This window comes from Stenotrophomonas sp. YJH_SMC_36 (assembly GCF_059369935.1).
Map to the genome: position 1 here is coordinate 346,029 of NZ_JCAFTD010000002.1, position 55,370 is coordinate 401,398.

General features: G+C 66.8%; 55 protein-coding genes, 5 tRNA genes and 1 pseudogene (2 of these 61 cut by a window edge). 25 read left to right on the top strand and 36 right to left on the bottom strand.

Annotation, left to right across the window (positions count from 1 at the left end; genetic code table 11):
• From glk to eda, 4 genes are all read left to right on the top strand, one after another.
• Positions 1–677: the 3' portion of a glucokinase gene (gene glk, locus AC5P76_RS04765; RefSeq protein WP_053517290.1), read on the top strand. The gene continues 331 nt to the left of window position 1, outside the view; 677 of the gene's 1,008 nt are visible here — the last part of the coding sequence; its start codon lies beyond the left edge, outside the window; it ends in the stop codon at positions 675–677.
• Entirely contained in the window at positions 674–1,396 is a 723-nt protein-coding gene (gene pgl / locus AC5P76_RS04770; RefSeq protein WP_253118843.1) for a 6-phosphogluconolactonase, read from the top strand. The genes glk and pgl overlap by 4 nt, the downstream gene beginning before the upstream one ends.
• A 58-nt stretch (positions 1,397–1,454) precedes the next feature.
• The gene (gene edd, locus AC5P76_RS04775; protein WP_065174951.1) at positions 1,455–3,371 is read left to right on the top strand and encodes a phosphogluconate dehydratase; all 1,917 of its coding nucleotides are present in this window, start codon (positions 1,455–1,457) and stop codon (positions 3,369–3,371) included.
• Positions 3,372–3,500: 129 nt separating this feature from the next.
• On the top strand, positions 3,501–4,160 hold the full coding sequence (gene eda / locus AC5P76_RS04780) for a bifunctional 4-hydroxy-2-oxoglutarate aldolase/2-dehydro-3-deoxy-phosphogluconate aldolase (RefSeq protein WP_065181278.1): 660 nt from the start codon (positions 3,501–3,503) through the stop codon (positions 4,158–4,160).
• Between the two features lie 107 nt (positions 4,161–4,267).
• On the opposite strand, the gene AC5P76_RS04785 is transcribed toward eda, so the two are convergent.
• The 3 genes from AC5P76_RS04785 to ispG all read right to left on the bottom strand — a co-directional run bounded on the left by AC5P76_RS04785 (position 4,268) and on the right by ispG (position 7,112).
• On the bottom strand, positions 4,268–4,915 hold the full coding sequence (locus AC5P76_RS04785; RefSeq protein ID WP_065174949.1) for a response regulator: 648 nt from the start codon (positions 4,913–4,915) through the stop codon (positions 4,268–4,270).
• Between the two features lie 201 nt (positions 4,916–5,116).
• A complete protein-coding gene (locus tag AC5P76_RS04790; RefSeq protein ID WP_053517284.1) occupies positions 5,117–5,866 on the bottom strand; it encodes a phosphatase PAP2 family protein in 750 nt (249 codons plus the stop codon).
• Entirely contained in the window at positions 5,847–7,112 is a 1,266-nt protein-coding gene (gene ispG / locus AC5P76_RS04795) for a flavodoxin-dependent (E)-4-hydroxy-3-methylbut-2-enyl-diphosphate synthase (RefSeq protein WP_053517283.1), read from the bottom strand. Before ispG ends, AC5P76_RS04790 begins: the two co-directional genes overlap by 20 nt.
• A gap of 114 nt (positions 7,113–7,226) precedes the next feature.
• Between ispG and AC5P76_RS04800 the strand changes: the two genes are divergently transcribed.
• Positions 7,227–8,453: an ATP-binding protein gene (locus AC5P76_RS04800; RefSeq protein WP_495222681.1), complete on the top strand. Its 1,227-nt coding sequence runs from the start codon at positions 7,227–7,229 to the stop codon at positions 8,451–8,453.
• Positions 8,450–9,019, top strand: a complete 570-nt coding sequence (locus AC5P76_RS04805) for a response regulator transcription factor (RefSeq protein ID WP_053517280.1) — start codon at positions 8,450–8,452, stop codon at positions 9,017–9,019. Before AC5P76_RS04800 ends, AC5P76_RS04805 begins: the two co-directional genes overlap by 4 nt.
• A gap of 46 nt (positions 9,020–9,065) precedes the next feature.
• Here AC5P76_RS04805 and pgi read toward each other — a convergent pair whose 3' ends face one another.
• The 6 genes from pgi to pcnB all read right to left on the bottom strand — a co-directional run bounded on the left by pgi (position 9,066) and on the right by pcnB (position 14,631).
• Positions 9,066–10,580: a glucose-6-phosphate isomerase gene (gene pgi, locus AC5P76_RS04810; protein WP_065181276.1), complete on the bottom strand. Its 1,515-nt coding sequence runs from the start codon at positions 10,578–10,580 to the stop codon at positions 9,066–9,068.
• Positions 10,577–10,957: an aspartate 1-decarboxylase gene (gene panD / locus AC5P76_RS04815; RefSeq protein WP_053517331.1), complete on the bottom strand. Its 381-nt coding sequence runs from the start codon at positions 10,955–10,957 to the stop codon at positions 10,577–10,579. The genes pgi and panD overlap by 4 nt, the downstream gene beginning before the upstream one ends.
• 119 nt (positions 10,958–11,076) lie before the next feature.
• Entirely contained in the window at positions 11,077–11,916 is an 840-nt protein-coding gene (gene panC, locus AC5P76_RS04820; RefSeq protein WP_074901264.1) for a pantoate--beta-alanine ligase, read from the bottom strand.
• A complete protein-coding gene (gene panB, locus AC5P76_RS04825; RefSeq protein WP_053517276.1) occupies positions 11,913–12,728 on the bottom strand; it encodes a 3-methyl-2-oxobutanoate hydroxymethyltransferase in 816 nt (271 codons plus the stop codon). Before panB ends, panC begins: the two co-directional genes overlap by 4 nt.
• Before the next feature lie 34 nt (positions 12,729–12,762).
• Positions 12,763–13,248, bottom strand: coding sequence for a 2-amino-4-hydroxy-6-hydroxymethyldihydropteridine diphosphokinase (gene folK / locus AC5P76_RS04830; protein WP_053517275.1), 486 nt, complete (start codon positions 13,246–13,248; stop codon positions 12,763–12,765).
• Between the two features lie 3 nt (positions 13,249–13,251).
• Entirely contained in the window at positions 13,252–14,631 is a 1,380-nt protein-coding gene (gene pcnB / locus AC5P76_RS04835) for a polynucleotide adenylyltransferase PcnB (RefSeq protein ID WP_065174944.1), read from the bottom strand.
• Positions 14,632–14,683: 52 nt separating this feature from the next.
• Between pcnB and AC5P76_RS04840 the strand changes: the two genes are divergently transcribed.
• Positions 14,684–14,758 (top strand) — tRNA-Glu (locus AC5P76_RS04840).
• A 173-nt stretch (positions 14,759–14,931) separates the two neighbouring features.
• On the opposite strand, the gene AC5P76_RS04845 is transcribed toward AC5P76_RS04840, so the two are convergent.
• The gene (locus tag AC5P76_RS04845; RefSeq protein WP_065174943.1) at positions 14,932–16,353 is read right to left on the bottom strand and encodes a sugar porter family MFS transporter; all 1,422 of its coding nucleotides are present in this window, start codon (positions 16,351–16,353) and stop codon (positions 14,932–14,934) included.
• Positions 16,354–16,545: 192 nt separating this feature from the next.
• On the opposite strand from AC5P76_RS04845, the gene fdxA reads away from it, so the two are divergent.
• Complete coding sequence (gene fdxA / locus AC5P76_RS04850) at positions 16,546–16,869, top strand: ferredoxin FdxA (RefSeq protein ID WP_049411316.1); 324 nt, start codon at positions 16,546–16,548, stop codon at positions 16,867–16,869.
• Positions 16,870–16,991: 122 nt separating this feature from the next.
• On the opposite strand, the gene AC5P76_RS04855 is transcribed toward fdxA, so the two are convergent.
• Entirely contained in the window at positions 16,992–17,510 is a 519-nt protein-coding gene (locus tag AC5P76_RS04855; RefSeq protein ID WP_065174942.1) for a hypothetical protein, read from the bottom strand.
• A gap of 32 nt (positions 17,511–17,542) precedes the next feature.
• The gene (gene dapA / locus AC5P76_RS04860; RefSeq protein WP_111185428.1) at positions 17,543–18,436 is read right to left on the bottom strand and encodes a 4-hydroxy-tetrahydrodipicolinate synthase; all 894 of its coding nucleotides are present in this window, start codon (positions 18,434–18,436) and stop codon (positions 17,543–17,545) included.
• Positions 18,437–18,600: 164 nt separating this feature from the next.
• On the opposite strand from dapA, the gene AC5P76_RS04865 reads away from it, so the two are divergent.
• The 10 genes and pseudogenes from AC5P76_RS04865 (at position 18,601) to AC5P76_RS04910 (ending at position 24,529) form a co-directional block, all read left to right on the top strand.
• Positions 18,601–19,161 (top strand): glycine cleavage system transcriptional repressor, encoded by a 561-nt coding sequence (locus AC5P76_RS04865; RefSeq protein WP_025879444.1) that lies wholly within the window; start codon positions 18,601–18,603, stop codon positions 19,159–19,161.
• Positions 19,162–19,242: 81 nt separating this feature from the next.
• Positions 19,243–19,722 carry a peroxiredoxin gene (locus AC5P76_RS04870; protein WP_065174941.1) on the top strand — a complete coding sequence of 160 codons (480 nt, stop codon included), beginning with the start codon at positions 19,243–19,245 and terminating at the stop codon, positions 19,720–19,722.
• A gap of 81 nt (positions 19,723–19,803) precedes the next feature.
• Complete coding sequence (locus AC5P76_RS04875) at positions 19,804–21,204, top strand: PhoH family protein (protein WP_065181271.1); 1,401 nt, start codon at positions 19,804–19,806, stop codon at positions 21,202–21,204.
• Positions 21,201–21,707, top strand: a complete 507-nt coding sequence (locus AC5P76_RS04880) for a hypothetical protein (protein ID WP_053517266.1) — start codon at positions 21,201–21,203, stop codon at positions 21,705–21,707. Before AC5P76_RS04875 ends, AC5P76_RS04880 begins: the two co-directional genes overlap by 4 nt.
• Positions 21,708–21,718: 11 nt before the next feature.
• Positions 21,719–22,387 (top strand): YoaK family protein, encoded by a 669-nt coding sequence (locus AC5P76_RS04885; RefSeq protein WP_053517265.1) that lies wholly within the window; start codon positions 21,719–21,721, stop codon positions 22,385–22,387.
• A 97-nt stretch (positions 22,388–22,484) separates the two neighbouring features.
• Positions 22,485–23,294, top strand: coding sequence for a bifunctional hydroxymethylpyrimidine kinase/phosphomethylpyrimidine kinase (thiD, locus tag AC5P76_RS04890; RefSeq protein WP_111185422.1), 810 nt, complete (start codon positions 22,485–22,487; stop codon positions 23,292–23,294).
• Positions 23,291–24,218 (top strand): annotated as a pseudogene (locus AC5P76_RS04895) (alpha/beta hydrolase family protein). Before thiD ends, AC5P76_RS04895 begins: the two are co-directional and overlap by 4 nt.
• Positions 24,209–24,285 (top strand) — tRNA-Arg (locus AC5P76_RS04900). Before AC5P76_RS04895 ends, AC5P76_RS04900 begins: the two are co-directional and overlap by 10 nt.
• Positions 24,286–24,343: 58 nt before the next feature.
• Positions 24,344–24,420 (top strand) — tRNA-Arg (locus AC5P76_RS04905).
• A gap of 32 nt (positions 24,421–24,452) precedes the next feature.
• Positions 24,453–24,529 (top strand) — tRNA-Arg (locus AC5P76_RS04910).
• A gap of 439 nt (positions 24,530–24,968) precedes the next feature.
• Here the strand turns inward: AC5P76_RS04910 and AC5P76_RS04915 are convergent.
• Positions 24,969–25,889, bottom strand: coding sequence for a LysR family transcriptional regulator (locus AC5P76_RS04915; protein WP_065181268.1), 921 nt, complete (start codon positions 25,887–25,889; stop codon positions 24,969–24,971).
• A gap of 139 nt (positions 25,890–26,028) precedes the next feature.
• Here AC5P76_RS04915 and AC5P76_RS04920 point away from each other — a divergent pair, with 139 nt between their 5' ends.
• Both AC5P76_RS04920 and AC5P76_RS04925 read left to right on the top strand, forming a co-directional pair.
• Positions 26,029–26,730, top strand: coding sequence for a pirin family protein (locus AC5P76_RS04920; protein ID WP_262101244.1), 702 nt, complete (start codon positions 26,029–26,031; stop codon positions 26,728–26,730).
• 369 nt (positions 26,731–27,099) lie between these two features.
• The gene (locus AC5P76_RS04925) at positions 27,100–28,239 is read left to right on the top strand and encodes an MFS transporter (protein WP_065181266.1); all 1,140 of its coding nucleotides are present in this window, start codon (positions 27,100–27,102) and stop codon (positions 28,237–28,239) included.
• Positions 28,240–28,246: 7 nt separating this feature from the next.
• Here the strand turns inward: AC5P76_RS04925 and AC5P76_RS04930 are convergent, their stop codons facing one another.
• Positions 28,247–29,392, bottom strand: coding sequence for an alpha/beta fold hydrolase (locus AC5P76_RS04930; RefSeq protein WP_495222682.1), 1,146 nt, complete (start codon positions 29,390–29,392; stop codon positions 28,247–28,249).
• 225 nt (positions 29,393–29,617) lie between these two features.
• On the opposite strand from AC5P76_RS04930, the gene AC5P76_RS04935 reads away from it, so the two are divergent.
• Both AC5P76_RS04935 and AC5P76_RS04940 read left to right on the top strand, forming a co-directional pair.
• Complete coding sequence (locus tag AC5P76_RS04935; RefSeq protein ID WP_253119755.1) at positions 29,618–31,996, top strand: TonB-dependent receptor; 2,379 nt, start codon at positions 29,618–29,620, stop codon at positions 31,994–31,996.
• Positions 31,997–32,004: 8 nt separating this feature from the next.
• On the top strand, positions 32,005–34,113 hold the full coding sequence (locus AC5P76_RS04940) for a phosphocholine-specific phospholipase C (RefSeq protein WP_253119752.1): 2,109 nt from the start codon (positions 32,005–32,007) through the stop codon (positions 34,111–34,113).
• Positions 34,114–34,407: 294 nt separating this feature from the next.
• Here the strand turns inward: AC5P76_RS04940 and AC5P76_RS04945 are convergent, their stop codons facing one another.
• From AC5P76_RS04945 to rlmE, 16 genes are all read right to left on the bottom strand, one after another.
• Entirely contained in the window at positions 34,408–34,593 is a 186-nt protein-coding gene (locus AC5P76_RS04945; protein ID WP_146256229.1) for a hypothetical protein, read from the bottom strand.
• A gap of 283 nt (positions 34,594–34,876) precedes the next feature.
• Positions 34,877–34,969: transfer RNA gene (locus AC5P76_RS04950), tRNA-Ser, on the bottom strand.
• Between the two features lie 77 nt (positions 34,970–35,046).
• Entirely contained in the window at positions 35,047–35,250 is a 204-nt protein-coding gene (gene csrA, locus AC5P76_RS04955) for a carbon storage regulator CsrA (RefSeq protein ID WP_053520007.1), read from the bottom strand.
• Between the two features lie 147 nt (positions 35,251–35,397).
• On the bottom strand, positions 35,398–38,046 hold the full coding sequence (gene alaS, locus AC5P76_RS04960; RefSeq protein WP_495222683.1) for an alanine--tRNA ligase: 2,649 nt from the start codon (positions 38,044–38,046) through the stop codon (positions 35,398–35,400).
• A 109-nt stretch (positions 38,047–38,155) separates the two neighbouring features.
• A complete protein-coding gene (gene recX / locus AC5P76_RS04965; RefSeq protein WP_111186069.1) occupies positions 38,156–38,650 on the bottom strand; it encodes a recombination regulator RecX in 495 nt (164 codons plus the stop codon).
• 110 nt (positions 38,651–38,760) lie between these two features.
• The gene (gene recA, locus AC5P76_RS04970; protein WP_053520004.1) at positions 38,761–39,798 is read right to left on the bottom strand and encodes a recombinase RecA; all 1,038 of its coding nucleotides are present in this window, start codon (positions 39,796–39,798) and stop codon (positions 38,761–38,763) included.
• Between the two features lie 204 nt (positions 39,799–40,002).
• Positions 40,003–40,638, bottom strand: coding sequence for a transcriptional repressor LexA (gene lexA / locus AC5P76_RS04975; protein WP_053520003.1), 636 nt, complete (start codon positions 40,636–40,638; stop codon positions 40,003–40,005).
• A gap of 89 nt (positions 40,639–40,727) precedes the next feature.
• Positions 40,728–42,410 carry a 2-polyprenylphenol 6-hydroxylase gene (gene ubiB, locus AC5P76_RS04980; protein ID WP_495222709.1) on the bottom strand — a complete coding sequence of 561 codons (1,683 nt, stop codon included), beginning with the start codon at positions 42,408–42,410 and terminating at the stop codon, positions 40,728–40,730.
• A 34-nt stretch (positions 42,411–42,444) separates the two neighbouring features.
• A complete protein-coding gene (locus AC5P76_RS04985; RefSeq protein ID WP_053520002.1) occupies positions 42,445–42,939 on the bottom strand; it encodes a CinA family protein in 495 nt (164 codons plus the stop codon).
• A gap of 120 nt (positions 42,940–43,059) precedes the next feature.
• Positions 43,060–44,370 carry a ribosome rescue GTPase HflX gene (gene hflX / locus AC5P76_RS04990; protein ID WP_065174932.1) on the bottom strand — a complete coding sequence of 437 codons (1,311 nt, stop codon included), beginning with the start codon at positions 44,368–44,370 and terminating at the stop codon, positions 43,060–43,062.
• Between the two features lie 14 nt (positions 44,371–44,384).
• The gene (gene hfq, locus AC5P76_RS04995; protein WP_004152891.1) at positions 44,385–44,660 is read right to left on the bottom strand and encodes an RNA chaperone Hfq; all 276 of its coding nucleotides are present in this window, start codon (positions 44,658–44,660) and stop codon (positions 44,385–44,387) included.
• A 96-nt stretch (positions 44,661–44,756) separates the two neighbouring features.
• Complete coding sequence (gene miaA, locus AC5P76_RS05000) at positions 44,757–45,710, bottom strand: tRNA (adenosine(37)-N6)-dimethylallyltransferase MiaA (RefSeq protein WP_495222684.1); 954 nt, start codon at positions 45,708–45,710, stop codon at positions 44,757–44,759.
• Positions 45,710–46,606 carry a dihydropteroate synthase gene (gene folP, locus AC5P76_RS05005; protein ID WP_495222685.1) on the bottom strand — a complete coding sequence of 299 codons (897 nt, stop codon included), beginning with the start codon at positions 46,604–46,606 and terminating at the stop codon, positions 45,710–45,712. Before folP ends, miaA begins: the two co-directional genes overlap by 1 nt.
• A 159-nt stretch (positions 46,607–46,765) precedes the next feature.
• Positions 46,766–46,951, bottom strand: coding sequence for a hypothetical protein (locus AC5P76_RS05010; protein ID WP_053519738.1), 186 nt, complete (start codon positions 46,949–46,951; stop codon positions 46,766–46,768).
• 103 nt (positions 46,952–47,054) lie between these two features.
• On the bottom strand, positions 47,055–48,992 hold the full coding sequence (gene ftsH / locus AC5P76_RS05015) for an ATP-dependent zinc metalloprotease FtsH (protein ID WP_053519737.1): 1,938 nt from the start codon (positions 48,990–48,992) through the stop codon (positions 47,055–47,057).
• Between the two features lie 66 nt (positions 48,993–49,058).
• Complete coding sequence (rlmE, locus tag AC5P76_RS05020) at positions 49,059–49,691, bottom strand: 23S rRNA (uridine(2552)-2'-O)-methyltransferase RlmE (protein ID WP_053519736.1); 633 nt, start codon at positions 49,689–49,691, stop codon at positions 49,059–49,061.
• Between the two features lie 65 nt (positions 49,692–49,756).
• On the opposite strand from rlmE, the gene yhbY reads away from it, so the two are divergent.
• Positions 49,757–50,062, top strand: a complete 306-nt coding sequence (gene yhbY / locus AC5P76_RS05025; RefSeq protein ID WP_053519735.1) for a ribosome assembly RNA-binding protein YhbY — start codon at positions 49,757–49,759, stop codon at positions 50,060–50,062.
• A gap of 13 nt (positions 50,063–50,075) precedes the next feature.
• The gene (locus AC5P76_RS05030; RefSeq protein ID WP_053519734.1) at positions 50,076–50,450 is read left to right on the top strand and encodes an Mth938-like domain-containing protein; all 375 of its coding nucleotides are present in this window, start codon (positions 50,076–50,078) and stop codon (positions 50,448–50,450) included.
• A 116-nt stretch (positions 50,451–50,566) separates the two neighbouring features.
• Here AC5P76_RS05030 and AC5P76_RS05035 read toward each other — a convergent pair whose 3' ends face one another.
• From AC5P76_RS05035 to surE, 4 genes are read right to left on the bottom strand one after another with little or no spacing between them, the layout of a single operon-like run.
• Complete coding sequence (locus AC5P76_RS05035) at positions 50,567–51,340, bottom strand: peptidoglycan DD-metalloendopeptidase family protein (protein WP_053519733.1); 774 nt, start codon at positions 51,338–51,340, stop codon at positions 50,567–50,569.
• The gene (locus tag AC5P76_RS05040; protein ID WP_053519732.1) at positions 51,337–51,951 is read right to left on the bottom strand and encodes a YqaA family protein; all 615 of its coding nucleotides are present in this window, start codon (positions 51,949–51,951) and stop codon (positions 51,337–51,339) included. Before AC5P76_RS05040 ends, AC5P76_RS05035 begins: the two co-directional genes overlap by 4 nt.
• A gap of 19 nt (positions 51,952–51,970) precedes the next feature.
• A complete protein-coding gene (locus tag AC5P76_RS05045; RefSeq protein WP_253119746.1) occupies positions 51,971–52,648 on the bottom strand; it encodes a protein-L-isoaspartate(D-aspartate) O-methyltransferase in 678 nt (225 codons plus the stop codon).
• A complete protein-coding gene (surE, locus tag AC5P76_RS05050; protein WP_053519730.1) occupies positions 52,645–53,424 on the bottom strand; it encodes a 5'/3'-nucleotidase SurE in 780 nt (259 codons plus the stop codon). The genes AC5P76_RS05045 and surE overlap by 4 nt, the downstream gene beginning before the upstream one ends.
• Positions 53,425–53,633: 209 nt before the next feature.
• On the opposite strand from surE, the gene AC5P76_RS05055 reads away from it, so the two are divergent.
• Positions 53,634–54,173 (top strand): Smr/MutS family protein, encoded by a 540-nt coding sequence (locus tag AC5P76_RS05055; protein WP_065181254.1) that lies wholly within the window; start codon positions 53,634–53,636, stop codon positions 54,171–54,173.
• A gap of 10 nt (positions 54,174–54,183) precedes the next feature.
• Here AC5P76_RS05055 and truD read toward each other — a convergent pair whose 3' ends face one another.
• Together truD and ispF are read right to left on the bottom strand one after the other, a co-directional pair.
• The gene (truD, locus tag AC5P76_RS05060) at positions 54,184–55,215 is read right to left on the bottom strand and encodes a tRNA pseudouridine(13) synthase TruD (RefSeq protein WP_164152232.1); all 1,032 of its coding nucleotides are present in this window, start codon (positions 55,213–55,215) and stop codon (positions 54,184–54,186) included.
• A protein-coding gene (gene ispF, locus AC5P76_RS05065; RefSeq protein WP_197570955.1) for a 2-C-methyl-D-erythritol 2,4-cyclodiphosphate synthase crosses the window boundary here: on the bottom strand, positions 55,212–55,370 show its 3' portion. It continues 339 nt past the right edge of the window; only the last 159 of its 498 coding nucleotides appear in the window; the start codon falls outside the window, past its right edge — the gene reads right to left on this strand; the stop codon is at positions 55,212–55,214. Before ispF ends, truD begins: the two co-directional genes overlap by 4 nt.

Consider the following 55,370-nt stretch of genomic DNA (forward strand, 5'->3'; position numbering starts at 1 on the left):
CGATGGCCGTCGCCCTGCTGCAACCGCAGGATGTGGTGCAGATCGGCGGTGCGCACTGGACGCCGGCCGCGCCGGGCCAGCCACGCAACTACGGAGTGATCGGCCCTGGCACGGGCCTCGGCGTCGGTGGCCTGGTGGTGCGCCACGGCCGCAGCTACCCGCTGGAAACCGAAGGCGGTCACGTCAGCTTCCCGCCGGGCACGCCGGAAGAAGTGCGGATCCTGGAGATCCTGTCCGAGCAGTTCGGCCGCGTGTCCAACGAGCGTCTCATCTGCGGTCCCGGCCTGGTCAACATCCATCGTGCGGTCTGTGAGATGGCCGGTGTCGACCCGGGCCATCTGCAGCCGGCCGACGTCACCGCCCGTGCCGCGCTCGGCGATCCGCAGGCGATGCGCACCGTGGATGTGTTCTGCGCAGTGTTCGGCGCCATCGCCGGCGACCTGGTGCTGATCCAGGGTGCCTGGGATGGCGTGTTCCTGACCGGCGGCCTGGTGCCCAAAATGCTGGATTCGCTGCAGCACTCCGGCTTCCGCCAGCGCTTCGAGCACAAGGGCCGGTTTTCCTCGATCATGGCGCGGGTGCCTTCGCTGGCGATCATGCACCCCTGCCCCGGCCTGCTGGGCGCTGCCGCCTATGCAGCCGATGCCGAACGTGACGCTCCGGGAGTTGCCGCATGAGCCCTGTCTTCCAGGACGACCGCATCGATTTTGTCAGTCACGGCGATGCCGATGGCTGGATCGAAGCGGTGGCCACCGAAATGGCACAGACCATCAACCGTGACATCAACGAAGTCGGCCGCGCACGCATCCTGCTGTCCGGTGGCACCACGCCGGCGCCGGTGTACCAGGCGCTGGCAGAAATGGAAGTGCACTGGGACCGCGTGGAAGTGAGCCTGGCCGATGAGCGCTGGCTGTCGCCGCAGGATCGCGACAGCAATGCCTGGCTGGTACGCGAGCACCTGCTCAAGCGCGCCGAAGGTGCACATTTCGACCCGCTGGTGCGCATCGGCAAGCCGCTTCCGGAATGCGTGTACACCGCCAATCTGCAGGCACAGCACAGCCAGCCGCCCAGCCTGGTCGCGCTCGGCATGGGCAATGATGGCCACACGGCCTCGTTGTTCCCCGGCTCGAAGGACCTGGCCCGCGCGCTGGAAAGCCCCCTGCCCTATGCCGCACTGGATGCGACCGGCTGCCCGGGCGCCAACCAGTGGCCGCTGCGGATCACGCTGACCCCGCAGGGCCTGCGCCAGTGCCGCCAGCGCCTGCTGCTGCTGCGCGGCAAGCAGAAGCTGCAGGTGCTGCGGCAGGCGCTGGACAGCAACAATGCCCAGCAGTACCCGATCCTCAACGCAATCCACCTGGAAGGCGCGCGCCTGCGCGTCCACTGGGCAGATTGATGTCGGTGGCGGCATATCGCCGCCGCCCACCTCTCGCCACCTCGAACGCCGGTAGCCAATGAGCCTCCATCCGCAACTGCAAGCCATCACCGACCGCGTCATCCGTCGCAGCGCTGCCTCGCGCGCGGCCTACCTGGCCGCTGTCGACGCCGCCCTGCGCGAAGGCCCCTTCCGCAGCCGCCTGAGCTGCGGCAATCTCGCCCATGGTTTCGCTGCCTGCGGCGGAACTGACAAGAGCCGCCTGCGCGGCGGGGTGACGCCGAACCTGGGCATCATCACCGCCTATAACGACATGTTGTCGGCCCACCAGCCGTTCGAGACCTATCCGGAGCAGATCCGCGGGATCGCGCGTGAACTGGGCGCCACCGCGCAGGTGGCCGGCGGTGTGCCGGCGATGTGCGACGGCGTCACCCAGGGCCGCGGCGGCATGGAACTGTCGCTGTTCTCGCGCGATGTGATCGCGCAGGCCACCGCGATCGGCCTCAGCCATGACATGTTCGATACCACGGTCTACCTTGGCGTGTGCGACAAGATCGTGCCCGGCCTGCTGATCGGCGCGCTCGCGTTCGGCCACCTGCCGGCGGTGTTCATTCCGGCCGGCCCGATGACACCGGGCATTCCGAACAAGCAGAAGGCCGAGGTGCGCGAACGCTATGCGGCCGGCGAAGCCACCCGCGAAGAACTGCTGGAGGCCGAGTCGGCCTCCTACCATGGCGCAGGCACCTGCACCTTCTACGGTACCGCCAACTCCAACCAGGTACTGCTGGAAGCGATGGGCGTGCAGCTGCCAGGCGCATCCTTCGTCAACCCGGGCACTGCGCTGCGCGATGCGCTCACCCGCGAGGCCACCGAGCGTGCGCTGGAGATCACCGCGCTGGGCGAGGATTTCCGTCCGCTCGGCCGGATCATCGACGAGCGCGCGATCATCAACGCCGTCATCGCCCTGATGGCCACCGGCGGCTCGACCAACCACACCATCCACTGGATCGCGGTCGCGCGTGCCGCCGGCATCGTGCTGACCTGGGACGACTTCGACGAGCTGTCGCAGCTGATTCCCCTGCTGGCCCGCGTCTATCCGAATGGCGACGCCGACGTGAACCGCTTCGCGGCGGCCGGCGGCCCGGCTTTCGTGTTCGGCGAATTGATCAGGGCCGGGCTGATGCACGGCGACCTGGTCAGTGTGGCGCGCGGCGGCATGGCCGATTACGCCCGCGAACCGCAGCTACGTGACGGCACCCTGGTCTATCTGCCCGGGCTGGAGCGCAGTGCCGACGAGGAGGTGGTGCGCGGCGTCGACGCTCCGTTCGAGAGCCAGGGTGGCCTGCGCCTGCTGCGCGGCAACCTGGGCCGGTCGTTGATCAAACTGTCGGCGGTGAAGCCGCAATACCGTTCGATCGAAGCACCGGCCGTTGTCGTTGATGCGCCCCAGGTGCTCAACAAGCTGCATGCTGCCGGGCTGCTTCCCCAGGATTTCGTGGCGGTGGTGCGCTACCAGGGCCCGCGCGCGAACGGCATGCCGGAGCTGCATTCCCTGGCGCCGCTGCTGGGCCTTCTGCAGAACCAGGGCCGACGCGTTGCGCTGGTCACCGATGGCCGGTTGTCCGGGGCGTCGGGCAAGATCCCGGCAGCGATCCATGTCACGCCGGAAGCCGCGCGTGGGGGTCCGCTGGCGAAAGTCCGCGAAGGCGACATCATCCGCCTGGATGGCGAGGCGGGCACGCTGGACGTCCTGGTGGACGCTGCGGAATGGGCAGCACGCACTCAGGCCCCGAACACCGCGCCCGCGGCGAATGATCTGGGCCGCAACCTGTTCGCGATCAACCGTCGTGTGGTCGGGCCGGCCGATCAGGGCGCCATTTCGATTTCGTGCGGGCCGGCAGCGGCCGATGGCGGGCCGTGGGATTACGACGCCGAGTACGAACTGGGACACGATGCGGCGGCTGCGGCAGCGCCGCATGAGGCGAAGGACGCCTGAGGGTTGAAGAGCGCTGCGGGTGTGTTGCGGCGGCGAGTGTGCTGGTGGCGGCGTCACACTTTCCGGCGCATCAACGCCGCGAAGTGATCACTGAAAATCAAATTCGGAAGCAAAGGCAGAAGCAGAGCTATGGGTATCGAACAACATCAGCTGAAGGCGGCGGAGCTGTTGCATGCGGCGGGCATCCTGCCGGTGGTCACGATTCATACGCTGGACCAGGCCCGTGCGGTGAGTGCGGCGCTGCTGGAAGGCGGTCTGCCGGCGATCGAGCTGACGTTGCGCACGCCGGTGGCGATGGAGGCGTTGGCCATGCTCAAGCGCGAACTGCCGGACGTGGTGGTGGGTGCCGGTACGGTGCTGACCGTTGAGCAGATGCAGCAGTCGATTGATGCCGGCGCGGACTTCCTGGTGACCCCGGGTACGCCGCCCGCGCTGGCCGATGCGCTGGCCGCTGCACCGCTGCCGGTGGTGCCCGGTGCGGCGACGCCGACCGAGCTGCTGTCGCTGCATGCGCGCGGATTCCGGGTGTGCAAGCTGTTCCCGGCCACGGCGGTCGGCGGCCTGGCGATGATCAAGGGCGTGGCCGGTCCAATTGCCGATCTGAAGCTGTGCCCGACCGGCGGCATCACGGAAAACACCGCCGCCGAGTACCTCGAGCAGAAGAACGTCGTCTGCATCGGTGGCTCATGGATGGTGCCCGGCAACTGGATTGCGGACGGCGACTGGGACAAGGTGCGCGCCAGTGCCGCGCAGGCGGCGGCCATCGTCAAGCGCGTGCGCGGCACCTGAGCGCCCGATGGGTGAGCGCGGGGCCGACGCTTGGCCCCGCGACCGCGGGCCGGAACTGGAAGACAGATTCCGGGCGCGCGACGCACCTCAGCCGTTGGCTGAAACCCTCACAGCGGCCGTGCCGGATCCACCAGCCCGTACTGGCTGGCCATGCGCGCCAGCGCGATGTTGTCATGGATACCCATCTTCTCGAACAGGCGTGCCTTGTGCGTGTTGACGGTCTTGGCGCTGAGGCTGAGGCGGCGCGCGATGTCTTCCTGGCGCAATCCCTGGGTCAGCAGCAGCGCCACTTCCAGCTCGCGCGGAGACAGGGTGTCGAACGGCGAACCATTCCCCTCCACCGTCGACAGCGCCAGATTCTGCGCGATGCTGGTGCCCAGGTAGCGGCGCCCGCCTGCCACGTCGCGCACCGCGCGCAGCAGTTCCTGGGCGTCGCAGCCCTTGCCGATGTACCCGGCCGCGCCGGCTTCCAGCAGCCGCTTCGGCAGCGGGCCATCCTCCAGGACGGACACGATCACCACGCGCGTGCTGCGATGGCCGCGCACGATGCGCTCGGTCACTTCCATGCCGCTGACACCCGGCAGGTGCAGGTCGCACAGCACCACGTCCGGCTGCAGCTGGCGGATCTCGCGCAGCGCGTCCTCGCCGGTCTCGGCCTCGCCCACCACCTCGATGTCGGTCTCACCCGACAGGATCATCTTCATCCCGGTGCGGACCAGTGCGTGGTCGTCCACCAGGTAGACTCGAATCGTCATTCACGTACCTCTTCGAATGCGGCCATTGCGGGTCAAGCTAGGCAGGGTGCCGAACCCTCGCAAGCGCGGTCGAAGTGCATACCGGGCAAGAGTGCCGGGTTGATCACAGTCTCACGCATTGTGCTTACCCCCTGTCTTGCAGAACCCACTGCAACGAAACAGCTCATCTATCACGTAGACGCCCGCGAAGAGCCATCCACGTCACTCCCCCTGTGTTGATGCTTCGCTGGCCGTCGATGGCGGCGAATCGCGGCGTCGCCAGGGATGCCGACGACTGAACATGACCAGGTAGCACCCTACCACCCAAACCAGTGCTGCACACCATCCGGCCAGGATATCCGACGGGTAATGGACCCCGAGATAGACCCGGGACACGCTGACCAGCAAGCTGAACGCAGGGGCCAGCACCAGCACCGGCCAGCGCCAGCGGGTATTCCAGGCCAGAAGTACCAGGGTTGCCGCCAGGGTCATCGACCCCATGGCGTGACCACTGGGGAAACTGAACGTCGATTCCGGTGCGATGGACTCCCACAGGCTGGGGCGGTCCCGCTGGAAGAACCGCTTGCTGCCCATGTTCAACAGTGCCGATCCGAGGAAACTGACGGCCACGAAGGTGGCCTCGCGCCAGCGGCGGTAGCCCAGCAGTGCCGCGACGATCAGCACATCGGCGGGAATCAGGAACCACTCGTAACCCAGCCGGGACAGCAGCACGAAGAACCGGTCCAGCCACGGCGAATGCAGGCCGTGCATCTGCCACAGCAGCGGCGCGTCGAAATGGAACGATTCAAACTCATGCACCTCGTCGGCCAGCGCGACGAAGCCGGCCAGCGGCAACAGCACGCCGGCGAACAGCAGGACCAGGCGCCACGCATTGCGCGCCATCCAGTGACGGAAGCCGGAGGCCGGCTCCGGCGCGGCAAGGATCGCGGGCTTATCCTGCGCTTCGGACATAGGTTCGTTCGACGTAGTCGTCGATCAGGGCGACGAATTCCTGGGCGATGTTCTCGCCACGCAGGGTCACCTTCTTCTCGCCATCGACGAACACCGGCGCCGACGGCGCCTCCCCGGTTCCCGGCAGCGAGATGCCGATGTTGGCGTGCCGCGATTCTCCCGGGCCGTTGACCACGCAGCCCATCACCGCCAGGGTCATGTTTTCCGCCCCCGGGTGCTGCACTTTCCACAGCGGCATCTTCTCGCGCACGTGGTTCTGCACCACCTTGGCCAGCTCCTGGAAGAACTCGGAGGTGGTGCGGCCGCATCCCGGGCAGGCTGTCACCAGCGGCGTGAACGCGCGCTGGCCGGTGGTCTGCAGCAGCTCCTGGGCGACGATCACTTCCTGCGTCCGCGACTGGCCCGGCTCGGGCGTCAGCGAGATGCGGATGGTGTCGCCGATACCTTCCTGCAGCAGCACGCTCAGCGCCGCTGCCGACGCAACGATGCCCTTGCTGCCGATGCCGGCTTCGGTCAGGCCCAGATGCAGCGCGAACTCCGAACGCTGTGCCAGGTCACGGTAGACCGCGATCAGCTCCTGCACGCCACTGACCTTGGCCGACAGCACGATGCGGTCGCGCGGCAGGCCCAGCTCCACGGCCTGTTCGGCCGAATCCAGCGCTGACCGGATCAACGCCTCGCGCAGGACACGTCCGGCGTCCCAGGGCTGCTCGCGCTCGTTGTTCTCATCCATCAGCCTGGCCGCCAGCGCCTGGTCCAGCGAGCCCCAGTTGGCGCCGATGCGCACCGGCTTGTTGTAGCGGATGGCGAACTCGATCAACTGCGCGAACTGCAGGTCCTTCTTCTTGCCGAAGCCCACATTGCCCGGATTGATGCGGTACTTGGCCAGTGCTTCGGCACACGCCGGTTCGGCGGTCAGCAACTGATGGCCGTTGTAGTGGAAATCACCGATCAGCGGCACGTCGATGCCCATCATCGCCAGCTTGTCGACGATGCGCGGGATCGCGGCCGCGGCCTCGACGGTGTTGACGGTCAAGCGCACCATTTCCGAACCGGCGCGCCAGAGCTCGGCGACCTGCTTCACGCTGGAGGCCACGTCGGAGGTGTCGGTATTCGTCATCGACTGCACCACCACCGGCCTGCCGCCGCCGACGGTGACTCCGCCGATCTGGACGGCGTGGGTCTGGCGACGGGACCAGGCGGTGGGCTCGGAAGGCGGGGTCGGGCGGGTAACGGCGTCGTGCATGCGGGCATTCTAGCGCCCGCCTCCGGTTTCCGGGTGACTCGCATTCAGCCGCCGGCACGGCTGCGGCCGATTGTCGCAGGCACACCCGCCCGCGAACGCATACGATGGGCGCGAATGACCGGTCCCGACGCCCCGTTTCTCCGCACCCTGTGCAGCCTGCGATGGCTGGCCGTGGCCGGCCAGGCCGCCACCATCCTGGTCGCCACCTGGCTGCTGGGCCTGCCGTTGCCGCCGCTGCCGCTGTGGGCCGGCGTCGCCGTGCTCGCGCTGTTCAATGTCTACACCCAGCTGCGGCCGGAAGCGGCCGATACCGCGCCACTGACAGCCTTCGGCCACATCCTGGTGGACGTGATCATCCTGACCTGGATGATCAGCTGGAGCGGCGGCATGGCCAATCCGTTCAGCTCCCTGTTCCTGATCCTGATTGCGTTGGCCGCCTTCGCCCTGCCCCTGCGCTGGGCGTTGGCGGTGGCCCTGGCCTGCCTGCTCGGCTACGCCGCCAGCGGACTGTTCGGCCAGCCACTGCCGGACGGCTACTTCCGTGCGCAGGACCTGAACCGCTGGGGCGTGGTCGCCAATTTCCTGATCTCCGCCACCGTCGTGCTGACGTTCTCCACGCGCCTGGCCCTGGCCCTGCGGCAACGGGAACTGGAGCTCTCGGCGCTGCGTGAACGCTTCGCCCGCAACGAGGGCATTGTCGCCCTGGCCACCCACGCCGCCTCGGTGGCGCATGAACTGAACACGCCGCTGGCGACCATGACTCTGCTGGCCGACGACGTTGCCGAGCGCAGCGAGGAGCCGGAAGTACGCGAGGACATGGAAACCCTGCGCGAACTGCTCGTGCAGTGCCGCGAACGGGTGCTGGCACTGGCCGCGCCGGCATCGGCCGACATGCCCGGACGCAGCCGCTCCAGCGCCCAGCAGGTGCTGGAACAATGGCGGCTGGTGCGGCCGACCATCGACCTGCACCGCAACGACGATGCGCCGCTGCGGCTGCCGCTGGACCCCGGCGTGGGCCACCTGCTGATGGTCCTGCTCAACAACGCGGCCGATGCCGGAGAGCAGGCCGGGCGCCCGCGCGTGGACCTGAGCCTGCGCATCGACGGCGACGACCTGATCGGCGAAGTCCGCGACTACGGCCACGGCTTCGATGCCCGTGCCGCGGTGCTGCCGGGCACGCTGTTCGGCAGCAGCAAGAGCGAGGGCATGGGCGTCGGCCTGGCCCTGTCCCATGCCACCATCGAACGCCTCGACGGCGAGATGTGGATGCGCCCGGCCCAGGGGGCCGGCAGTCGCGTCGGCTTCCGCCTGCCGCTGGCCCCACGCGAGGACACCCCATGAGCCTGCACCACTCCACCCAGGGCCTGCTGGTCGACGACGACGAGCTGTACCTGCGTACCCTGCAGCGCAGCCTGGCGCGCAAGGGACTCGAAACGCAGACCGCGCAGGACGCGGCCACTGCGCTGATGCTGGCCCGCCAGCATCCACCGGCTTTCGCGCTGATCGACCTCAAGCTCGGCAGTGATTCCGGCCTGGCCCTGATCCAGCCCCTGCGTGCCCTGCGTGCGGACATGCGGATCCTGCTGGTCACCGGTTATGCCAGCATCGCCACCGCCGTGGAAGCCATCAAGCTGGGCGCAGACGATTATCTGCCCAAGCCGGCAACGGTACCGATGATCCTGCGCGCGCTGGGCGAAGAGGACGACGGCCCGGCCGACGACGGCGAGATGGAAGTCCCCGACGCGATGACGCCGATCAGTCGCCTGCAGTGGGAACACATCCAGCAGGCGATGCACGAGACGGGCGGCAACGTGTCCGCTGCCGCCCGCCTGCTCGGCATGCACCGACGGTCGCTGCAGCGCAAACTGGCCAAGCGGCCAAGCCCGGAACGCGATCCGAGCCGTTGAGCCCGGCACGCCGGGCCAATGCCCGGCGACACATCCCCGACCTGGCTCAGCCCTTCAGCTGCGCCAGGATCTCGCGGGTCATCGGGTCGGCGATCGCCACGCCCTCGCCCTGCAATGCCGGCAGCAACTGGTTGGCCAGCTGCTTGCCCAGCTCGACCCCGAACTGGTCGAAGGCGTTGATGTTCCAGATCACCGACTGCACGTACACCGCGTGCTCGTACATGGCGATCAGCGCACCCAGCGCCTGCGGCGTCAGTGCATCGAGCAGGATCAGCGTACTCGGACGACCGCCCGGGTAGTCGCGGTGCGGATCGTCGCTGCCCTGACCGTTGGCCAGCGCTTCGGTCTGCGCCAGCAGGTTGGCCAGCAGCGCCTGATGATTGACGGTATAGGGATCGTCGTTGTGCACACAGCCGATGAAGTCAGCCGGGACGATGCTGGTGCCCTGGTGCAGCGCCTGGAAGAAGCTGTGCTGCACATCGGTGCCCGCACCGCCCCACCACACCGGCACGGTATCGGTGGTCACCGGCTGGCCATCACGCTGCACGCGCTTGCCCAGGCTTTCCATCACCAGCTGCTGCAGATAGGCCGGCAGCAACGCCAGGCGCTGGTCGTAGGTCATCACCGCATGGGTGGCGCAGCCCAGCAGGTTGCGGTTCCAGATGTCGGTCAGGCCATGCAGCACCGGCAGATTGCGCTCCAGCGGTGCATCCAGTGCGTGCGCGTCCATCTGCGCCGCACCCTCCAGCAGCTGTTCGAAACGCTCGAAGCCGATCGCCAGCGCAATCGGGAAGCCGACCGCCGACCACAGCGAGTAACGGCCACCGACCCAGTCCCACATCGGCAGCACGCGCTCTGCGGCGATGGCGAAGGCCTTCGCTGCGCGCTCGGGATTGGCGCTGACGGCATACAGGCGCTCACTGCCACCCAGCCAGTCGTGCAGGATCTGGCCGTTGAGCAGGGTTTCCTGGGTGCCGAAGGTCTTGGAGATCAGGATGCCGGCGGTGCGCGCCGGGTCAAGCGTGGCCAGCGTGCGCTGCATGGCCGCGCCGTCCACGTTCGATACGAAATGCACGCGCAGGCGCGCGCCGCTGACCGGGCGCAACGCATCGGCGACCAGCCGCGGGCCAAGATCGGATCCCCCGATGCCGACGCTCACCACGTCGGTCACGCCGCTGTCTTCCAGCGCACGCACGAGGACTCCCATGCGCTGACGGATTTCGCGTGCAGTGGCATGGGCATCGGCGGCCACCGGCGCGTCGACCACGTCACCACGCAGCGCCGTGTGCAGCGCCGCGCGGCCTTCGGTCAGGTTGACCTGCTCGCCGCGCATCAGGCGGTTGATGGCGCCCCCGACATCGCGTTCTGCTGCCAGCGCCAGCAGCGCCTGCAGCGCCGCGGCGTCGTACTTCTGCCGGGCAAAGTTCACATACAACGGACCGACCCGCAGCGCCAGCTCCTGCACACGGCCAGGTTCGGCGGCGAGCAGGCTGGGGATGCTTGCGCCCTTCAGGCGCTGGGCGTGGGAATGCAGCGAGTCGAATCCGTTGTTCGTTGTCATGCGGCCTGGGTCGGGATCGTGTCGTTGGTGTGGGTGATCTGGTTGCTGCCATCCACGTACACCAGCTTCGGCTTGAAGCTGTCCGCTTCCTGCTCGGTCATGCTGGCGAAGGCGGCGATGATGATGATGTCGCCGACCTGCACGTGGCGCGCGGCGCCACCATTGAGCGAGACGATGCCGCTGCCGGCTTCGGCGCGGATCGCATAGGTCGAAAAGCGCGCACCGTTGGTCACGTCCCAGATGTGGACCTGCTCGAACTCGCGGATACCGGTGGCAGCCAGCAGGTTGTCATCGATGGCGATCGAGCCTTCGTAGTTCAGCTCGGAGTGGGTGACGGTGGCGCGGTGGATCTTGGTCTTGAGCAGGGACAGGTGCATGGCACGGTACAACGCAGAGGAAAGCGTGGATTCTAGCACCCGCACAACGCGGGGCATCACGACCGGCAAACCGTTCAGGTAGCGCCGGGCATGGCCCGGCGCCACCATCACAGCGGAACTCAGAACTCCAGGTTGTCGATCAGCCGGGTCGTGCCCAGCCGCGCGGCGATCAGCGCCACCCGGCCGCCACCCTCGAATGCCGGCTCGGCCAGCTCGGGCGTGCGCAGCACGGCGTAGTCGACCTGGAAACCAGCCGCCTGCAGCGCGGCGGTGGCATCGGCCTCGATGCGCTCGCGCGGCTGGCCAGCCACATAGCCTTCGCGCATGGCCAGCAGGGTCCGATGAAGGGTCGTCGCGACGGGGCGCTGTTCCGGGCTCAGATACTGGTTGCGCGAACTCTTGGCCAGCCCATCGTCATCACGGACGATCTCCGCACCGACGATCTGGACCGGGAACGACAGCTCGGCCACCATCTGGCGGATCACCGCCAGTTGCTGGTAGTCCTTGCGGCCGAACACAGCCACGTCCGGCTGCACCTGCAGGAACAGGCGGGCGACCACCGTGCAGACGCCATCGAAATGGCCCGGACGGCTGGCACCTTCCAGCACCTCGCTGATGCCGGGCGCGTGCATGCGCGTGGTCTTGTCCACGCCCAGCGGATACATCGCCTCGACGCTCGGCAGCCACACCGCATCGCAGCCGACCTGCTCCAGCCCCGCGACGTCGGCCTCGGGCGTGCGCGGATACCGGCTGAAATCCTCGTTGGGCCCGAACTGGGTCGGATTGACGAAGATGCTGGCCACCACCCTGTCGGCGTACTGGCGGGCCAGGCTCACCAGCGCGTGATGGCCACCGTGCAAGTTGCCCATGGTCGGCACCAGCGCGACGCGCAAGCCTTCGCGCTTCCACTGGGCGATCTGCCCGCGCAACGCGCCGAGCTCATTGAAGGTCTGGATCATTGGGCGTAAGCGTGCTGTTCGTCGGGGAAGCTGCCGTCACGCACGGCGTCGGCGTAGGCGCGGGTGGCTCCAGCCACCGAGCCCCCTTCGGCAAGGAAATCCTTGACGAATTTCGGTCGGCGATGGCCGCTGTCCAGGCCCAGGAAGTCATGCAGGACCAGCACCTGGCCATCGCACTGCGGACCGGCACCGATGCCGATGGTGGGCACCGGCACTGCAGCGGTGACCTCGGCCGCGACCGGGGTCGGCACGCATTCCAGCACGATGATGCTGGCGCCCGCGTCGGCCACGGCCCTGGCGTCCTCCACCAGCTGCCGGGCCGCATCGCCACGGCCCTGGATCTTGAACCCGCCCAGGCGCAGCACCGACTGCGGGGTCAGGCCCAGATGCGAGCAGACCGGAATCTCGCGTTCGACCAGGTAACGGACGATATCGACCTTGAAGCCGGCCCCCTCGATCTTGACCATCTCCGCGCCTGCCTGCAGCAGCTGCAGCGACGCATCGAGGGCGCGTTCCGGGGTTGCATCGGCACCGAACGGCAGATCGGCAACCAGCAGCGCGCGCTGCAGCACGCGGGCCACGGCGCGGGTGTGATAGACCATGTCGGCCACGGTAACCGGCAGGGTGGAATCGTGCCCCTGCACGACCATGCCCAGCGAATCACCGATCAGGATCAGGTCGACGCCGTTGGCGTCGAAGGTGCGGGCGAAGCCAGCGTCGTAGGCGGTCAACATGACCAGCTTCTGGCCATTCCGCTTGGCCTCGGCCAAGGCGGGAACGGTCCAGGGCTTGCTGTCTGCGTGGGTGCTCATGTGCTGATAACCGGGGGAGATAACCCGGGCATTATCACCCTATCGGCGCAATCCCGCAGGCATCCACCCGCATCACTGCATCCCGCACGCGACCATGGCCGGGAATGGCCAGATCCGGCGCGATCTCGGCCAGCGGCACCAACACGAAGGCACGCTCGTGCAGGTAGGGATGCGGCACCTGCAGACCCGGTTCATCCAGTACCTGCGCGCCATACAGCAGCAGGTCCAGATCCAGTGCCCGCGGTCCCCAGTGCACGGCTGGATCGCGCACGCGACCGAAATGCCGCTCCAGCTCCAGCATCGCCCGCAGCAATCCGGAGGCCGGCAGGCGCGTTTCCACCGACGCCACCGCGTTGACGAACGGCGGCTGATCCTCGTTGCCCCAGGCCGGCGTGGCATACAGGCGCGACGCCTGGCAGCGCCGCGTGTCAGGAAGCGCATCCAGTGCGGCAATCGCCGCACGGACGGTCGCGGCCGCGTCGCCAAGATTGGCGCCCAGGCCGATCCAGGCCAGCGTCATGGCTTACTCGCCAGCGCTGCCGGTCGTGGCACCGGAGCGCCGACGGCGGCGCCGGCGCTTGCGCGGTGCGCCCTCATCCTCGTCGCCTGGTTCGGCATGCATCGCATCCAGCGCCGATTCCAGCTCGCGGCCCGGTTGCACCTGCGCCTCACGCCAGAACGCCACATCTGCCTCGTGTTCGGCCGACGCGACCTGGCGCAGCGTCAGGAAATCGAACGCCGCACGGAAGCGCGGGTGGGTGAGCGTGCGGAACACGCGCTTGCGCTGGCGCGAGCCGAAACGCGACTGCAACAGCCAGATCTCCTGCATCGGCAGCGAGAAACGGCGCGGCAGCGCGATGGTGCTCAGCTGCTGCACCGTCACGCGGTCGGCAGCACGACGCTGCGCTTCTTCCGGCGCCACGCCCTGCTTGAGCAGGGTGGCCTGCGCCCGGCAGAACGCCGGCCACAGCAGCAGCGCGAACAGGAACGCGGGCGAGACAGGCTCATCGTTGGCCACGCGTGCATCGGTATTGGCCAGGCCCTCGACCAGCATGCGGCGCAGTGCACCGGTGCGGTTCGCCTTCAGCGCCCTGCCACTTTCAGGGAACAGGACGTCGAGCAGGCCGTAGCGCTCCAGGCCTTCGAAACTGGCAACACCGTGGCCGGACAGGAACAGCTTCAGCACTTCCTCGAACAGCCGCGCGGGCGCGGCTTCGTTCAGCAGGCCTGCCAGGTGCGGGATCGGCGCGGCGGTGCCCTCTTCGATCTGGAAGCCGAGCTTGGCCGCCAGGCGCACCGCGCGCAGCATGCGCACCGGGTCCTCGCGATAGCGCTGTTCGGGGTCGCCGATCAGCTTCATCAGGCGCGCCTGGACGTCTTCGAAACCTCCGACGTAGTCGCGCACCGAGAAATCCTCGATCGCGTAGTACAGGGCATTGCAGGTGAAGTCGCGGCGCACCGCGTCGTCTTCGATGCTGCCGTACACGTTGTCGCGCACGAGCATGCCGTTTTCCATTTCGCGGTCGCCGCTGCCGTCATCGACGTTGGCGCGGAAGGTGGCGACTTCGATGATCTCGCGGCCGAACACCACATGGGCGAGGCGGAATCGGCGGCCGATCAGGCGGCAGTTGCGGAACAGCTGTTTGACCTGTTCGGGCGTGGCATCGGTGGCCACGTCGAAATCCTTGGGTTGGCCATTGACCAGCAGGTCGCGCACCGCGCCGCCGACAAGGTAGGCGCCGAAGCCGGCATCGCGCAGGCGATAAAGCACGCGCAGGGCGTTCGGGCTGATGTCCTTGCGGGAAATGGTGTGCTGGTCGCGCGGGATGACGCGCAGGCTGAACGGTGATGGAGCAGGAGAAATGATGTTGGCGCTTCCGGTTGAAGTTTCGGGATTGCCCAATGGCATCGAGGTGCATATACTAGCGCTCCTGCCTCGGCAGCGACACATATACGCTCCCTTCGTCTAGTGGTTAGGACGTGGCCCTCTCAAGGCTAAAACAGGGGTTCGAGTCCCCTAGGGAGCGCCAGTCGCCACAGCAGGAACCGAAAAAGCCCGCCTCGTGCGGGCTTTTCTGTTTCTTGGGGTTTGCCTGTTGCGTCGAGCGGGTCGCCTCGGGGGCGAGCCGCCGCTGCCTGTCCTGGACCGGCTGGCCTGCCGCCGCCACGGAACAGGAAGGCGCTGGAAACCAGGGCGGCGCCATCAGCCTTCCATCTGCTCCAGCTCCTTGCCCTTGGTCTCGCGGACGTAGCGGACGACGAAGAAGATCGAGAGGATCGCTGCAACCGTGTAGATGCCATAGGCACCGGCCAGGCCGATACCCGCCAGCAGCAGCGGGAAGGTCACGGTGATGGCGAAGTTCGACGTCCACTGCGCCGCACCGGCCACCGCGAGCGCCGGGCCGCGGATCTGGTTCGGGAACATCTCGCCCAGCATGACCCACATCACCGGGCCCCAGGACATGTTGAAGAACACCACATAGACGTTGGCCGCCACCAGCGCCAGCCGGCCCATGCCATCGGACAGGTGCAGGCGCCCTTCGACCAGGCTGCCGCTGGCGAATGCCACCACCATCAGCACCAGGGCAACCGACATGCCGACCGAACCGACCCACAACAGCGGCTTGCGCCCGATCCGATCGATCAGCATCACCGTCAACAGGCAGGCGCCGATGCTCAGCGCACCGGAAAGAACGTTGATCAGCAGCGCATCGCTTTCCGAGAAGCCGACGGCCTGCCACAGGACCGCGCCGTAGTAGAACACCACGTTGATGCCGACCAGCTGCTGGAACATCGCCAGGCCGATGCCCACCCAGATGATCGGGCGAAGCCTGCCGGTGCCCTTGTCCAGCAGGTCGCCGAAGCGCGGCTTGTGCTGGTCCTGGTCCAGGCTGGCCTCGATCTCCGCCTGTTTGGCGGCCGCCGCGGCGTCGCCGTACAGCCGCGACAGAACCGCCCTGGCCTGCGCCTGGCGCCCCTTCACCACCAGGAAGCGCGGGCTTTCCGGAATCACCAGCAGCAGCAACAGGAACAGCGCCGACGGCAGCGCCTGCATCCAGAACATCCAGCGCCAGGCCTCCTGCCCGAACCACAGGAGCTCGGTGGAGGTGCCTGCCGCACGGGCCAGCAGGTAGTTGCTGAGGAAAGCGGCGAACAGGCCGCAGATGATCGCCATCTGCTGCACCGTCGCCAGGCGGCCCCGGTAGCGTGCGGAAGCGACCTCGGCGATGTAGGCCGGCGACATCACGCTGGCCGCACCGACGGCGAAGCCGCCCAGCACGCGAGCGGTCACGAACAGCCAGGAGGCGTGCGCGGCGCCCGCACCCAGCGCCGACAGCAGGAACAGCACCGCCGCCACGATCAGCACGCCGCGTCGGCCCAGGCGGTCGCCCAGCCAGCCGGCGAGAAACGCGCCGATCGCGCAGCCCAGCAGCATCGAGGCAACCTCGAAGCCCAGGGCCGCCTCGCTGGAGTTGAAGGCCTGCCGCAGGCCATCAACCGTGCCGTTGATTACGCCACTGTCGAATCCGAACAGGAAGCCTCCCAAGGTGGCCACGCAGCTGATCAGGACGATGAACGCGGTGTTCTCTCCACCATCGGCGGCGGCAGGCTGAGCTGGGGACATGGGCATTCCAGGAGGGAGGACAGTCCGGCTGCCACAGCAGCCAGCAGCGCGCAGCCTCGCACAGGCGCCGCCCCATCGCCAATGGGCCGTGCCCTCGAGCCCGGCAGATCCCCCTTTTCAGGCCCGCGCCGACACCGGGGGGCAACCTGTTCTAGAATTGGCGGGTTCAGGAATCGATCCACCCCCAAGCCCATGCCCTTTGTCGTCACCGAAAACTGCATCAAGTGCAAGCACACCGATTGCGTGGAAGTGTGCCCCGTGGATTGCTTCCACGAAGGCCCGAACTTCCTGGTGATCGACCCGGATGAGTGCATCGACTGCACCCTCTGCGAGCCGGAGTGCCCGGTCAACGCGATCTTCCCCGAGGACGATGTCCCCGCCGGACAGGAGGGCTTCGTCGCCCTCAACGCCGAACTGGCCAAGGCCTGGCCGGTACTGACCGTGCGCAAGGACCCGCCGGCGGACGCCGGTGAGTGGGATGGCAAACCGGACAAACTGAAGCTGCTCGAGCGCTGAGGCGCCAGCACCCGCCGCCATGAAAAAGGGCGCCCTGGGCGCCCTTTTCCTGTTCCGGCAATGCCAGGCCCTGCCCGGCCGAACCCGGGCGCGTGGCCCGGTCCGCAGCTGCCGGCGGTTCCTTACTTCGCCAGCGCGGCCTTCAGTGCGGCAATCAGCTTCACCGGGGCCTCGGCGGTCGCCGGCAGACCACGCGGATCGACCGCAGAGACATAAGCGCCGGCATCGACGGCCACCACGCGCACCAGGAAGTTACTGCCTTCATAGGCCACGTCGTAGGAGCCCAGCAGCTGGGCACGGCTGGCGATGGTCACGCCCTGCACGCCTTCCAGCGCGGTGCCGACCTTGGCGAACGCCTCGTCCTTGCTGCCCGGAATGGTGAAACCGGTATTGCCCACGGCCGGGGCAGCCGGAGCGGCCACAGCAGCCGGGGCGGTGGTCGAGGCCAGCCTCGGCACCTGGTTCTCGCCCGACGCGGACGGCAGGTTCAGGTCCGGCGGCACTTCCAGCGGACGCATCTCCGGGGCCAGGGCGTAGTCGCCCTTGGCACCGCGCTTGAAGCAGCCGGTGGTGGTCACGACCGTGGTGAGGGCGATGAGCGCGAAGGACAGCACGCGGACGGCGGAAACGGATTGACGCATGTGGATCTCCTGGATCAGACCAAGACGGAAGGTCAGTGGCTGGAAAGGGCTTCAAGCGCGGCGATGTCGCCGGCCAGATGATCGGCTGCCGGATGATGCGCTGCCGACAGTGGCAGCAGCGGCAGGCGCAGGTCGTGGCCGATGCCGATGCGGCGCAGCAGCGCCTTGACCGGAATCGGGTTGGATTCGATACCGCAGAAATCGTGGTACGGCTGCAGGCGCGCGTCCCAGGATGCGGTGGCGTCATGGTCGTGGGCGGCAGCCAGCTCGCACATCCGGCGGTACGCACCAGGCAGCGCGTTGGAGCCGACCGAGATCAGCCCGTCGATACCGGCCTGGATCGAGCGCGCAGCCGTGCCGTCGTCGCCACTGAGCACGGCGAAGCTGGAACTGCGCAGCGCCAGCAGGGCCTTCACGCGCCCGATGTCGCCGACGGCCTCCTTGATGCCGACAATGTTGGGATGATCCGCCAGCTCGGCCACGGTCTCCGGCAGCATGTCGCATCCGGTGCGCCCCGGTACGTTGTACAGCACCACGGGCAACCCGCCGTGGTCGGCCACGGCCCGGTAGTGCGCGATCAGCCCGGCCTGTGTCGGACGCACGTAAGGCGGCGTCACCACCAGAGCGTGACTGGCACCCTGCGCGGCAGCGCGACGGGTCTGTTCGATGGTCTTGGCGGTGCCGGACAGGCCGGTACCGGCCAGGACCGGGATGCGTCCGCCGATGCGTTCGACCGCACTGGCCAGCAGCTGGTCGTACTCGGCGTCGGACAGCGTCGCCGCTTCGCCGGTCGAGCCGGCGACGACAACGCCATGGACGCCACCTTCCAGTTGCAGATGCAGCAGGCGCTGCCAACCGTCGGGATCGAGGGCACCGTCGGCCCGGAACGGGGTCGCCAGCGCGGTGATGAGGCCGGAAAGGGACAAGGACGTGCTGCTCTTGGCTGGGAAGGGAAAACGCCCGCCACGAAAGGGCGGGGGCGACTTGAATGTTACTTGCGGCGCGAAAGCACGGGCAAGTATGCTGCACTCCGGTGGATCCCCGCCTCTGGCGGGCATTCAGACTCACGCATGCATTACCCGGAATCGCCTTGACCGACACCACCCCGCGCCCCGCGCCGAGCGAAAACCACCTCCTGATCAACGCCTATACGACGCATCCGGAGTCCCCACTGCTGTCCGTCACCCGACGCATTGCCGACAGCGGCTGCAATCTGGTGGACGCGCGCCTGGCCACGGTTGGCCGCGACGTATCGGTCACCGCGCTGGCCACCGGGTCGTGGGACTCGGTCGCCAAGCTGGAAGCGATGCTGACCCGGCTCGAGCGCGAGGAAGGCCTGAAACTGGTCTGGTACCGCACCGAGGCCAAGCAGGCGCAGTCCAATCTGCTGCCGTACATCGTTGAAGTGATCGCCGCTGACAAGCCGGGCATCCTGTTCCAGCTGGCCGACTTCTTCGACCGCCAGGGCATCACCATCGAGACCCTGCAGAGCACGCGCTATCGCGCCATGCAGACCGGTGCGGAAATGTTCAGCGCGCAGGTCACCATCGGCGTGCCGGCCAACATGCACATCGCCGCCCTGCGCGATGATTTCCTCGAATTCTGCGACCACCTGAACCTGGACGCGATCATGGATCCGATGAAGTTCTGATTTTTCGCGCGTTCGTCACGGGCGCGCGGCGTTTCATGCAACTGTCGTAGAAATACCCCAGGCTCCGGAACCAAGGACCTCATGAACAACGGCGATACCCTGGACCGCACCACCCTCTCGCTCCCGCTGGCCCTGTCAGGCGGCGAACACACCACCCTCGGCGACCTCGCGGGCCAATGGCTGGTGCTGTACTTCTACCCCAAGGACAGCACCCCGGGGTGCACCACCGAAGGCATCGACTTCAACGCGCTGCTGCCGGAGTTCCGCAAGGCCGGCGCCACCGTACTCGGCGTATCCCGTGACTCGGTGAAATCACACGACAACTTCTGTGCCAAACAGGGCTTCGCGTTCCCGCTGGTCAGCGATGGCGACGAAGCGCTGTGCAACGCCTTCGATGTGATCCGGATGAAGAACATGTACGGCAAGCAGGTACGTGGCATCGAGCGCAGCACCTTCCTGATTTCTCCCGACAGCCGCATCGCGCAGTCCTGGCGCAAGGTCAAGGTCGCCGGCCATGCCGACGCCGTGCTTGCCGAACTGAAGGCCGCCCAATCCAAGTGATTCACATCGCCCACTTTGTCCGCCATCACCCTGCCCCGCAGGTCGTGGTGGTTTTTCCCTGTCCGTAACCAGGAATCGACGATGACCCGAGGCAAGCGCATCTACGTGCTGGATACCAACGTGCTGATGCACGATCCGACCGCGCTGTTCAAATTCGAGGAGCATGACGTCTACCTGCCGATGCAGGTGATCGAGGAGCTGGACAACGGCAAGAAGGGCACGTCCGAGGCAAGCCGCAACGCCCGCCAGGTCAGCCGCTTCCTCAACGAGCTGGTGCAGGCCTCCGGCCTGGACAATCTGGCCGACGGCATTCCGCTGCAGCGCCCACAGGGCCTGCAGCTGCGTGGCAAGCACAGCGCCGGCAAGCTGCGTTTCCAGACCAGTCATTTCGACGCCGGCAAGAGCTTCGGCCAGGTCATCCCGGACAATGCCATCCTCGGTGCCATCCTGGCGCTGAAGGAGCAGACCCCGGAGATCCCGGTGGTGTTCGTCTCCAAGGACATCAACCTGCGGATCAAGGCGGCCATCGCCGGCATCGTTTCGGAAGATTACGAAAACGACCGCGCACTGGACGATTTCAGCCTGCTCTACACCGGCGCCACCGAGCTGCCGGAGGATTTCTGGAAGCTCCATGGCGACGACCTGCGCAGCTGGAGCGACAAGGGCCGCACCCATTACGAGATCCTGGCCAGGGACGACGAGGAGTGGTACCCGAACCAGTACGTCTACCTGCCGGGCGAGGACGAGGTGGAGCTTCGCGTCAGCCGCGTGGTCGGCGATGGCAAGGTGGTGCTGTCGCTGGTTGATGATTTCCGCCACGGCAGCCATGCCGTGTGGGGCATCAGCGCGCGCAACCGCGAGCAGAACTTCGCGCTCAATGCGCTGATGGACCCGGAGATCGACTTCGTCACCCTGCTCGGCACCGCCGGCACCGGCAAGACCCTGCTGGCACTGGCCGCGGGGCTGGCACAGACGATGGACCAGCAGCGCTACCGCGAGATCATCATGACCCGGGCCACCGTCAGCGTCGGCGAGGACATCGGCTTCCTGCCGGGCACCGAGGAAGAGAAGATGACACCGTGGATGGGCGCGCTGACCGACAACCTGGAAGTGCTCACGCACAACCAGGAAGGCGGAACCTGGGGACGCCAGGCAACCAACGATCTGCTGGCCAGCCGCATCAAGATCCGCTCGATGAACTTCATGCGCGGCCGCACCTTCCTGTCGCGCTATCTGATCCTGGACGAGGCGCAGAACCTCACCCCGAAGCAGATGAAGACGCTGATCACCCGTGCCGGTCCCGGCACCAAGATCGTCTGCCTGGGCAACGTCGAGCAGATCGACACCCCGTACCTGACCGAGACGACATCCGGCCTGACCTACGCGGTGGACCGCTTCAAGAACTGGCCGCACAGTGCGCACATCACCCTGCGCCGTGGCGAACGCTCGCGGCTGGCCGATTACGCTTCGGAGGTGCTGTGAACCGTTCTGCCCGCCTGCTGCTGCCGACGGCGGCGATCACCCTCGCAGCCGTCCTTGGTGCCTGCACCACCACCCGCGGGCCGGCCAGCGTGCCGACCGCCGAACGCACCGGCCAGTCGTGGGTGGTCACCCGGCCGATCGTCGCCGCGCAGGTGCTCGACACCTGCTCGCGGCACAGCCCGGGCCGGGATGCCGGCCGCGTCACCGGCTACTGGGCCCCCAGCCGGCAACAGGTGGACCAGCTGGAAGCCGCACTGCCTTCGCTGCAGGCGCAGGTGCCCGACGTACTGGACTTCGACCGCCAGTACGTCGGCATCGAAAGCGCCGGCAAGCGCCTGATCTACATCAATGCGTTCCGCCTGCCTGACGACAGCGGCATCAAGCCGGCGCGCGAGGCCATCCGCGTCTGCGATGGTGGCAAGCAGTTCTGGGGCGCGGTGTTCGACCCGGCCACCGGTGCGTTCAGCGAGCTGCAGTTCAACGGCGGTCTCGGCGGTCCCTGAGGGTCGCGCCGATGGGCATACGCCTTCCCACCTGGGTCTGGATCGGTGCCGTAGCGCTGTCGTGCGTGGCCGGCATGGTCAACGTGGTCGGCTTTCTGGGCTTCGAGCATCAGGCCGTCAGCCACATGACCGGTAGTACCAGCCAGCTCGGCATGGCACTGGCGCAGGGCGACTGGCGCGCGGTCGGGCACCTGTGGGGCCTGCTGATCGCTTTTTCGCTGGGTGCGATGCTCAGCGGGCTGCTGATCCAGGACAGCGCACTGCAGCTCGGCCGGCGCTATGGCGTCGCTCTGGCACTGGAATCGGCGCTGTTGCTGGCCGCCATTCCCTTGTTCAAGCAGCAGCAGATCTGGGGCGCGTTGTCGGCAGCGATGGCCTGCGGGTTGCAGAACGCGATGGCCACCACCTTCAGCGGCGCGGTGATACGGACCACCCACCTCAGCGGCATGTTCACCGATCTTGGCATCGGCCTGGGCCATCTGTTGCGCGGGCTGCCGCTGCAGGTGCGGCGGCTGACGCTCAGCGGCCTGATCATCAGCGGCTTCCTGGCCGGTGGCGTGATGGGTGCGTGGCTGTTCCTGCGCTGGCAGTACGATGCCCTGCTTGCCCCCGCGCTGCTGACCGGCGCGACCGGGCTGGTCTATGTGCTGTACCAGCAATGGGTACGCTGGCGGTACTGAGCGTCGCCGCACGCACGCGCAGCATGAGGCGTCCGCCCCTGCCGGCAGCCCGTAGCCGGCACTACCCCCATCCCGGTGACCACGGCACAATCGCCGCATGAGCCCGACCACTCCCGTTTCCGCCCTCACCATCGCCGGCTCCGACTCCGGCGGAGGCGCCGGCATCCAGGCCGACCTGAAGGCCTTCGCCGCACACCGCGTGCATGGCCTCTCCGCGATCGCCGCACTGACCGCGCAGAACACCCGCGGTGTCACCGCCGTGCATGTGCCGCCAATCGAATTCCTGCGCGCGCAGCTCGACGCGTGCTTCGATGATTTCGACATCCACGCGGTGAAGCTGGGCATGCTGGCCAATGCCGAGGTGATCCACGCCGTGGCCGATGTACTGCAGCGTCACCGCCCCGCACATGTGGTGCTGGATCCGGTGATGGTCGCCACCAGTGGCGCGCGCCTGCTGGAAGACAGCGCCCTGCAGGCAATGCGCGAGCGTCTGCTCCCGCTGGCCACGCTGGTCACTCCCAACACACCGGAGGCAGAACTGCTGGTGGGCCGCACCATCGGCGATGGAGACGACGCCGAGCGGGCCGCGTCGGCACTGCTGGATCTCGGGGCCGGCGCGGTGCTGCTCAAGGGCGGCCACCTGCACGAGGGCAACCGGGTGATCGATCGCTACTTCGATGGCGTCAGCAGCGAGGAATTCAGTCACGCGCGCCTGCCGCTGGATGCGCACGGCACCGGCTGCACACTGGCCTCGGCCATCGCCGCGCAACTGTGCAATGGCCTGAGCCTGGCCAACGCCTGCGAAGCATCGATCGACTACGTGGCACGCGGGCTGCAACTGGGCTACATGCCGGGGCGCAGCGATGTGCGCGTGCTGGATCATTTCGGCGCAGCGCCCCACGCATGAGCCTGCCATCACGGACACTGGCCGTGGAATGCGGCGACGGCCATCGCTTCGAGGTGATGGCCTGCGTGCCCGAGCAGCCGCTGGCGCGGCTGCTATGGCTCCCCGCACTCGGCGTGGCCGCGCGCCACTACCTGCCATTGGCACAGGCCCTGGCTGCGAAAGGCATCGCGGTCTACCTGCACGAGTGGCGTGGCAACGGCAGCAGTTCACTGCGCCCTTCGCGCACGCAGGACTGGGGCTATCGTGAAGTGCTCGAGCAGGACCTGCCTGCCAGCCAGGCTTTGCTCGCCAACGCCGATGCCGGCGAAGGCGTGCTGCCCTGGATCATCGGTGGGCACAGCCTGGGTGGGCAGCTGGCCTGCGTGCATGCAGGACGGCAACCGCAGCACTTCGAGCACCTGTGGCTGGCCGCCAGTGGCACGCCGTTCTGGCGTACGTTTCCGCCTCCGCGCGGATGGCTTCTGCCGCTGGTGTACCGCTTCCTGCCGTGGATCGCCCGCCGCCAGGGCGTGCTGCACGGCCGGCGCCTGGGCTTTGGGGGCACCGAAGCACGCGGCCTGATTGCCGACTGGTCGCGGGTGGGCCTGAGCAACCATTCCGCAGCCGCGGGCATGACCGAGGATCTCGATGCGCAGATGGCACGCGTGCATGGCAGCGCGCAGGCCGTGGTGATGGAACACGACTGGCTGGCACCGATCGGTTCGATGCAGGCGTTGCTGGATAAACTGCCGAATGTGGCATCACACCTGTATGTGATGTCCGACGGGGAACTGGGCACGCGTGCCGACCACTTCGCGTGGATGAAGGCGCCACAGGCGGTCGCCCACCAATTTTTCATTCAGCTGGATGAAAATCTTCACAAAAACGGTTGACGGTACGCGCCGACATCCGCATAATTCCGCTCCTGTCGCAGGGCGCCCGTAGCTCAGTTGGATAGAGTACCTGGCTACGAACCAGGCGGTCGGGAGTTCGAATCTCTCCGGGCGCACCACTCGACAGGTTTCCGGCATCCGCCGCTGGAAATGAAGTAAAATTTGATTGTGTACCGCGCGCCCGTAGCTCAGTTGGATAGAGTACCTGGCTACGAACCAGGCGGTCGGGAGTTCGAATCTCTCCGGGCGCACCATACACGATCAACACAACAGGTTTATGTAATTGGCGCCCGTAGCTCAGTTGGATAGAGTACCTGGCTACGAACCAGGCGGTCGGGAGTTCGAATCTCTCCGGGCGCACCATTACACCGAAACAGCAGGCCTCGGCCTGCTGTTTTTTTATGTGTGTTCTTCGGCAGGGCTGCGCCCTGCACCCGCCGAAGCCAAAGCCGGAGCAACAGCAACAGCGCGCATTCCATGGGACGGCGGGGCGGTGTCGGAGTGCGGGGACGCCGCAAGTACGTCCCTGTAGGCTTGGCAGCCGCATCCATGCGGCTGACACCCCGCACTCCGACACCGCCCCACCTTCGACAGGTTCACGCGGCTGTTGGTAGGTGTCGACCTTGGTCGACACATCTGTCAGATATCGAGTGAATTCATCCACGCATGGCGTGGATCTACCGTGTCGATCAAGTCGACACCTACCGGACCCGCCCCGTCTTGCCCCAGCAAACCCCCTTCGGCTGTGGCTGTTGCTGTGTTCGCGCTCGTAACGGGTGCAGGGCGCAGCCCTGCCGCACACCTATCCCCCGGCCATTGCCCGCCACCACTGCGACAGCAGCTCCGGCCTGCGCAGGCGCTCGCGCCACCAGCGCAATGCCGCGCCATCCTCACCGGTCCGCCAGGCCAACCAGAAGGTCTCCTCCGGCTTGTGTTCCTCGACCTCACGGATCACCAGTTCGCCTCGCGCCACGGCCGCGCGCGCGCACGGCTCGGGCAGAAAGCCGAAGCCCACGCCCTCGCATTGCAGTTTCAGCTTGCTGGCCATGTCGGGCACTGTCAGCATCTCCTGCCCCATCAGCAGGCCAACCGTACGGGGCAGCAGTCGCCGCGCCGAATCGGACACCGCGATCGCACAGTGCTCGACCAGCTGCTCACGTCCCAGCACGCCCGGCACTGCTGCCAAGGGATGATCCGGGGCAACCGCGAACACGAACTCGACCGTACCCAACGGCTCGACCACGTAGCCACCACCGCTCGGCCCCTCGCCCGGCGCGCCCACCAGCAGATCGGCACGCCGGTCCAGCAGCGCCTCCCAGGTGCCGGACAGCGCCTCGCCGATCAAGCGCAGGCGGGTCGGCGCCTCAGCGCCGCGAAATGCGGCGATGTCCGGACCCAGCAGCCAGGTGGGAAACACCGAATCCACTGCCAGGGTCAGTTCGGTTTCCCAGCCGGAGGCCACCCGGCGCACCCGCAGTTCCAGTTCGCGGGCCGCACGGAGCAGATGCCGGCCCTCATCCAGCAGCGCGCGACCTGCCTCGGTCGGCTCCGCACGCGGGCCCACCCGGTCGAACAGCTGCACGCCAAGATCCTCTTCCAGCTTGGCCACGGTGTAGGAAATGGTGGACGGCACCTTGTGCAGGGCCTTGCCGGCGCCCGCAAACGAACCGCGGCGATCGATGGCGTCCAGGATCTGCAGGGCTTCGAGGCTGAGCTTGAGCATTCGAATTTTTCGATGATGGCTTTCAAAACTATCCGTTTTTCAAAGCACCGGCGCAAGCGGATACTTCTCTCCAACAGGGAAACACGGCGATCAATGCCCTGCCCCGCCCCATCGAAAACATCGAACAAGGAGATATCCCATGCTGCAGATCCGCAAGAGTGCTACCCGTGGCCTGGCCGAACATGGCTGGCTGTCCTCGCGCCACACCTTCTCGTTCGCCAACTACTACGATCCGCGCTATGTCAGCTTCGGTCCGCTGCGGGTGATCAACGAGGACAAGGTGATCGGCGGCCAGGGCTTCGGCACCCACAGCCACAGCAACATGGAGATCGTCTCCTACGTGCTGGGCGGCGCACTGGAACACAAGGACTCGATGGGCACCGGTTCGGTACTGCGCTACGGCGATGTGCAGCGCATGAGCGCCGGCAGCGGCGTCAGCCACAGCGAGTTCAACCACTCGGCCACCGAACCCGTGCATTTCCTGCAGATCTGGATCTTCCCGGACACGGAGAACGTCACCCCGTCGTATGAGGAAACCCACTTCACGCCGGACAGCAAGCGCAACCAGCTGCGCCTGATCGCCTCGCCCGACGGTGCAGATGGTTCGCTGCGCATCCACCAGGATGCCCGCATCTTCGCCACCCTGCTCGACGGCAGCCACAAGCTGCACCACGCCCTGGGCAGCGGACGCGGTGCCTATGTGCAGGTCGCCCGTGGCCAGCTGCAGGTCAACGGCATCACCCTGGAAGCCGGTGATGCGCTGCAGATCAGCGACGAAGCGCAGCTGACGCTGGAGAACGGCAACGACGCCGAAGTGCTGGTGTTCGACCTGCCGCTGTGAAGTCACGCCCGCGGTGCCGACCGGTACCGCGGGCGACCTCTGGCCTCAACCGCCGACGGCGACGCAGGCCTCCAGAATCAACGCAGTCACCTCGGCCGGTTTCGACGCCAACGAAGCATGGCTCGCATCCAGTTGCAGAAGACGCCGGGGCTGAATCCGATCGGCCATCATCTGCGGGTTCTGAACAGAAGCTCTCGTGGGGTCTGTCCATACGCGGCCACAGATCACCGTCGCGGTGCGGGGCGGGGTTCGATGCCGCCTCGCCCTTGGCGCGCTGCAATCGTATGCATGTCGCCCCCCCTCCGTTGGCACTTGCCGAACCGCCATGAAATCGCTTCCATGTCGGTTCACTGGAGCTTCCTACCGCGCATGACGCCTTCTTCCCCACGTGCCCAGCAGCACGCCACCCGCGCCGCCTTCTTCATTCCCGGTTTCGCCACCGCCGCGTGGGCACCGATGGTGCCCTTCGCCAAGGCCCAGGCAGGGCTGTCCGACGCCGGTCTGGGCGCCGTGCTGCTGTGCCTCGGGCTGGGCTCACTGCTGGCCATGCCGCTGGCCGGTGCGCTGACCGGTCGCTTCGGCTGCCGTCGGCTGCTGGTGGTCACCTGTGCACTCGTGCTGCTGGCACTGCCGCTGCTGGCGGTGCCGCCTTCGCCCTTCGTGCTCGGTGCGGCCCTGTTCGTGTTCGGCGCGGGCGTGGGTGCGATGGACTGCACGATGAACATGCAGGCAGTGGCCGTCGAACGCGAAGCCGGCCGGGTGATGATGTCCGGCTTCCACGCCTTCTACAGCATCGGTGGCTTTGTCGGCGCCGGCTGCATGACCGGTCTGCTGATCCTGGGCACACCGCTCTGGCTGGCCGCGCTGCTCGCGGCGGCGGCACTGCTGCTGGTAGCTGTGCTGTCGGCACCGCACTGGCGTCCGCAACGGATCCTGCACGAAGGCCCCTTGCTGGCACTGCCACATGGCGTGGTGCTGTTCATCGGCGTGCTGGCATTCGTGGTGTTTCTCGCCGAAGGCTCGATGCTGGACTGGAGCGCCGTGTTCCTGGCCGAGGTACGGCAGGTGCCTCGCGACCAGGCCGGCGCGGGCTTCGCGGTGTTCACTCTGGCGATGACAGCCATGCGCCTGTTCGGCGATGGCATCGTCGAGCGTCTCGGCCGCACCCGCACCCTTGTCATCGGCGGCATCACCGCTGCGGCCGGCTTTGCCGTGGCCACCCTGGTGCCATCGTTGCCGGTTGCCCTTGCGGGCCATGCGCTGGTCGGCCTGGGCTGCGCCAACATCGTGCCGGCACTGTTCTCGATGGCTGGACAGCAGCGCGCGATGCCCGAGAACATCGCCATCACGGCTGTCACCACACTGGGCTATGCCGGCATTCTCGCCGGCCCGGCCGCGATCGGCGCACTGGCCCATGCCAGCAGCCTGGGCTTCGCGTTCCTCTGCGTGGCGGCACTGCTGATCGGTGTCGCGCTGTCGGCGCCCGCACTGGCGCGCCGGCTGTCCTGACGATGCATCAACCGCGTGCCGGCTCCGCTGCCGGCACATCGTGCACCAGCCACTCGGCCTGTGCCGGCAGCTGCGGCGCCGGGCAGGTGGACGGGGGGTGCCGTTCGTCGCGCGCCATCCAGTCGTCGACCACACCGGCCAACAGATCCAGCCGCAGCGGCAGGGTGATATGGTCCTCGCCGCGCATCTCGATGTAGTGCGCCCGCGGGTTGGCCTGCGCGAGTTCGCGCCCCTGGCTCACAGGAATGTGCTGGTCGCCCTGCCCGTGCAGCAGCAGCACGCAGGCGCGCGTGTCGGCCAGCGCGCGAGCCACATCCACATGGTCAAGATCGACATCGATGCGGCGGCTGGCCGCAGCAATCACCTGGTCGATGTCCTGTCCGCCATAACGCCACCGCGCATATGAGGCCACGGCCTGTGCCTTCCACCCTTCCGGCTGCAGCGCCATCAGGTGCGGAATCATCGTGCGGATGGCTACGCCGGCATTGGCGAACGACTCCATCGCGACGACGCCGGCAACCTGGTCACCGAGCTTTTCAGCGGTGAACACCGCCGTCGCCGCGCCATAGGACACGCCGAACAGATACAGGGGCCCGGTGACTTCGCCGCGTGCGCGCAGCTCAGCGATCACATCGACCACGTCGTCCGATTCGTAGGTGCCATAGCCGGAGGGTCCAACCCCGGACTGACCGTGGTTGCGCAGGTCGAGCGTGACCACGCGATAGCCCGATCCGGCCAGCTGCAATGACCACGGCAGCATCGAATCGCCGTTCATCATCCAGCCGTGCAGGAGCACCACGGTGCCACGCGGCGCCTGTGCCCGGAACGGCTGCGGCACCGACAGGCTGAGTCCGGTGTCCAGCGGCAGGCCATTCTCATGCCGCTGCGGCAGATAGCGATAGCGGGCGCCGTAGTCGCCCGGATCGAACACGCGCCAGAAGATCGGCACGCCATCACGGCCCGGCGCGAAACCATGGCGATTGGGAATCCCGGCAATGGCCGCAGCGATGCGCGGCTGGTCAAGCAGCGTCGACACGCCGCCGGGCGCGACCAGGCGGTCGGCGAGCGAGGTGGATGCGGCATTCATCGAGGAAGAGCATGCAGCCAGCCATAGGCCGGCGCACGCCAGCAACAGCAGCAGCGGGCGCTTCATGGGCGATCAGGGAAGAAATGCGACAGCGTGGCAGCCTAGCGGGCACCGCGCTTGCCATCTATCGCGGCTCGATGACGGCTTGATGACAGCGCAGCATCGATTCAGCTTGGTGCAGGGCGCCTCCCGCGCCGCGGGTGCAATGAAGGCTGCATCTGCACGTCACCGTCACGTCACTGCCGCTGCCGACACTCCGGGGCTTCCCCCACTCGTGAAGGTCTGGTTTCGATGCCAACGCATGCGCGTATTCCCCGTATCTCGTTGCTTGCCCTGCTGATCGCGCCCACACTGGACGCCCTCGCCGAAGCACCGCAGGGAGAGGGTGACACGACACGTCGCAGCGACGCCCGCACGCTGGACCAGGTCCAGGTGATCGGCCAGGCAACCAGTTACGCCAAGACTGCGGTGCGCACGGAAACACTGAACCGGCAGTTGGTGATGAGCAGCGTCAACGACGCGCTCAACGAAGTGCCCGGCGTGGTCGTCAGCGAGGCCGATGCCACCGGTTCGTCGGTGTGGGGCACGCAGATCAGCATGCGCGGCTTCGTCACCAACCGCGATACGCAGCAGATCGGCACCACCATCGATGGCCTGCCCAATGGTGGCTCGGGCTACGGCGGTGGCTCCCTGGCCAATCGCTACATCGACACCCTGGACCTGGAAACGGTGGAGGTCAGCCAGGGCACGGCTGACATCTCCTCGCGCTCGAACGAGGCGCTGGGCGGCACCCTGAACTTCCTCACCGGCGATCCGCTGCAGGACAGCCGGCTGCGCTTCGTCGTCGGTGCCGGTGACAATGAAGCGCGCAAGTACTACGTGCGCTATGACACCGGCGTGCTTGGCGGCCACACCCGTGCCTGGGTCAGTGCATCCTCGGCGCGCGTGCACGATTGGATCGACGGCAGCGGCCGCACCCGCAACGACCATATCGCCGGCAAGTTCGTCACCGAACTGGACCGCTGGACACTCACCGGCTATCTGTCCTACAACGATGCCGACGAACCGGAATACACCAGCGTCTCGCCTCAGGGCTTCGCCACCAATCCGGACCGCGACAACCTGGTCGGCAGCCTGACCGGCATTCCCTATCTGGATCAGAATTTCCGTTCCGGTTCCCGTGCCCTGCGCGAGAACACCTTCGGTTACCTGCGCGCCGCCTTTGACGGTGGCAACGGCTTCAAGGCCTCCATGGCGGCCTACGGTCATCGCATGCAGGGTCGCGGGGACTGGCTGCCGCCGTACCTGGCGCAGGTCAGCGACGATGGCAGCGGTCGCCCCGAGTCGGAGTACACCGGCGGCAGCACCGTGTACGGCGGCAGCAACCGGGGCCAGATCTACTTCGTCAATCCCGATGGCAGCGCCGCCCAGCGTCTGGCCACCTGCACGCCGCGGCTGGGCTTCACGGCCGAGTATGATCCGGGCTGCTACGCCGGAAATGTGCTCGGCGCCCAGTCCTACCGCCACACCCACTACGACAACGACCGCATGGGCGTCACTGCCGACGTCGAGTGGCGGCAGACCTTCGGCAGCATCGACAACACGGTCCGCGGTGGCCTGTGGGTGGAAAAGCTGGACCGCTCCGCACGCCGCGACTGGCACCGGCTGCTCAACGTCGGGCAGGACATCGCCTTCGATCACCAGCCGTACTGGGTCCAGTTCGAAGACCGGTACAAGGTCGATGAGCAGATGTACTACATCGAGGACGTGGCCCGCTTCGGCCCCTTCAGCGCGCGCCTGGGCGTGAAGCAGTTCTTCGTGGACCAGTCCCGCCGGCGTGTGATCGGCGCCGCCGAGAACGTCACGTCCGATTCAAAGTCCGATCCGCTGCTGTCCACCGGCTTCACCTGGGCACCCGGTGTTCAGGGCATGGAACTGTTCGCAGGCTTCTCGCAGAACTTCGCGGCCATCCCCTCCGGCGTACTGGGCGAGACCGATCCGCAGCGCTTCCGCAACGTCGAGCCGGAGACCGCCGACAACATCGAACTCGGCATGCGCATCAGCCGCTGGCCGTTGACCGCCTCGGTCACCCTGTACAACATCAAGTTCGACAACCGCATCGTCTACCTGCCGGCCGGTTTCGTCAGCGGCATCGATTACCTGGGCGAGACCGACGGCGTCTACGAGAACTTCGGGGGCGTGGAGAGCAATGGCCTGGAAGCGGCGCTCGGATACGGCTGGGACAACGGCTGGCGGATCAACGCGGCCTATACCTACAACCGCTCGAAGTACCTCGGCAGCGGCGATTCCGCGCGTGACGCCCAGCTGGGCATCGTCGATGGCGCCAAGGTGATCGGCCAGCCCGAGCAGATCCTGGTGGTCTCGGCTGACTGGCAGGGCGAGAACTGGAACTTCGGCCTGTCAGGTCGCTACCTGGGAACGCGCTACCTCGATGCCGCCAACGCCAGCAACCTCCCCTCGGCCACGGTGTTCAATGCCAACATCGGCTTTGATCTGCAGGGCCTGTCGCCACGCCTGAAGGGCATGGGTGCGAACCTGGTGGTGAGCAATCTCACCGACAAGCGGTATCTTGCAGGTGTCGACGGCCGCGACAGCGCCTTCATCGGCGCTCCGCGCACCGTCGGCATCTCCTTCCGCGTGGACCTGTGAGTGAACCCGTGACCGATATCGGCCGTCGCCGACTGCTGCAGGCCGGCCTTGCCGCCGGCCTTTCACCGCTGCTGCCGAGCATCGCCCGGGCCGCCGCGATCGCCCCCGATGCACGCACCCGCAGCCTGCAGGACCTGCAGCACATCGTGGTGTTCATGCAGGAGAACCGCTCGTTCGATCACTACTTCGGCACCCTGCCGGGCGTGCGCGGATTCGGTGATCGTTTCGTGGCCCCCGCCGCCCCCCTGGCGGGCGGTGGCGCTGCGCGCACCCTGTGGCTGCAACCCGATGCCAGCGGCAGCCGGGCGATCGCACCGTTTCCGCTGGATACCGCCGCGCACTTCGGCTACATGCGCGTCGAAGGCACGCCGCACACCTGGCCTGACGCGCAGCGTGCCTGGGACCATGGGCGCATGGGGCAGTGGCCCAAAGCCAAGCAGAATCACTCCATGGGCTACTTCCAGCGCAGCGACCTGCCCTTCCAGTTCGCACTCGCCGATGCCTTCACCGTCTGCGATGCCTATCACTGCGCGATCCAGGCCGGCACCAACCCGAACCGGGTGTTCCTGTGGACCGGCCACAACGATCCCTTTGCCCGCGCCGGCGGCCCGGTGATCGCCAACTCCCATGACAACTTCCCGGAGCACGGCGGCCATCCGGCGTCCTACCAGTGGACCAGCTACGTCGAGCAGCTGCAGCAGGCAGGGGTGTCCTGGCAGATCTACCAGGACATGGCCGACAACTTCACCGACAACCCGCTGGCCGGATTCGAGACCTTCCGGCAGGCGTACCGCGCTGCACCGGGCCACGATCCACAGCTTCGCGCACGCGGGGTCAGCACGCGCGGGTTGGCACAGCTGCGCCAGGATGTGGTCGACGGGCAGTTGCCACAGGTCAGCTTCATCATCGCCGACGCTGCCGGCAGCGAACATCCCGGCCCCTCCAGCCCGGCGCAGGGCGCGGCCTACACCGCGCGCGTGCTCGACGCGCTGACCGCCGACCCGGAGGTCTGGAGTCGCACCGCCCTGCTGTTGATGTTCGACGAGAACGACGGCTTCTTCGACCACGTGCCGCCGCCCGCCCCGCCTTCACCGCTGGAGGATGGCTGGGCCGGCGCATCGTCGGTCGGCACCGAAGGCGAATACCATCGGCATCCTGCGCCTGGCGACGAGAAGTACGACGCCGCCGAGCTGCGTGGCCGCCCCTATGGACTGGGCCCACGCGTGCCGTTGTATGTGATCTCGCCCTGGAGCCGGGGCGGCTGGGTCGATTCGCAGGTGTATGACCACACCTCGGTCCTGCGCCTGATCGAACGCCGCTTCGGTGTGCCCGCACCGGGCATCTCACCGTGGCGGCGCGCGGTCTGTGGCGATCTGACCCACGCGTTCGATTTCGCCCAGCGCGATACCCGCCCCTTCGTGCAAGCGTTGCCTGACGTCGATGCGGTGGCCGCGCGCGCGGCGGCCCTGCCGGGCCGGACCGTGCCTGCCCTGCCGGAGGGGTTGCACCCTGCACGCCAGGAAGCCGGGGTAAGACCGGCACGCGCCCTGCCCTATCGGCCGCAGGCCCGGATCACCGCATTGGCCGCCGGAAGCATCGATCTGCAGCTGGCCTGCGAAGGAGCGGCAGCGGTACTGCATGTCTACGACCGGCTGCGCCTGGACGCGATTCCGAGGCGCTACACGCTGGTGCCGGGCACACCCGTGCAGGCGCGCTGGCCGCTTGCTGCCGATGGCCGCTTCGACCTGTGGCTGCTGGGCCCCAATGGATTCCATCGCCACTTCCGCGGCGATGCCACCTCCCCGATGTTGCTGGCGGATGTGGAGCGCGCCGATGGCCAGCTTCGCCTGCGTCTGCGTAATCCAGGCGATGAGCCCTGCCGGGTCCGCGTGCAGGGAGGCGCCTATGCCGGGCACATGCCGGACCAGACGCTGGACATTGCCGCGCGCTCGGAAACATCACTGGCCTGGGATGCAGCGCCTACCGCAGGGTGGTACGACCTGCATGTCAGCGCTGGAAGCGGTGCGCTGCGCCTGGCAGGGCGCGTCGAGGATGGCCGCCCCGGCACCAGCGATCCGGCGATGGGCAGTGAACCCTTGCGGTTCCAGCACGATTGAGGTCGAGGACGCTCCAGAGAGGGAGATTGCGCTGTTCACCGGACACAGCACGGATTCCCGTGACCGGGTGCAAGCGGATCAGCGCCCCGGAGCTGTACCAGCCCGGCGTGGAACTGCCGCGCGACGAGCGGGGGCAGTGTACCGAACCATTGGGTGATCCGAACAAGTTCTGCCGGTGAGTCCAGTGGCCAGCGCCACCGCACCGCAGAGTCGACAAGTGCACGCGAACTGCTGGAGCAGAAATAGCAAAGCCCTCGCAGGCGAGGGCTTTGAACGCCTTATGAGGCCAGGCAATCAAGCGAGAGCTTCGAACAAATTCTTGAACAGATTTACAACTTCACCGCCCTGACTCCAAATGAACCAAATCGCAGCGACCAATGAAACACCATGCACATCGCGCTTCTTTACTCGGAAGACGTAATAAGCCTCGGACACTGCATTCTTGGAGTCTTCGGACTCAGCTGTTTCGCCCTGTCTCATGATAGCTCTCCTTAGCGCCAGAAGACTTGAGCATAGCCTGCCTGCAACACCAGCGCACAGGCGGTGGCGACACGCGTGCGGGTTGTGCCGTGGCGCGCTTGATGACCTTGCAGCCAGCAGAGATTGAAGATCGCTCGGCACATTCGGCCGAATGTAGAAGCGGAAGGTGGTACCACGGCCCAGGTAGTGCGCTATTCGCATGACAGGGTGTCCAAGCAAGTGTCCAAGGCCGCAAAAAGAAAAACGCCCGCAGATCGAGGATCTGCAGGCGCTTCTTTGTATCTGGCGGAGTGAGAGGGATTCGAACCCTCGATAGAGCTTTTGACCCTATACTCCCTTAGCAGGGGAGCCCCTTCGGCCACTCGGGCATCACTCCGGGGATTTCACCGCGGGGGTGCGTCGCACCTCAGCGGGGCGTGAATCATAACGTTAATCACGCGCGAAGGTAAAGCCTTATTCCGCAGAATTTTCACCACCGGCGCTGCCGGCTTCGTCACCACGCTGGATGCGCTGGTAGATCTCTTCGCGATGCACAGCGACGTCCTTCGGCGCAGTGATGCCGATACGTACCTGGTTACCCTTGACGCCGAGCACGGTGACGCTCACCGAGTCACCGATCATCAAGGTTTCGCCGACGCGGCGAGTCAGGATCAACATTTTTGTAAGTCTCCATGGAACCGTGTGGAAGGGTATCCCCCACCGGCTTGACGCTTCGTCAAGAAGCGCTACCACGACAAAGGGAAAAGATTCGCAATGGTACCGTCAGCCGTCCCGCTCCTACAAGAAGGGGGACGGCAGGCTTCATCACAGGCGGGGGCTGACCCATTCGACGACGGCAGCCAGTGCAGTGGCAAGGGCGGGCCCGTCCTCGCCACCACCCTGGGCGAGGTCCGGGCGTCCGCCGCCCTTGCCCCCGATCTGACCGGCGATATGCGACAACAGTTCCCCGGCCTTGACCCGGCCCGTTGCACTGCCGTTCACGCCGGCGACCAGGGCGGCCTTGCCGTCCTGGGCACCTGCCAGCACGATCACCGCGTCTCCCAGCTGCTGCTTCAGGCGGTCCACGGCATCGCGCAGCGCCTTGGCGTCGAAGCCCTCCAGGCGGGCCGCCAGCACCTTCACGCCCGCAACCTCGACCGCCTGGCTGGAAAGGTCGGCGGTCGCACCCGCGGCAACCTTGGCCTTCACCGCTTCCAGTTCACGTTCCAGCTGCTTCTGGCGCTGGCCAAGCGCCCGGATCTTCTCGACCACGTCGGCAGCACTGCCACCCAGCAGCTCGGCCGCCTCGGACAACCGCGCCTCTTCGGCATCGACGTAATCCAGGGCGCCCTGACCGGTGACCGCTTCGATGCGACGCACGCCCGCGGAGACACCCCCTTCCGAGGTGATCTTGAACAGGCCGATATCACCGGTACGCTTGACGTGGGTGCCACCACACAGTTCGGTGGAATAGTCGCCCATTTTCAGTACCCGGACCTGTTCGCCGTACTTCTCTCCGAACAGTGCCATGGCGCCGAAATCGAGTGCTTCCTGCATGCCCATGGAGTGCACTTCGGCAACATTGTTGGCACGCACCTGCTGATTGACCTTGCGCTCGATCACGGCCAGTTCTTCGGCACTGATCGGCTGGAAATGCGAGAAATCGAAACGCAGGCGGTCCGGCGCCACCAGCGAGCCCTTCTGCTGCACGTGCGTGCCCAGTACCTCGCGCAGGGCCGCATGCAGCAGATGGGTGGCCGAGTGGTTGAGGATGGTGGCGCCGCGGCGCTCACTGTCGACCTCGCCAGCCAGCACATCGCCCACCTTCAGGTCGCCTTCGGTCAGGGTACCGACATGGCCGTGGAACTGGCCCGCGAACTTCTGGGTGTCTTCCACCGCCAGGCGCACGCCGTTGCCGGTCATTACGCCGGTATCGCCGACCTGGCCGCCGGACTCGGCATAGAACGGCGTCTGGTTGGTGATGACGATGACGGCATCGCCGGCACTGGCCGACTGTACCGGACGCCCCTCCTTGAGCAGCGCCAGCACGGTCAGGTCACCGGCCTGCAGGCGGTCGTAGCCCAGGAACGCGGTCGGGGTGAGCGTCGCCACCAGCTCGGCCGGCAGGGTCACGCCACCGCCGAACTTGCCCGCGGCACGCGCGGTCTCGCGCTGCTGTTCCATCGCCGCATCGAACCCGGCGATATCGACCGTCAGGTCACGCTCGCGGGCGATGTCCTGGGTCAGGTCCAGGGGGAAGCCATAGGTGTCGTAAAGGCGGAAGGCGTCACTACCCGGGATCACGCCATTGCCGGCCCTCGCCGCAACGTCTTCGAAGATTTTCATGCCGGCGTCGAGCGTCTCGGCGAACCGCTCCTCCTCAGCCTGCAGCGCGCGGGTCACGGTGTCCGCTGCCGCCGGCAGCTCCGGATAGGCCTCGCCCATCTGTGCAACCAGCGTCGGCACCAGCTTGCTGAAGAACGGCTGGCGCACACCCAGCATCCAACCATGGCGCAGCGCGCGGCGGATGATACGGCGCAGCACATAGCCCCGTCCTTCGTTGGAAGGCAGGACGCCATCGACGATCAGGAACGAGCAGGCGCGGATGTGGTCGGCAATCACCCGCAGCGACTTGTTCTCCAGGTCGGAGGTACCGGTCAGCTCGGCGGCCTTGCGGATCAGAGCCTGGAACAGGTCGATCTCGTAGTTCGTGTGGACATGCTGCAGGATCGCCGCAAGACGTTCCAGGCCCATACCGGTATCCACGCACGGCGCCGGCAGCGGCACCAGAGTGCCGTCCGGCTGGCGGTCGAACTGCATGAACACCAGATTCCAGATCTCGATGAAGCGGTCGCCATCCTCATCCGGCGACCCCGGAGGACCGCCGGCAATGTGGTCGCCGTGGTCGTAGAAAATCTCGGTGCACGGACCACACGGGCCGGTGTCGGCCATCTGCCAGAAGTTGTCCGAAGCGAACGGCGCGCCCTTGTTGTCGCCGATACGCACGATGCGCTCTTCCGGCACCCCCACCATGTCGCGCCACAGTTCGTAGGCTTCGTCGTCGGTCTGGTAGACAGTCACCAGCAGGCGCTCGGCAGGCAGCTTCCAGACCTGGGTCAGCAGCTCCCACGCCCACGCGATCGCGTCCTTCTTGAAGTAGTCACCAAACGACCAGTTGCCCAGCATTTCAAAGAAGGTGTGATGGCGGGCGGTGTAGCCAACCTGGTCAAGATCGTTGTGCTTGCCACCCGCGCGCAGGCAGCGCTGGACATCGGCCGCGCGCACGTAGCTGCGCTTCTCGGCACCGAGGAACACATCCTTGAACTGCACCATGCCGGAGTTGGTGAACAGCAGGGTCGGATCGTTGCCAGGCACCAGCGGTGCCGACGGCACGATGGTATGGCCTTTGCCCTTGAAGAATTCAAGGAAATCGCTACGGATCTGGGAGGTCGTGAATTTGGCGGGTGCGTTCATTGGGGGCTGGCAGTCTGCGGGCCGGCGGACCCGGACCACCGGCCGCGTGGGCCAGAGTCGCGACGGACCGCCGAAAACCTAAAGGGTATCAGGCCCGGCGCCGCCAGTCTCAATCGTCAGGGTCGTAGCGGGTCGCACGGCGGATGCTGTCACCGTCGAAGCCTCGCCGCGCCAGCAGATCCGCCGCTTTGCGGCGCTGCGCCAGGTCCTGTGGGCCGGCCTCGCCAAAGCGGCGGCGGACCAGATCACGGGCGTTCTCCTGCCAGTCGCCCTCGTAGCTGTCCATCGCTGCGGCAATGGCGGCACTGTCCAGCCCGTGGGTCCCCAGTTCGGCACGCACATGGATGGGGCCGTAACCGGTGTTGGCCCGCATGCGTACCAGGTTCTCGGCAAACCGGGTGTCGTCCTGCCACCCCGCCTCGGTCAGCTTGGCGACCGCTGCCTGCGCGGCTTCGTCTTCGATACCCCGCGCAGTCAGTTTGCGGGTCAATTCCTTGCGTGAATGCTCCCGGCGGACCAGCAGGCCCAGTGCCCGCTGCACCGGAGTCTGCTCGCGAGGCCGGCGCTTTCGGCCTGTCGAGGTAGGTTCGTCGCTGTCGGACATCAATCCCTCCAGGGGTGGCGCCGTCCCTGGCACCCTGCCCATCCTGGGCGGTTCGAACCTGCGGGGTAGAGCGACGTCACTGACGGCGTCACCCTACCCCACAGCAAGACTTACTCGTCGTCGCCTTCGTCGTCGCCTTCCTCGCGGACGGCCTCGGACGGCTGGAATTTCTCGCGCAGCTCGGCTTCGAGCTTGGCGGCGACGGTCGGGTTGTCACGCAGATAACCGCGGGCGTTGTCCTTGCCCTGGCCGATGCGTTCTTCGCCATAGCTGTACCAGGCACCGGCCTTCTCGACCAGCTTGGCATCCACGCCCATGTCGATCAGTTCGCCTTCACGGCTGATGCCTTCGCCATACAGGATCTCGGTGATTACCTGCTTGAACGGCGGGGCCAGCTTGTTTTTGACGACCTTGATCTTGGTCTGGTTACCGATGATCTCATCGCCCTTCTTGATGGCACCGATGCGGCGGATGTCCAGGCGGACCGAGGCATAGAACTTCAGCGCGTTGCCACCCGTGGTGGTCTCCGGACTCTGGCCCGGCATCATCACGCCGATCTTCATGCGCAGCTGGTTGATGAAGATCACCAGCGTGTTCGAGCGCTTGATGTTGCCGGTCAGCTTACGCAGCGCCTGGCTCATCAGGCGGGCCTGCAGACCCGGCAACTGGTCGCCCATCTCGCCCTCGATTTCGGCCTTCGGGGTCAATGCCGCGACCGAGTCGATCACCAGGATGTCCACCGAGCCGGAACGGACCAGCATGTCGGCGATTTCCAATGCCTGTTCACCGGTATCGGGCTGCGACAGCAGCAGGTCGTCCACGTTCACGCCAAGCTTGGCGGCATAGATCGGGTCGAGAGCGTGCTCGGCATCGATGAAGGCAGCGGTGCCTCCCATCTTCTGGCACTCGGCGATGGCCTGCAGCGTCAGCGTGGTCTTGCCCGAGGACTCCGGTCCATAGATTTCCACCACGCGGCCCTTCGGCAGACCCCCGATGCCCAATGCGATGTCGAGCATCAGCGAACCGGTCGGGATGGCCTCGACGGGCTCGACCACACGGTCGCCCATGCGCATCACCGAGCCCTTGCCGAACTGCTTTTCGATCTGGCCCAGAGCAGCAGCCAATGCGCGCTTCTTGTTCTCGTCCATCGTATTGGTCCTTGCAGAGGTCATTTCGTTGGGGGTGCTGTCTTTGGGGGTCTTCTTTGCCATGGGTTCACTTTAAGGCGGACGTATCGCACAGGCTGAGATTCTGCCCGGCGCTTTGAAAAGAATTATCGGACATCCGTACCAACCTCGGTGGAACCAGAGAATCGCCACAAAAGACCGCGGGGTAACGCACCTTCGAACGCTTCAGCGATTCGGCCGCAACAGGCCGCAGTACAGGCCTTCGATCGAAAAGTCCTGGTCGGGAAGCACTTCGATCGGCTTGTAATCGGGGTTCCGGGGCAACAGCCGGATACGGTCCTTCGCGATCTTCAGCAGCTTGACGGTGATCTCATCATCGATGCGCGCCACCACGATCTGCCCCGAATGGGCGTCGCGGGTGCGGTGCACGCCGATCAGGTCACCATCGAAGATGCCTTCGTCGATCATCGAGTCACCCTGCACCTTCAGCAGGTAATCCGGCGCGGGCGAAAAGAACACCCGGTCCAGCACCACGAAATCGTCCGAGCCGATATCCGCGCCGATAGGGAGGCCGGCGGCGACCCGCCCCAGTACTGGCAGCCGCAGCACGCTCTCGGGCAGCCCGGGCTCGGCCAGGGTCTCCACGGGGGGAGCCTGCACCAGGCGGATGCCCCGGGCCTGGCCGGGAATGCGGCGGATCGCTCCCGCCTGCTCCAGCGCCTCCAGGTGGTACTGGGCCGCGCGTACGCCCTTGAAGCCGAACGCACGTGCGATTTCAGTCTGCGACGGCGGCGCGCCTTCGCTCTCGATACGCTCGGCGATCAACTGCAGGATCGCCTGCTGGGTGTCGGTCAGGTCCATGGTTAGTAGTATTACTACTAACTACGGGAACTGCAAGTGCCGGACACGACAGGGCGAAGCGTGCCGGGCGATACCGCAGCGAACGACACTCAGTCGTGCCTGCCACTTCTCCAGATGGAGAACAGGATCCAGACGCCGCAGATACCGGCCCCGACGAATCCGGAAACCCCAAGCGCCAGCAGCCAGCGGCTGGAGACCCCACCGACGCTGTGCATGACGATCGATGAGCCGATGATCAGCGCTGCAGTCACGATGCCCATCACCATTCGATTGGCCGCACGGTTCACCTGCTCGCCAAAGCCCTGCAGCGCACTGGTCTCGACCTTCAGCTGCAGGCGCCCGCGGCGCGCCGCCTGCACCAGCTTGCGCAGATCGCGCGGCAGATCGCCGGCGAAGTCGATCATTCCCAACAGGCTGCGCCGGCCGCGTTTGAGCAATGCCCGCGGCGCGTAGCGCTGCAGTACCACCCGCTCCAGGAAGGGGCGTGCGGCACTGGCCATGTCGAAGTCCGGGTCGAGCTGCCGGCCCATGCCTTCCAGGGTGAGGAACGCCTTGATCATCAGTGCGAGGTCGGCCGGCAGGGTCAGGCTGTAGCTGCGCAGCAACTGGGTGATGTCGCCCAGCATCAGGCCGATGCGCAGATCCTTCAGCGGCACGCCACGGTACTGGTCGACGAACTGGCTGATGTCGTGCTGCAGCCGGTTCTCATCCACCTCCACGCCCCCGGCCCAGTCCAGCAGGACGTCGGCCACCCCCTGCGGGTCCTGTTCGACCAGCCCGTGCAGCAGTTGCGCAACCTGGAAGCGACGCACTTCGGACAGTGCCCCGACCATGCCGAAGTCGATCACGCCGATGCGGCCGTCACGCAGATAGATGATGTTGCCCGGGTGTGGATCGGCGTGGAAGCTGCCGTCCTCGAGCACCATCTTCAATACGATGTTGGCACCGCGCCGCGCCAGTTCGCGACGGTCCAGCCCTGCTGCGTCCACGCCGGCAAGATCGCGGCCCGGAATGCCGTCCACGAAGTCCTGCACGTTCAGGCTTTCGCAGGTCCACTGCCAATGCACGCCGGGAACAAGGATGTCGTCGCGACCTTCAAAGTTGCGTGCGATGCGCTCCGCGTTGCGGCATTCGGCCGCGAAATCGAGTTCGCGCCGCAGCGATACGGTGAACTGCTGCACCACCTCTGCCGGCCGGTAACGGCGCAGATCCGGAAGACGCGCCTCGACGATTTCGGCCAGCCGTGCCAGCAGGCGCAGGTCGGCTTCGACCACGTCACGGATGCCGGGACGACGCACCTTCAGCACCACTTCGCGGCCGTCCACCAGGCGCGCGCGATGGGCCTGCGCCAGCGAGGCCGCCGCCATCGGTGTTTCGTCGAGGAAGGCGAATACCTGCTGCGGAGGCGCGCCCAGATCGGCCTCCAGCTGCGCGCGGATCTGCGCATACGGGAGGGCCGGTACCGCATTCTGGAGTTCGGAAAGCTCGGCGATCCACTCCGGCGGCAGCAGATCGACACGGGTCGCCAGCACCTGTCCAAGTTTGACGAACGTCGGGCCGAGGTCCTGCAGCGCGCTGCGCACCCGCACCGGCGCGGTCATCCGCAGCAGATGCTGGCGGTCCTCGTTCCAGTGCAGCAGGCGCCCGGCACGCTCCAGCACCGTGGCCAGGCCTATCCGGCGCACCACGTCGCCGAAGCCATAACGGATCAGGACCGCGGCAATTTCCTGCAGCCTCCCCAGGTCACGGACGGTGCCCAGCGTTTCCCACATCATGCGTGCTCCGGACGATTACCGCAGCAGCATGTCACAGCTGGGCGTCGATACCGTGCAATGCCGCAGCGACGGTTTGCCTGCGGATGGCTTCGCGGTCGCCATCGAACTGGAACAGTTCCGCCCGGGCGTATCCGCCGCGGCGCTTCCAGCCGATCCAGACGCTGCCGACCGGCTTGTCCGGGCTGCCGCCACCAGGACCGGCAATGCCGGTAACCGCCACCGCGATGCCGGCACCGGAGTTGATCAGAGCGCCGGACACCATCTCCAGCACCGTTTCGCGGCTCACCGCACCGAACTGCTCCAGCGTCTGCGCGCGTACCCCCAGCAGGCGCTGCTTGGCTTCGTAGCTGTAGACCACCATGCCGCAGTCGAAGAACGCCGAGGAACCGGCGATGTCGGTCATGGTCTTGGCGATCCAGCCGCCACTGCAGCTTTCAGCCGTCACAAGCTGCAGCGAGGCCTGCTGCAGGCGCTGCCCGAGTGCGGCAGCTTGGGCGTTGAGGTCGGCGTCGGTAGGGATGGACATCGAGATGACAGTGGGGTGAAGAACCCGCCTGTTGTACCGCAGATCGCAGACGCGTGTCGCGTCCCGGCCGGTACGCGCCCGACTACGCAGCGGCGCGCACCGGGATTGTGCGGCGCTATCTCACCATTCCGGCAGCTTTTCCGGCAGCAGGGCACGGATCGGCCCGCCATCAATGCCCGCCGCGAGTTTTTCGGCTTCGGCAATCGGAAGATCGACCTGCAGCAGCCAGCCCTCCTCGTCTGCCTGCTCGCTGCGGATCACTTCCAGCTGATGCAGGCGCGCGCGCAGGCGGCCCGCATCCGGCGGCAGGCGCAGCTCCCCGGTCACATGCTGCAACCCCAGGCGCTTGCCCAGCACCGCCTGCAACAGCTCCAGGCCCTGCCCGTCACGCGCGGAGATCCAGACCCGCTCGCGGCGCGACTCGTCCGGCACGCCATCCTGACCATCGTGGCGCACTTCGGCGCCCTCGATACGGTCGATCTTGTTGAACACCAGCAGCTGCGGCAGATCACCCGCACCGACCGCAGCCAGCACCTCGTCGACCTGGGCGATGCGCTCCTCGCGGTGCGGATCGGCCGCATCGACCACGTGCAGCAGGAAATCGGCCTCGCGGGCCTCGGACAGGGTCGAGCGAAACGCGGCCACCAGGTCGTGCGGCAGGTCACGGACGAAGCCGACGGTGTCGGCCAGCACGACGTTGCCACCCGGCACAGCGATGCGGCGCACCGTCGGGTCCAGGGTCGCGAACAGCTGGTCGGCCGCATAGGCCTCGGCGCCGGTCATCGCGTTGAACAGGGTCGACTTGCCGGCATTGGTGTAACCGACCAGGGCCACACGCGGCAGTTCGCTGCGCACGCGCGCACGGCGCATCTGGGTGCGCTGGACTTCGACCTTCTCCAGCCGCTTCTGCAACTGCTCCACCCGCTTCTGCAGCAGACGGCGGTCGGTTTCCAGCTGGGTTTCACCCGGGCCGCGCAGGCCGATCGAACCACCGCGCTGGCGCTCCAGATGGGTCCAGCCGCGCACCAGCCGCGTCGCAAGGTGACGCAGCTGCGCCAGCTCGACCTGCAGCTTGCCTTCGTGGCTGTGAGCGCGCTGCGCGAAGATGTCCAGGATCAGCCCGGTACGGTCGATCACCCGGCGCTCCAGAAAGCGTTCCAGGTTGCGTTCCTGGCCGGGGCTCAGCGCATGGTTGACCAGCACCAGATCGGCGCCGGTGGCGTCGGCTGCTGCCTTGATCTCATCCAGCTTGCCGCTGCCGATCAGGGTCGAGGGATTGGGACGGTCCAGGCGCGCGGTGATCGTGGCAGCGATGCTGGCCCCTGCCGAGCGGGCCAGATCACCGAACTCTTCCAGCACGTCGTCTTCCAGCTTGCCGAAGTGCGGCTGGATCAACAGGGCATGTTCACCCTTTTTCGAGCGGTCAAACATTCACCGCTCCGGTCTTACTCGTCTGCTTCATCACCTGCCTGACCACCTTCACCCGACTGCACATAACCACCGCCCGGCCCAACCTTCACATTGCGTGCCGGCACCACGGTGGAGATCGCATGCTTGTAGACCATCTGGCTGACCGTATTGCGCAGCAGGACCACGAACTGATCGAACGACTCGATCGTGCCCTGCAGCTTGATGCCGTTGACCAGGTACACCGAAACCGGCACGCGCTCGCGCCGCAGTGCATTCAAGAAAGGATCCTGCAGCGATTGCCCCTTGGACATTGCTCACTCCTGATTATTGTTCTTATTGGGTTGCCGGCGGCCGCCGCGGCCCCCGAGCCGCCCGCCGGACAGTGATGTTACACGGCTGGCGGCGGTTCAGCGTGCGACGAAGGTCGACACCGCGTCGGCCATCCGCTCGTGGTCGATATGGGGGTCGAACCAGCGCGCGTCAAGCTCACCGCGCAGCCAGGTCAGCTGCCGCTTGGCCAGCTGGCGGGTGGCGAAGATCGCCTTGTCGCGGAAGCCGCCGGCATCGATCCGGCCGTCCAGATGCTCCCAAGCCTGGCGGTAGCCGACCGCACGCACCGCCGGCAGGTCCAGCGGTGCCGCGACAGCGGCCATTTCCGGCATCGCGCGCAGATCGCGCACTTCGTCGAGGAAGCCCTGGGCCAGCATGGCATCGAAGCGGGCCTCGATCCGCCGGTGCAGGATTGCCCGGTCGCGCGGCGCCAGGACCAGCTTCAGGGTGCGTACCGGCAGCGGCGCCACGCCGGGCCGGCGCTGCCACTCGCTGATCGGCGTTCCCGTCAGCCGATAGACCTCCAGCGCCCGCTGGATCCGCTGTGGGTCTGTCGCATGGATGCGGGCAGCCGCGGCGGGGTCCACCTTCGCCAGTTCGGCATGCAACGCGGCCCAACCACGCTCGGCGGCCTCGGCTGCCAGCGTGGCGCGCAGGGCCGGGTCCGCCTCCGGCATGGGCGACAGTCCCTGCAGCAGGGCGCGGAAGTACAGGCCGGTGCCCCCGGCCAGGATCGGCATCCGTCCACGCGCAACGATGTCGGCGACGACGCGGCCGGCGTCGGCGGCGAACTCTGCCGCTGAGTAGGTCTGCCACGGATCACGCAGGTCCAGCAGGTGATGCGGCGCCTGTGCGCGCTCGGAAACGTCGGGCTTGGCCGAACCGATATCCAGATGGCGATAGACCAGCGCCGAGTCAACGCTGACGATCTCGCCATCCAGCTGCCGGGCCAGGGCGATCGCGGTGGCCGTCTTGCCACTGGCGGTCGGCCCCATCACGGCAATCGCCAGCGGCCGCCGGTCAACGCCCATCAGTCTTCGTCCGGCCAGCTGATCGTCGGCCGGGTGTCATCGCGTGGCGCCGGCACGGCGTCCACTGCCTGCCAGATCTTCAGTGCATCGACGGTGGCGGCGACGTCATGTACACGCACGATACGCGCACCGCGCTGCACGGCAATCAGGTGCGCGGCCACCGACGCCGCCACCCGCTCGGCCGGCGCTTCACGCCCGGTCAGCTCGCCAAGGCTGCGCTTGCGCGACAGGCCCGCCAGCATCGGCACACCCAGTTCCAGAAAACGCTCCGAACGCGCCAACAGGGTCATGTTGTGCGTGGTGTTCTTGCCGAAGCCGAAACCCGGATCGATGACCAGATGCTTCTTCGCGATGCCGGCCATCTCGGCGGCGAACAGGCGCTGCACGAGAAACCCGTGGACTTCGGCAACGACGTCGTCGTAGTGCGGATCGGCCTGCATGTTGCCCGGCTCGCCCTGCATGTGCATCAGCACCACCGGCACGTTGGCCGCAGCGGCCGCTTCCAGCGCGCCGTCCTGGCGCAGGCCGAAGATGTCGTTGATCATGCCGGCGCCGGCGGCCACCGCCGCGCGCATCACCTCAGGCTTGAAGGTATCGATGCTGATCGGCACGGAGGTACGCGCCGCAAGCTGCTCGATGACCGGAACGATGCGGCGGAGCTCTTCATCCACCGATACCGGTACAGCGCCGGGACGGGTCGATTCACCCCCGATGTCGAGCAGGTCGGCGCCCTCTTCCACCAGCTTCAGGCCATGCGCGACTGCGGCCTCCGTGGTGTCATGGTGCCCCCCGTCAGAGAACGAATCCGGGGTGACGTTGACGATGCCCATGACCCGGGCACGGTCCAGGCGCAGGATGCGACCGGCGCAGTCGAGCTGGGGCGAGGTATCGAACATGGGCAATCCTGCAGGGACAACGGCGGGTAGTTTAGTTCGGCAGGGCTGCGCCCTGCACCCGCAGAGGCCAGGGCGACAACAACAGCCAGAGCAACAGCGGGTTTGCTGATGAAAGGCGGGGCCGGTCCGGTTGCAGGGCGTCAGCCCTGCGGAAACCCCTCAACGGCGGCGGCGCTTGCGGTCCACGTACAGGGTCCTGGCAATGCTCAGGACGATGCCGATCGCAATACCCACCACGCAGCCCAGCAGCAGATTGTCGGCCCCCAGGCCCACACCCACGCCGACCACGGTGGCGATGACCATCTCGACGGTGTGGGAAATCGGTTCGGGCTTCGGGGCGGACATGCGGGCTCCAGCGTCAGATCGGTTCTTCGGGGTGGGCCGAGGGCCCGGAAACGACGAAGCCGGGTTGCCCCGGCCTCGTCTGATGTCACGTGCGGCGGGGCCGTCAGTGCGATTCGGCCGGACCGGCGATCGGCGGCAGCGGACGGGCATCACCGCCCTTGTCGTTGCTGCCACCGTCCTTGTTCGACTTGTTCCAGCCCGCCGGCGGCGGCGGCTCGCGACCTTCCATGATGGCGTCGATCTGCGGCGCGTCGATGGTCTCGTACTGCAGCAGCAGCTGCGACATCGTGTGCAGCTTGTCGATGTTGTCGGTCAGCAGCTGGGTGGTGCGGGCGTAGGCCTTGTCGAGGATGTTGCGCACTTCCTCGTCGATGCGGCGCGCGGTGTCGTTGGACACGCTCTTGTGCTGCGTCACCGAGCGGCCCAGGAAGACTTCGTCGTCCTCCTCGCCATAGGCGATCGGACCGAGTTCTTCGGACAGGCCCCACTTGGTGACCATGTTGCGGGCCATCTTGGTGGCGCGCTCGATGTCGTTGGACGCACCCGTGGTGACCTTGTCGGTGCCGAAGATCAGCTCTTCGGCGACGCGGCCGCCGTACAGCGAGCACAGCTGCGACTGGATCGCCACGCGGTTCATCGAGTACTTGTCGCCCTCAGGCAGGTACATGGTCACACCCAGGGCGCGGCCGCGCGGAATGATCGTGACCTTGTAGACCGGGTCGTGCTCGGGCACCAGGCGGCCGACGATGGCATGGCCGGCTTCGTGGTAGGCAGTGAGCGTCTTCTCCTCCTCGCTCATGGCCATCGAACGGCGCTCGGCACCCATCAGGATCTTGTCACGGGCACGGTCGAAGTGGTCCATGCGGACTTCCTTCTCGTTGCCACGCGCAGCAAACAGGGCTGCCTCGTTGCAGAGGTTGGCCAGGTCCGCGCCGGAGAAGCCCGGGGTACCGCGTGCGATCACCAGCGGCTCGACGTCGTCGGCCAGCGGCAGCTTGCGCATGTGCACCTTCAGGATGTGCTCGCGGCCCTTCACGTCGGGCAGACCGACCACCACCTGGCGATCGAAGCGACCCGGGCGCAGCAGCGCCGGGTCCAGCACGTCCGGACGGTTGGTCGCGGCGATCACGATCACGCCTTCGCCACCCTCGAAGCCATCCATCTCGACCAGCAGCTGGTTCAGGGTCTGCTCGCGCTCGTCGTGACCGCCGCCCAGGCCGGCACCACGGTGACGGCCGACGGCATCGATCTCGTCGATGAAGATGATGCACGGGGCGTGCTTCTTGGCCTGCTCGAACATGTCACGCACGCGGCTGGCGCCGACACCGACGAACATTTCCACGAAGTCCGAACCGGAGATCGAGAAGAACGGCACCTTCGCCTCACCGGCGATGGCCTTGGCCAGCAGCGTCTTGCCGGTACCCGGCGGGCCGACCATCAGCACGCCACGCGGAATCTTGCCGCCCAGCTTGGTGAACTTGGACGGGTCGCGCAGGAAGTCGACCAGTTCGCCCACTTCCTCCTTGGCCTCGTCGCAGCCGGCGACATCGGCGAAGGTGACCTTGATCTGGTCCTCGCCCTGCAGCTTGGCGCGCGATTTGCCGAAGGACATCGCGCCCTTGGCGCCGCCGCCGCCGCCCTGCATCTGGCGCATGATGAACAGCCAGAAGCCGATGATCAGGATGACCGGCAGGAAATTCATCAGGATCGCGCCCAAGGAGATGCCGCTGGAGGGCTCCTCCTGCACGATCTCGACGTTCTTGGTGCGCAGCACGTTGATCAGGTCGCGATCGAACGGCGCGGTGATGGTGGACGACTGTCCACCCCGGGTGGTGTAGGTGATCTGGCTGGTGCCGCCGCGCATGTCGCCGCCGAAGGCGACCTTCTGCACGTTGCCGCTGTCCACCTGGTCCAGGAACTGCGAATAGGACGCACCCTGCGCACCGGCCCCGGAGGACTTGGGCGAGAAGCTCTGGAAGACCACCATCAGCACGACGGCGACGACCACCCATAGCAGGAGGTTCTTGGTCAAGTCGTTCATCCTCATTGGCTCCGGTGTTCCTCTCAGTGCGGGCGTTGCGTTGGGGTTGAAACTTACGTTGCGAGCTTACTTCATGTGGGCGCGTTTGCCCTGACCCAAGGCGTACACCTCGGGAGAGCGTTTGCGCGACGCTTCCGGCTTGCGGATGGAGACCTTGTCGTAGCGACGGCGCATTTCACGCACGTAGTCGTCAAAGCCCACACCCTGGAACAGCTTGATCAGGAACGCCCCGCCGGTCTTCAGGTGGTTGTCGGCGAAGTCCAGCGCCAGCTCCGCCAGATGCATCATCCGCGGCTGGTCGACCGCGTCCATGCCACTTTTATTGGGGGCCATGTCCGACAGCACAAGGTCCACCGGCTCGTCCCCGAGCATGGCTTCAAACTGAGATAGGACGGCTTCTTCCCTGAAGTCACCGTGAAGGAACTCCACGCCCGCCAGCGGCGGCATGTCCAGGATGTCCAGCGCCAGCACGCGGCCGGTATCGCCCATCTGTCTCCGAACCTGCTGAGACCATCCGCCAGGGGCGGCACCGAGGTCCACCACGACCATGTTCCGCTTCAGCAGGCGGTCACGTTCAAGCAACTCTTCAAGCTTGTAGGCCGCCCGCGAGCGCATGCCTTCGGCCTGCGCCTTCTTCACGAAGGGGTCGGAGAAGTGTTCCTTGAGCCAGCGCTGGCTGCTTTTGCTGCGGGTTGCCATTGGAAATAGGGGCTGATGGGGCCGTCATGATACCCTGATCCCCCCATTCAACCGTCTTTTCCTGCATGTCCATCGCCCTGACCGCCTCCCAGACCCGTTTCCTGCGCGGCCAAGCCCACGACCTGAAGGCCCTGCTGCAGACCGGCGGCAAGGGAGTGACCCCGGCCTTCATCGCGGAGCTGAACGAAGTGCTGGAGCGCCACGAGCTGGTCAAGGTCAAGGTCGCAGCCGAGGACCGCGAGGCCCGGGACGCGATGATCGGCGAGATCGTCGAAGCCACCGACAGTGCGCTGGTGCAGCGCATCGGTCACGTTGCCGTGCTGTATCGCCCGAGCAGGGAACAGCGCCAGATCGTGCTGCCGCGCGGCTGATCGCGCTACCGCCATGCAGCTGAACCACGAGCCGCCCGATTACGCCTACAGCCTGCGCGCTGCCGATGGCCGCTCGGCCAAGGTCAATGACACGGTGCTGGCCAGCAGCTTTCTGCTGACGCCGGACCAGCTGGTCGAACATTGGCCTGTCGCCGATGCGGCGGCGCTGACGGTGGCCGACCTGGAACCGGTGCTGGCACTGAGTCCTGCATTGATCGTGCTGGGAACCGGCGAGCGGCAGGTGTTTCCGTCGGCTGCGGTCATGGCCGCCTGCCTGTCGCGCGGGATCGGCCTGGAAGTGATGAACAACCCTGCCGCGGCGCGCACCTTCAACATCCTTGCCGGCGAAGGCCGCAAGGTGGCGGCCGCGTTCATCCTGGAAGGTTGAGGACCACCGCCGGGCATGGCCCGGCGCTACCTTGATGCGCATACGCCGGGCATGGCCCGGCGCTACCTTGATGCACGTACGCCGGGCATGGCCCGGCGCTACCGTACCTGCCTGCGCTAGCGCGCTGGCAGGTACTGCTGCGGATCGACCGGCTTGCCGTTGTAGCGGATTTCAAAGTGCAGCATGTCGCGATTCGCGCCGGTGCGCCCCATCTCGGCAATCTGCTCACCCGCCTTCACGCTCTGTCCCTCGTTGACCAGGCGCTTGCGGTTGTGGCCGTAGGCCGACAGCCACTGGTCGCTGTGCTTGATGATGATCAGCTCGCCATAGCCGACCAGTCCGGCGCCCGAGTACACCACCACACCGTTGGCGGTGGCCTTGACGGCCTGCCCGCTGGTGCCGGCAATGTCGACGCCCTGCTTGGTTGCGTCGCCGGCCACGTAGCGGCCCACGATCGCGCCATCGGCCGGCCAGCGCCAGGCGATGTTGCTCTTCACCGGACCGGCCGGTGCCGTGGCCGGTGCCGTGCTGCCGCCGCTGCGCGGCGCGGTGACCACGGTGGTCGGTGCGCGGCCGCTGCTGGCCCCCGGCGGATACAGGCGGATGACCTGCCCCGGATAGATCGTCGACGGGTTGTCCAGGCTGTTCCACGCGATCAGATCGGCCGGGGTGATGTCGTGGATGCGGGCCAGCGCGTAGATCGTGTCGCCCTTGCGCACGACCACGGTCTGCCCCGGCTTGGCCACCGAAGTCTTGGGCGTAGTGACCGCCGCCCCGCCACCACTGCCATTGGGCCGCACCACCGTGGCAGTGCCACAGGCAGCCAGGCCGGAAACCAGCAGCACCAGCGCGCCGACGCGCACTCCCTTGCTCAGACGATCAGCACTCATGCGAACTTCGACCTCCATACAAGCCAGGCGATCAGCACCACCACCAACGCGGTGGCGATCCAGCCCAGCGGTTCAATCCAGCGACGCAGCGCCGCTTCGGCGCGCGCTCCACCGATGCGGATCACGGCAGCGAGCACATACACGCGCTTGCCGCGTCCGATCAGCATGCTCAGCAGGTACTGCGGCATCGGTACGCCGACGATACCCGATGCCCACGTGAAGACCTTCATCGGGATCGGCATGAAGCCGCCCAGGACCAGGAACGTGAACACCGCCCACGGCGATTCGGCCATCTTCTCCTGCACGGTGGTGATGCCCTGTTCGATTGCCGGCAACATGCCCAGCACTTCGAACAACGGCTTGATCGCCTCGAATGCGAAGTGACCCAGCGCATAGCCGACCACGGCACCGACCATCGAACCGGCCAGGCTGAGGGTCGCGAACCACCACCCGCGCCGGGGTTGAGCCACGCACATCGGGGCCAGCATCACTTCCGGCATCACCGGAAAGATGATCGCCTCGAAAAAACTCAGCACCGTCAGGTAGGTCGGCGCGCGTTCGTGCGCCGCCCACTTCATCGCCCGCTCGTACAGCGGTCCGAAAATCTTCATGCAACCCTGCTCCGTGGATTCAATCCAGCATGCCAGACAGCAGCGGCACGAAGGTGACCGGTGCCAGCACGCGCTGTTCGACGCTGTCGTCGGCCCTGCGGTCCAGCTGCACCAGCGACTGTGCACTGGCACCGCCGACCGGCGCCACCAGCCGGCCACCTTCGGCCAGCTGCTCGATCAGTGCGTCGACCAGCGCCGGGGCCGCAGCTGTGACGACGATGGCATCGAACGGGCCGTGCTCGGCCCAGCCGACACGGCCGTCATCGTGCTTGGTGCGGATGTTCATGCCGAGTGCGCGGAACCGCTTGCGGGCCTGCCGCAGCAGGTCGCCGATGCGCTCCACGGTGTAGACCTCCAGACCCAGTGCACCAAGCACGGCGGCCTGGTAGCCGGAGCCCGTCCCCACCTCCAGCACCCGCTTGGGCGCCACCTGCACGACCGCTTCGGTCATCCGGGCCACCACCCAGGGTTGCGAGATGGTCTGGCCGTGGCCGATCGGCAGCGCGGTGTCTTCATAGGCCCGCGAGGCCAGGGCCTCGTCGATGAACAGATGGCGGGGCACCACCCGGATCGCGTTCAGCGTGGACTCGTCGACGATGCCGGCTTCGCGCAGGCGATCGACCAGACGATCGCGGACGCGCTGTGACGTCATGCCGATGCCGACGGCTTCCGGTTGCAGGCGAAGGCGTGGGCTCATGCCGGCTGGTCCAGCGCGGCGCTGAGACCGCCGACCCAGCTGGCCACTTTCTCAAGCGCCTGATAGCGGGTCAGATCCACCTGGATCGGGGTGATCGAGATATGCCCGGTACGCACCGCGTGGAAGTCGGTGCCGGGGCCGGAGTCCTGCTCGCGGCCCGCCGGACCGATCCAGTACACCTCGTTGCCGCGCGGATCCTTCTGCGGGATGCAGCCTTCGGCGCGATGGCGGTTGCCCAGCCGGGTGACTTCGAAACCCTTGACCTCGGTCCACGGCAGGTCGGGCACGTTGACGTTGAGGATGGTGTCCGCCGGCAGCGGGTCGGCCTTGAGGCGGGCGACGATTTCCACGGCGGCACGCGCCGCGGTCTCGAAGTGACGGGGATCGTGATTGCGGGTCACCAGGGACACCGCCACCGCGGGCAGGCCGAGGAAGCGCCCCTCCATCGCCGCCGAGACGGTTCCGGAATAGATCACGTCGTCACCCAGGTTGGCGGCGTTGTTGATGCCCGACACGACAATGTCGGGTTCGAACTCCAGCAGGCCGGTCAGCGCCAGATGCACGCAGTCGGTGGGCGTGCCGGCCACCGACACGGTGTAGTGATCGATGCGCTTGAGCCGGATGGGCAGGTCCAGGGTCAGTGAATTGCTGGCGCCTGAGCGATCGCGGTCGGGTGCGACCACCGTCACTTCGTGGCCGGCGTCACGCAGTACCGAGGCAAGCATCCGGATACCTGCGGCGTCGACGCCATCGTCGTTACTGACCAGAATTCGCATCTTCGATTTAACCGCTTGATTTTCCAAGAATTCGATTCCGTCACCGTGCGGTGTTGGCGGGACCGTCGTGCTTCCCTGCGGAAGCCGACGACCCTGCAGGGGCATCGTCTATTGTGCCGCATGCGAGCCGCAGGTCCTACCCTGCCGGCGGTCACGACTGGCCTCGCATTGCGATAGGCAGGCCCGCCTCACCGGTTTACCCTGTGCGCATGTCGCATCCAGAAGACGAAGACCCTGCCGCGCTCTTCCGCGCGGCCATCGGCGAAGTGACGCCGCTGCGCAAAGAGGCCGAACCCGCGCCGGCCGCTGCCCGGCCGAAGCCGCGCGCGCGCATGGCCGAACGCGACGAGGCCGAGGCCGCCGGCGAGTTCGCCCGGCTGTTGCGCGACAGCGCACCGCTGGAAGCCGGGGATGTGGCCAGCTACCGGCGCGACGCCCTTCCGCCGCGGCTGTTCCAGCGTCTCAAGCGCGGCCAGTACTCGGTGCAGGACGAGCTGGATCTGCATGGCGCGACCGCAGCGCAGGCCGAGGCCATGCTGCGTCAGTTCCTGCTGGAGGCGCACGCACATGAGTATGGCTGCGTGCGCATCATCCACGGCAAGGGACTGCAATCCGACGGTGGTGCGCCGGTCCTGAAGAATCTGGTCGACCGGCTGCTGCGCCTGCGCAATGATGTGCTTGCCTTCCATTCGGCGCCGACCAGCCAGGGCGGAACCGGTGCCGTACTGGTGCTGCTGTCCCGGCGCTGATGCAATCCGCTCAGGACTGCGCGGCGTCCTCGACCGGTCCGAGCTCGTGCAGGACCGCGGTGGCGTAGCAGCCCGGCGGCAGCGCGAACGACAGCTCAAGCACATCTTCCGCCAGCCACTGGTGCTGCAGCAGCGCAGGACGCAGGCGCAACGCGCGGCGCTCCTGCTTCAGCCGTGCCTCTTCCAGTCCGGCACGCAGCGCCTTCGATTCCTCGTCGTCGAGCGCGCGCAGTTCGAGCTCGCGGGCTGCGCCGGTACTGCGCAGCTCGCCCTCTCCCCACAACGGCGCGCTGGGATGGATATCGAACCCGGCCAGCCGCGCTGCCAGTGCATCGGTGTAAGGCTCCGGACCAAACACGCTGCGGCTGCCATCCAGCATCCACACCTCACCGTCCAGCGGCTGGTCCCAGACACCCTGCTCCACGCGTGCGGCAAGCACGCGATTGAACAGTGCTGAACGCGCAGCCGACAGCAGCAGCGAGCGCTGGTCCTTGCGCATGCGGCGGCCACCGAACATCGCCAGCGCTGCCGGAACGTTGCCGCCATCGCGGCCGAAACGCTGCTCGCCGAACCAGTTCGGCAAACCACGATCGGCAATCTGCTGCAGGCGTTCGCTGATTGCGACCGCATCGCCGCGTACCTGGCGCAGCACCAGCCTGAAACGATTGCCGGCCAGCGCGCCACGCTGCAGCTTGCGGTTGTGCCAGGTTGCATCGAGCACTTCGATATCATCGCTGGCCAGCAGCGCCAGATCCGGCGCGACGCGCTTGGGCAGATGCACACTGAAGCGCTGGGTGGTGACCGCGTGGCGATCCTTCATCCCGGCATAGCTGACCGCCATCTCCGGCAAGCCAGCCCACTTGGCCAGCACCTTGGCCACATGCACGGTGTTGGCACCGCGCTTGCGGACATGCAGCAGCAGATGCTCGCCCTCGCCCGTGGCCTCAAAGGCCGGCAGCTCGTCGACCTGGAAATCCTCCGGGGTGGTGCGGATGCGCGCCTGCAGCAGCGGCGCACCGAACGCGAGCGGCAGCGGAATCATGCCGCCACCAGCAGGACCACAGCCTGTGCCGCGATGCCTTCACCGCGACCGGTGAAGCCAAGCTTCTCCGACGTGGTGGCCTTTACGCTGACCGCATCCAGTGGCAGCTGCAACAGTGCCGCGATGCATTCACGCATTGCCAGCGCATGCGGCCC

Bases quoted from the DNA above. Each gene is read 5' to 3' on its own strand.
- AC5P76_RS04855 (WP_065174942.1), bottom strand. From the start codon at position 17,510: ATGCGTCAATCCGTTTCCGCCGTCCGCGTGCTGTCCTTCGCGCTCATC.
- AC5P76_RS04930 (WP_495222682.1), bottom strand. From the start codon at position 29,392: ATGAAGCGCCCGCTGCTGCTGTTGCTGGCGTGCGCCGGCCTATGGCTG.
- miaA (WP_495222684.1), bottom strand. From the start codon at position 45,710: ATGGGCGTTGACCGGCGGCCGCTGGCGATTGCCGTGATGGGGCCGACC.
- AC5P76_RS04875 (WP_065181271.1), top strand. From the start codon at position 19,804: ATGACCCGAGGCAAGCGCATCTACGTGCTGGATACCAACGTGCTGATG.
- panB (WP_053517276.1), bottom strand. From the start codon at position 12,728: ATGAGCACCCACGCAGACAGCAAGCCCTGGACCGTTCCCGCCTTGGCC.
- recA (WP_053520004.1), bottom strand. From the start codon at position 39,798: ATGGACGAGAACAAGAAGCGCGCATTGGCTGCTGCTCTGGGCCAGATC.
- AC5P76_RS05055 (WP_065181254.1), top strand. From the start codon at position 53,634: ATGTCGCATCCAGAAGACGAAGACCCTGCCGCGCTCTTCCGCGCGGCC.
- panC (WP_074901264.1), bottom strand. From the start codon at position 11,916: ATGATCCAGACCTTCAATGAGCTCGGCGCGTTGCGCGGGCAGATCGCC.
- truD (WP_164152232.1), bottom strand. From the start codon at position 55,215: ATGATTCCGCTGCCGCTCGCGTTCGGTGCGCCGCTGCTGCAGGCGCGC.
- pgi (WP_065181276.1), bottom strand. From the start codon at position 10,580: ATGACAACGAACAACGGATTCGACTCGCTGCATTCCCACGCCCAGCGC.
- folP (WP_495222685.1), bottom strand. From the start codon at position 46,606: ATGTTCGATACCTCGCCCCAGCTCGACTGCGCCGGTCGCATCCTGCGC.
- AC5P76_RS04915 (WP_065181268.1), bottom strand. From the start codon at position 25,889: ATGCTCAAGCTCAGCCTCGAAGCCCTGCAGATCCTGGACGCCATCGAT.
- thiD (WP_111185422.1), top strand. From the start codon at position 22,485: ATGAGCCCGACCACTCCCGTTTCCGCCCTCACCATCGCCGGCTCCGAC.
- AC5P76_RS04920 (WP_262101244.1), top strand. From the start codon at position 26,029: ATGCTGCAGATCCGCAAGAGTGCTACCCGTGGCCTGGCCGAACATGGC.
- AC5P76_RS04845 (WP_065174943.1), bottom strand. From the start codon at position 16,353: ATGTCCCCAGCTCAGCCTGCCGCCGCCGATGGTGGAGAGAACACCGCG.
- surE (WP_053519730.1), bottom strand. From the start codon at position 53,424: ATGCGAATTCTGGTCAGTAACGACGATGGCGTCGACGCCGCAGGTATC.
- csrA (WP_053520007.1), bottom strand. From the start codon at position 35,250: ATGTTGATCCTGACTCGCCGCGTCGGCGAAACCTTGATGATCGGTGAC.
- ftsH (WP_053519737.1), bottom strand. From the start codon at position 48,992: ATGAACGACTTGACCAAGAACCTCCTGCTATGGGTGGTCGTCGCCGTC.
- AC5P76_RS04790 (WP_053517284.1), bottom strand. From the start codon at position 5,866: ATGTCCGAAGCGCAGGATAAGCCCGCGATCCTTGCCGCGCCGGAGCCG.
- pgl (WP_253118843.1), top strand. From the start codon at position 674: ATGAGCCCTGTCTTCCAGGACGACCGCATCGATTTTGTCAGTCACGGC.
- yhbY (WP_053519735.1), top strand. From the start codon at position 49,757: ATGTCCATCGCCCTGACCGCCTCCCAGACCCGTTTCCTGCGCGGCCAA.
- AC5P76_RS04805 (WP_053517280.1), top strand. From the start codon at position 8,450: ATGAGCCTGCACCACTCCACCCAGGGCCTGCTGGTCGACGACGACGAG.
- alaS (WP_495222683.1), bottom strand. From the start codon at position 38,046: ATGAACGCACCCGCCAAATTCACGACCTCCCAGATCCGTAGCGATTTC.
- AC5P76_RS04985 (WP_053520002.1), bottom strand. From the start codon at position 42,939: ATGTCCATCCCTACCGACGCCGACCTCAACGCCCAAGCTGCCGCACTC.
- AC5P76_RS04885 (WP_053517265.1), top strand. From the start codon at position 21,719: ATGGGCATACGCCTTCCCACCTGGGTCTGGATCGGTGCCGTAGCGCTG.
- AC5P76_RS05045 (WP_253119746.1), bottom strand. From the start codon at position 52,648: ATGAGCCCACGCCTTCGCCTGCAACCGGAAGCCGTCGGCATCGGCATG.
- rlmE (WP_053519736.1), bottom strand. From the start codon at position 49,691: ATGGCAACCCGCAGCAAAAGCAGCCAGCGCTGGCTCAAGGAACACTTC.
- AC5P76_RS05030 (WP_053519734.1), top strand. From the start codon at position 50,076: ATGCAGCTGAACCACGAGCCGCCCGATTACGCCTACAGCCTGCGCGCT.
- edd (WP_065174951.1), top strand. From the start codon at position 1,455: ATGAGCCTCCATCCGCAACTGCAAGCCATCACCGACCGCGTCATCCGT.
- AC5P76_RS04935 (WP_253119755.1), top strand. From the start codon at position 29,618: ATGCCAACGCATGCGCGTATTCCCCGTATCTCGTTGCTTGCCCTGCTG.
- AC5P76_RS04925 (WP_065181266.1), top strand. From the start codon at position 27,100: ATGACGCCTTCTTCCCCACGTGCCCAGCAGCACGCCACCCGCGCCGCC.
- AC5P76_RS04800 (WP_495222681.1), top strand. From the start codon at position 7,227: ATGACCGGTCCCGACGCCCCGTTTCTCCGCACCCTGTGCAGCCTGCGA.
- AC5P76_RS04785 (WP_065174949.1), bottom strand. From the start codon at position 4,915: ATGACGATTCGAGTCTACCTGGTGGACGACCACGCACTGGTCCGCACC.
- fdxA (WP_049411316.1), top strand. From the start codon at position 16,546: ATGCCCTTTGTCGTCACCGAAAACTGCATCAAGTGCAAGCACACCGAT.
- AC5P76_RS05035 (WP_053519733.1), bottom strand. From the start codon at position 51,340: ATGAGTGCTGATCGTCTGAGCAAGGGAGTGCGCGTCGGCGCGCTGGTG.
- panD (WP_053517331.1), bottom strand. From the start codon at position 10,957: ATGCACCTGTCCCTGCTCAAGACCAAGATCCACCGCGCCACCGTCACC.
- ubiB (WP_495222709.1), bottom strand. From the start codon at position 42,410: ATGTGGGAAACGCTGGGCACCGTCCGTGACCTGGGGAGGCTGCAGGAA.
- lexA (WP_053520003.1), bottom strand. From the start codon at position 40,638: ATGGACCTGACCGACACCCAGCAGGCGATCCTGCAGTTGATCGCCGAG.
- folK (WP_053517275.1), bottom strand. From the start codon at position 13,248: ATGACGCTGGCCTGGATCGGCCTGGGCGCCAATCTTGGCGACGCGGCC.
- AC5P76_RS04945 (WP_146256229.1), bottom strand. From the start codon at position 34,593: ATGAGACAGGGCGAAACAGCTGAGTCCGAAGACTCCAAGAATGCAGTG.
- AC5P76_RS04870 (WP_065174941.1), top strand. From the start codon at position 19,243: ATGAACAACGGCGATACCCTGGACCGCACCACCCTCTCGCTCCCGCTG.
- ispG (WP_053517283.1), bottom strand. From the start codon at position 7,112: ATGCACGACGCCGTTACCCGCCCGACCCCGCCTTCCGAGCCCACCGCC.
- AC5P76_RS05040 (WP_053519732.1), bottom strand. From the start codon at position 51,951: ATGAAGATTTTCGGACCGCTGTACGAGCGGGCGATGAAGTGGGCGGCG.
- hflX (WP_065174932.1), bottom strand. From the start codon at position 44,370: ATGTTTGACCGCTCGAAAAAGGGTGAACATGCCCTGTTGATCCAGCCG.
- eda (WP_065181278.1), top strand. From the start codon at position 3,501: ATGGGTATCGAACAACATCAGCTGAAGGCGGCGGAGCTGTTGCATGCG.
- recX (WP_111186069.1), bottom strand. From the start codon at position 38,650: ATGTCCGACAGCGACGAACCTACCTCGACAGGCCGAAAGCGCCGGCCT.
- hfq (WP_004152891.1), bottom strand. From the start codon at position 44,660: ATGTCCAAGGGGCAATCGCTGCAGGATCCTTTCTTGAATGCACTGCGG.
- AC5P76_RS05010 (WP_053519738.1), bottom strand. From the start codon at position 46,951: ATGTCCGCCCCGAAGCCCGAACCGATTTCCCACACCGTCGAGATGGTC.